Annotated in this window: 46 protein-coding genes; 25 read left to right on the forward strand and 21 right to left on the reverse strand. The window is 73.0% G+C overall.

The features are described 5' to 3' along the window. Positions 1-37: 37 nt before the first annotated feature. From AB0I32_RS21945 to AB0I32_RS21955, 3 genes are all read right to left on the reverse strand, one after another. Entirely contained in the window at positions 38-1681 is a 1644-nt protein-coding gene (locus tag AB0I32_RS21945; protein ID WP_357509890.1) for a SpoIIE family protein phosphatase, read from the reverse strand. Next, positions 1678-2418: an alpha/beta hydrolase gene (locus AB0I32_RS21950; RefSeq protein WP_357509978.1), complete on the reverse strand. Its 741-nt coding sequence runs from the start codon at positions 2416-2418 to the stop codon at positions 1678-1680. Before AB0I32_RS21950 ends, AB0I32_RS21945 begins: the two co-directional genes overlap by 4 nt. 89 nt (positions 2419-2507) lie before the next feature. Continuing rightward, the gene (locus AB0I32_RS21955) at positions 2508-2894 is read right to left on the reverse strand and encodes a hypothetical protein (RefSeq protein WP_357509892.1); all 387 of its coding nucleotides are present in this window, start codon (positions 2892-2894) and stop codon (positions 2508-2510) included. A 210-nt stretch (positions 2895-3104) separates the two neighbouring features. Between AB0I32_RS21955 and AB0I32_RS21960 the strand changes: the two genes are divergently transcribed. The 8 genes from AB0I32_RS21960 to AB0I32_RS21995 all read left to right on the forward strand — a co-directional run bounded on the left by AB0I32_RS21960 (position 3105) and on the right by AB0I32_RS21995 (position 17034). After that, complete coding sequence (locus tag AB0I32_RS21960; protein ID WP_357509894.1) at positions 3105-3992, forward strand: hypothetical protein; 888 nt, start codon at positions 3105-3107, stop codon at positions 3990-3992. A 194-nt stretch (positions 3993-4186) separates the two neighbouring features. Beyond that, a complete protein-coding gene (locus AB0I32_RS21965; protein ID WP_357509896.1) occupies positions 4187-5770 on the forward strand; it encodes a pyridoxal-dependent decarboxylase in 1584 nt (527 codons plus the stop codon). Then, positions 5767-7176: a SidA/IucD/PvdA family monooxygenase gene (locus tag AB0I32_RS21970; RefSeq protein WP_357509898.1), complete on the forward strand. Its 1410-nt coding sequence runs from the start codon at positions 5767-5769 to the stop codon at positions 7174-7176. The genes AB0I32_RS21965 and AB0I32_RS21970 overlap by 4 nt, the downstream gene beginning before the upstream one ends. After that, positions 7173-9647 carry a GNAT family N-acetyltransferase gene (locus AB0I32_RS21975; protein WP_357509901.1) on the forward strand — a complete coding sequence of 825 codons (2475 nt, stop codon included), beginning with the start codon at positions 7173-7175 and terminating at the stop codon, positions 9645-9647. The genes AB0I32_RS21970 and AB0I32_RS21975 overlap by 4 nt, the downstream gene beginning before the upstream one ends. An 18-nt stretch (positions 9648-9665) precedes the next feature. Then, positions 9666-12293: a GNAT family N-acetyltransferase gene (locus tag AB0I32_RS21980; protein ID WP_357509903.1), complete on the forward strand. Its 2628-nt coding sequence runs from the start codon at positions 9666-9668 to the stop codon at positions 12291-12293. A gap of 9 nt (positions 12294-12302) precedes the next feature. After that, the gene (gene ddaH, locus AB0I32_RS21985; protein ID WP_357509905.1) at positions 12303-13130 is read left to right on the forward strand and encodes a dimethylargininase; all 828 of its coding nucleotides are present in this window, start codon (positions 12303-12305) and stop codon (positions 13128-13130) included. 98 nt (positions 13131-13228) lie between these two features. Beyond that, complete coding sequence (locus AB0I32_RS21990) at positions 13229-15187, forward strand: ABC transporter ATP-binding protein (RefSeq protein WP_357509907.1); 1959 nt, start codon at positions 13229-13231, stop codon at positions 15185-15187. Next, a complete protein-coding gene (locus AB0I32_RS21995) occupies positions 15184-17034 on the forward strand; it encodes an ABC transporter ATP-binding protein (protein ID WP_357509909.1) in 1851 nt (616 codons plus the stop codon). The genes AB0I32_RS21990 and AB0I32_RS21995 overlap by 4 nt, the downstream gene beginning before the upstream one ends. 28 nt (positions 17035-17062) lie before the next feature. On the opposite strand, the gene AB0I32_RS22000 is transcribed toward AB0I32_RS21995, so the two are convergent. Further along, positions 17063-18466: a PLP-dependent aminotransferase family protein gene (locus AB0I32_RS22000; RefSeq protein ID WP_357509911.1), complete on the reverse strand. Its 1404-nt coding sequence runs from the start codon at positions 18464-18466 to the stop codon at positions 17063-17065. 126 nt (positions 18467-18592) lie between these two features. Here AB0I32_RS22000 and AB0I32_RS22005 point away from each other — a divergent pair, with 126 nt between their 5' ends. From AB0I32_RS22005 to AB0I32_RS22015, 3 genes are all read left to right on the forward strand, one after another. Next, the gene (locus AB0I32_RS22005; protein WP_357509913.1) at positions 18593-19273 is read left to right on the forward strand and encodes a pyridoxamine 5'-phosphate oxidase family protein; all 681 of its coding nucleotides are present in this window, start codon (positions 18593-18595) and stop codon (positions 19271-19273) included. Positions 19274-20572: 1299 nt separating this feature from the next. After that, entirely contained in the window at positions 20573-21040 is a 468-nt protein-coding gene (locus AB0I32_RS22010) for a hypothetical protein (protein ID WP_357509915.1), read from the forward strand. Positions 21041-22011: 971 nt separating this feature from the next. Next, complete coding sequence (locus tag AB0I32_RS22015; RefSeq protein ID WP_357509917.1) at positions 22012-22935, forward strand: DMT family transporter; 924 nt, start codon at positions 22012-22014, stop codon at positions 22933-22935. A 28-nt stretch (positions 22936-22963) separates the two neighbouring features. Here the strand turns inward: AB0I32_RS22015 and AB0I32_RS22020 are convergent, their stop codons facing one another. Continuing rightward, positions 22964-24100, reverse strand: a complete 1137-nt coding sequence (locus tag AB0I32_RS22020; protein WP_357509919.1) for a hypothetical protein — start codon at positions 24098-24100, stop codon at positions 22964-22966. 140 nt (positions 24101-24240) lie between these two features. On the opposite strand from AB0I32_RS22020, the gene AB0I32_RS22025 reads away from it, so the two are divergent. Then, positions 24241-25125, forward strand: coding sequence for a methyltransferase domain-containing protein (locus AB0I32_RS22025; RefSeq protein ID WP_357509921.1), 885 nt, complete (start codon positions 24241-24243; stop codon positions 25123-25125). Next, entirely contained in the window at positions 25122-25694 is a 573-nt protein-coding gene (locus AB0I32_RS22030; RefSeq protein WP_357509923.1) for a DinB family protein, read from the forward strand. Before AB0I32_RS22025 ends, AB0I32_RS22030 begins: the two co-directional genes overlap by 4 nt. A gap of 29 nt (positions 25695-25723) precedes the next feature. On the opposite strand, the gene AB0I32_RS22035 is transcribed toward AB0I32_RS22030, so the two are convergent. Both AB0I32_RS22035 and AB0I32_RS22040 read right to left on the reverse strand, forming a co-directional pair. Next, positions 25724-26182, reverse strand: coding sequence for a hypothetical protein (locus AB0I32_RS22035; RefSeq protein WP_357509925.1), 459 nt, complete (start codon positions 26180-26182; stop codon positions 25724-25726). 60 nt (positions 26183-26242) lie between these two features. Next, on the reverse strand, positions 26243-27163 hold the full coding sequence (locus tag AB0I32_RS22040) for a LysR family transcriptional regulator (RefSeq protein ID WP_116675228.1): 921 nt from the start codon (positions 27161-27163) through the stop codon (positions 26243-26245). Positions 27164-27258: 95 nt separating this feature from the next. Here AB0I32_RS22040 and AB0I32_RS22045 point away from each other — a divergent pair, with 95 nt between their 5' ends. From AB0I32_RS22045 to AB0I32_RS22055, 3 genes are all read left to right on the forward strand, one after another. After that, positions 27259-28254, forward strand: coding sequence for a pyridoxal-phosphate dependent enzyme (locus tag AB0I32_RS22045; RefSeq protein ID WP_357509927.1), 996 nt, complete (start codon positions 27259-27261; stop codon positions 28252-28254). Positions 28255-28320: 66 nt separating this feature from the next. Beyond that, positions 28321-28941, forward strand: a complete 621-nt coding sequence (locus AB0I32_RS22050) for an L-threonylcarbamoyladenylate synthase (protein ID WP_116675226.1) — start codon at positions 28321-28323, stop codon at positions 28939-28941. A gap of 70 nt (positions 28942-29011) precedes the next feature. Beyond that, a complete protein-coding gene (locus tag AB0I32_RS22055) occupies positions 29012-30427 on the forward strand; it encodes a UTP--glucose-1-phosphate uridylyltransferase (protein ID WP_357509930.1) in 1416 nt (471 codons plus the stop codon). A gap of 70 nt (positions 30428-30497) precedes the next feature. Here the strand turns inward: AB0I32_RS22055 and AB0I32_RS22060 are convergent, their stop codons facing one another. The 6 genes from AB0I32_RS22060 to AB0I32_RS22085 are packed head-to-tail and all read right to left on the reverse strand — an operon-like array spanning position 30498 to position 38121. Next, a complete protein-coding gene (locus AB0I32_RS22060; protein ID WP_357509932.1) occupies positions 30498-32726 on the reverse strand; it encodes an alpha-N-acetylglucosaminidase TIM-barrel domain-containing protein in 2229 nt (742 codons plus the stop codon). Next, positions 32723-34165: a Gfo/Idh/MocA family oxidoreductase gene (locus AB0I32_RS22065; protein WP_357509934.1), complete on the reverse strand. Its 1443-nt coding sequence runs from the start codon at positions 34163-34165 to the stop codon at positions 32723-32725. The genes AB0I32_RS22060 and AB0I32_RS22065 overlap by 4 nt, the downstream gene beginning before the upstream one ends. Next, a complete protein-coding gene (locus tag AB0I32_RS22070; RefSeq protein ID WP_357509936.1) occupies positions 34162-35010 on the reverse strand; it encodes a carbohydrate ABC transporter permease in 849 nt (282 codons plus the stop codon). Before AB0I32_RS22070 ends, AB0I32_RS22065 begins: the two co-directional genes overlap by 4 nt. Before the next feature lie 40 nt (positions 35011-35050). Next, complete coding sequence (locus AB0I32_RS22075; protein ID WP_357509938.1) at positions 35051-36001, reverse strand: sugar ABC transporter permease; 951 nt, start codon at positions 35999-36001, stop codon at positions 35051-35053. After that, on the reverse strand, positions 35998-37383 hold the full coding sequence (locus AB0I32_RS22080; RefSeq protein ID WP_357509940.1) for an extracellular solute-binding protein: 1386 nt from the start codon (positions 37381-37383) through the stop codon (positions 35998-36000). Before AB0I32_RS22080 ends, AB0I32_RS22075 begins: the two co-directional genes overlap by 4 nt. Positions 37384-37443: 60 nt before the next feature. After that, complete coding sequence (locus AB0I32_RS22085) at positions 37444-38121, reverse strand: YigZ family protein (protein WP_357509942.1); 678 nt, start codon at positions 38119-38121, stop codon at positions 37444-37446. A gap of 90 nt (positions 38122-38211) precedes the next feature. Between AB0I32_RS22085 and AB0I32_RS22090 the strand changes: the two genes are divergently transcribed. Beyond that, positions 38212-38817, forward strand: coding sequence for a tyrosine-type recombinase/integrase (locus tag AB0I32_RS22090; RefSeq protein WP_357509944.1), 606 nt, complete (start codon positions 38212-38214; stop codon positions 38815-38817). Between the two features lie 14 nt (positions 38818-38831). Here AB0I32_RS22090 and AB0I32_RS22095 read toward each other — a convergent pair whose 3' ends face one another. Genes AB0I32_RS22095 through AB0I32_RS22130 form a run of 8 tightly spaced genes read right to left on the reverse strand, consistent with a single transcriptional unit; the run spans position 38832 to position 45483 of the window. Then, positions 38832-39464, reverse strand: coding sequence for a GNAT family N-acetyltransferase (locus AB0I32_RS22095; RefSeq protein ID WP_357509946.1), 633 nt, complete (start codon positions 39462-39464; stop codon positions 38832-38834). 47 nt (positions 39465-39511) lie between these two features. Continuing rightward, on the reverse strand, positions 39512-40024 hold the full coding sequence (locus AB0I32_RS22100) for a DNA starvation/stationary phase protection protein (protein ID WP_357509948.1): 513 nt from the start codon (positions 40022-40024) through the stop codon (positions 39512-39514). Between the two features lie 26 nt (positions 40025-40050). Further along, complete coding sequence (locus AB0I32_RS22105) at positions 40051-40659, reverse strand: hypothetical protein (protein ID WP_357509950.1); 609 nt, start codon at positions 40657-40659, stop codon at positions 40051-40053. Further along, a complete protein-coding gene (locus tag AB0I32_RS22110; protein ID WP_357509952.1) occupies positions 40656-42056 on the reverse strand; it encodes a DUF58 domain-containing protein in 1401 nt (466 codons plus the stop codon). The genes AB0I32_RS22105 and AB0I32_RS22110 overlap by 4 nt, the downstream gene beginning before the upstream one ends. After that, positions 42053-43051, reverse strand: coding sequence for a MoxR family ATPase (locus tag AB0I32_RS22115; RefSeq protein ID WP_357509954.1), 999 nt, complete (start codon positions 43049-43051; stop codon positions 42053-42055). The genes AB0I32_RS22110 and AB0I32_RS22115 overlap by 4 nt, the downstream gene beginning before the upstream one ends. Next, positions 43044-43541, reverse strand: a complete 498-nt coding sequence (locus AB0I32_RS22120) for a hypothetical protein (RefSeq protein ID WP_357509956.1) — start codon at positions 43539-43541, stop codon at positions 43044-43046. The genes AB0I32_RS22115 and AB0I32_RS22120 overlap by 8 nt, the downstream gene beginning before the upstream one ends. After that, entirely contained in the window at positions 43538-44281 is a 744-nt protein-coding gene (locus AB0I32_RS22125) for a DUF4129 domain-containing protein (RefSeq protein ID WP_357509958.1), read from the reverse strand. The genes AB0I32_RS22120 and AB0I32_RS22125 overlap by 4 nt, the downstream gene beginning before the upstream one ends. Then, positions 44278-45483 (reverse strand): DUF3866 family protein, encoded by a 1206-nt coding sequence (locus AB0I32_RS22130; protein ID WP_357509960.1) that lies wholly within the window; start codon positions 45481-45483, stop codon positions 44278-44280. The genes AB0I32_RS22125 and AB0I32_RS22130 overlap by 4 nt, the downstream gene beginning before the upstream one ends. A 34-nt stretch (positions 45484-45517) precedes the next feature. On the opposite strand from AB0I32_RS22130, the gene AB0I32_RS22135 reads away from it, so the two are divergent. From AB0I32_RS22135 to lnt, 8 genes are all read left to right on the forward strand, one after another. Continuing rightward, entirely contained in the window at positions 45518-46648 is a 1131-nt protein-coding gene (locus AB0I32_RS22135; RefSeq protein WP_357509962.1) for a WYL domain-containing protein, read from the forward strand. Further along, positions 46641-47681: a WYL domain-containing protein gene (locus AB0I32_RS22140; protein WP_357509964.1), complete on the forward strand. Its 1041-nt coding sequence runs from the start codon at positions 46641-46643 to the stop codon at positions 47679-47681. Before AB0I32_RS22135 ends, AB0I32_RS22140 begins: the two co-directional genes overlap by 8 nt. Before the next feature lie 11 nt (positions 47682-47692). Continuing rightward, positions 47693-48025, forward strand: a complete 333-nt coding sequence (locus tag AB0I32_RS22145) for a hypothetical protein (protein ID WP_357509966.1) — start codon at positions 47693-47695, stop codon at positions 48023-48025. A 161-nt stretch (positions 48026-48186) separates the two neighbouring features. Beyond that, positions 48187-48486: a Sec-independent protein translocase subunit TatA gene (tatA, locus tag AB0I32_RS22150; protein WP_357509968.1), complete on the forward strand. Its 300-nt coding sequence runs from the start codon at positions 48187-48189 to the stop codon at positions 48484-48486. A gap of 3 nt (positions 48487-48489) precedes the next feature. Further along, positions 48490-49263, forward strand: coding sequence for a twin-arginine translocase subunit TatC (gene tatC, locus AB0I32_RS22155; RefSeq protein WP_357509970.1), 774 nt, complete (start codon positions 48490-48492; stop codon positions 49261-49263). A gap of 104 nt (positions 49264-49367) precedes the next feature. Then, the gene (locus AB0I32_RS22160) at positions 49368-52322 is read left to right on the forward strand and encodes a DEAD/DEAH box helicase (protein WP_357509972.1); all 2955 of its coding nucleotides are present in this window, start codon (positions 49368-49370) and stop codon (positions 52320-52322) included. Between the two features lie 39 nt (positions 52323-52361). Continuing rightward, complete coding sequence (locus tag AB0I32_RS22165) at positions 52362-54158, forward strand: amidohydrolase family protein (protein ID WP_357509974.1); 1797 nt, start codon at positions 52362-52364, stop codon at positions 54156-54158. A gap of 38 nt (positions 54159-54196) precedes the next feature. Beyond that, positions 54197-55927 carry an apolipoprotein N-acyltransferase gene (gene lnt, locus AB0I32_RS22170; RefSeq protein ID WP_357509976.1) on the forward strand — a complete coding sequence of 577 codons (1731 nt, stop codon included), beginning with the start codon at positions 54197-54199 and terminating at the stop codon, positions 55925-55927. Positions 55928-55999: the final 72 nt, after the last annotated feature.

A 55999-nucleotide genomic window follows, 5' to 3' on the forward strand; every position in this document is an offset into this window, starting at 1 on the left:
GAGGAGCCGAACAGCACCGCCGCCAGGTGCCAGCCGCTCAGGGCGCCGGCGAGGCCGGCCACCAGCGCCGTCGCCCAGAGGGCGGTCCCTGTGGTAGCCGGAGCACGCACGCGTCGTCGTCCTCGTTGACGTCGCCGCCGAGCAGCGACGCGATGAGCTCGCTGTCGACGGTACCTGGTGCGCCGGAGGCCGCCCGGGCGAGCTCCTCCAGGCCCTTGCGCAGGCTGCGGCCACGCCGTTCGACCAGGCCGTCGGTGTAGAGCCACAGCACGTCGCCGGTGCGCAGGTCGACGGATCCCTGACCGGGTTCCGGCCCGGTGGGGAGCGTGGCGTGCAGCCCGGACCGGTCCGCCGTGATCGACGCGGGGGCCCGGGCGGGGGTGGTGGCGGAGGCGACCACCCCCAGCGGCATCCAGCGCCCCTGCCACAGGAACTCGGGGCCGCCGCCGGGCCGCGTCACGAGCGGCGGGAGGTGCCCGGCGCACGCGAAGGTGAGCCGCCCCGTCGTGACGTCGAGCTCGGCGTAGACGAGCGTGGACCCGAAGCCCACGCGCCGCCGCCGGACGAAGCCGTCCACGCGGGCGAGCACCCCCGCCGGGCCGACGCCGCTCTCGGCGTAGCTGCGCACGACGGTCCGTAGCTGCCCCATCCCGGTGGCGGACTGCAGCCCGTGCCCGACGATGTCGCCCACCGTCAGTGCGAGGGTCGTGTCGTCGACCCAGAAGGCGTCGTACCAGTCACCGCCGACCTCGAGCGAGCGTTCCGCGGGCCGGTAGTCGGCGCTGATCCGGGTGCCCTCCGGCTGCGGCAGGTGCTCGGTCAGCATGGCGCGCTGCAGCTCGTGCGCGACCGAGACGCTCTGCTCGTGCAGCACCGCGCGGTCGAGGGCGACGCCGCCCTGCTGTCCGGTGGCGGCCAGCGCGTCCCGGTCGAGGGCGTCGTCTCCCGCGTGCGCCCGCGGGGTGAGGACCAGGACGCCGTGGAGGGCGTCCGCGCCGCGCAGCGGGACCGTGACCTGGCCGTCGGGCGCGAGCACGACGTCCGCCTCGGTTTGGCCGTCGGTCAGCGCCGCGGACGGCACGTCGGCCGGCGGTCCGTCACCCAGCCACGCACGTGGGACGAGCGTCCCCGAGTCGTGGACGAGCCAGACCGAGGCGGACCCGGCGCGGAACTCGCCGACCGCCGCCTGCACGAGCGCCTCGCAGACGCCGTCGACACCCGTGGCCCGGGCGAGGGCGGTGGTCGTGGCCAGGAGGGTGTGGACGCTCGCCGCGGACCGCTCCGCCTCCGCGCGGGCCGCCATCAGCTCACGCTCGAACCGCGATCGTTCGCGGGCGTCGAACAGGGCGACGTTGATCAGGACGTCGTCGTCATCGCCGGCGCCGTGCAGCTCGGCGGAGAGCAGGACCGGCCGGCGGGTGTCGCCCGTGCGCAGCTCGACCGCGATCTCCTCGACGCGGCCCTGCAGGCGCAGCAGCGGGGCGAGGTGCGTCTCCCAGTAGATCCGGCCGCCCACGGACAGCAGCGCGCTCAGCCGCTTGCCCCGCAGCTCGCGCGCGGCGTCGTCGTCGAACCAGCCGCGGAACGTGTCGTTGGCGTCGAGGATCGCGCCCGCGCCGTCCAGCCGGAGCAGCGCCACGGGGGCGGAGTCCCAGGATCGGGCGCGTCCCGGAGGGGTCACGGCGAGAGGTACTCGCGCATGGCGGTGATCAGCTTCTCAGGAGCGCTGAGGTTCGGGCAGTGGCCGACGGCGTCGATGAGCACGAGCTTGCTGTCGGCGAGCCGGTCGTGCACGTACTCGCCCACCTCGACCGGCGCGATGGCGTCCTCACGGCACTGGACCACGAGGCTCGGCGTGCGGACGGCGGCCAGGTCGGCGCGGTTGTCGGAGAGGAAGGTCGTCCGAGCGAAGCGCTTGGCGATGGCCGGGTCCGTGCGGCAGAAGGAGTTGGTCAGCTCCTCGCCGAGCTCCGGCCGGTCCGGGTTGCCCATGATCACCGGCGCGATGAAAGCGGACCAGCCGAGATAGTTGGAGTCCATGGTCTCCAGCAGCTCGTCGATCTCCTCGGCCGAGAACCCGCCGCGGTAGCCGTCGTCGTCGATGTAGCGCGGGCTGGGACCGACCAGTACCAGGCGGTCGAAGAGGTCCGGCCGCCGCGCGGCCGCGAGCAGCGCGATCGTCGCGCTCACCGAGTGGCCCACGAACACGACCGGGCCGAGCGCGAGCTCGTCCAGGAGCTCGACGACGTCGTCCGCGTAACCCCCGAGGGACGCGTGCCGGTCGGGGTCGTACGCCGTGAGGTCCGAACCGCCGGCGCCGACGTGGTCGAACAGGACCACGCGGTAGTCGTGCTCGAAGGCCGGCGCCACCAGCCGCCACATGGACTGGTCGCAGCCGAAGCCGTGGGCCAGGACCATGGCCGGGGCGCCCTCCGGGCGGCCGACGATCGTGGTGTTGTGCCGGGTGCTGGTGCTCACCGGCCCAGTTTAGGGAGTACCGGACGAGCTCACGATCGGTTGCGCACGAGTGCGCGCGTGACCGCCGTGACCACCGTGCCGCCCACGAGGGTGCCGAACAGCACGAGGATCGCCCCGACCGCCCAGAGCCCGGAGTCGTCGGTCGACGCGGCGCTGAGCGTCCAGGCGGCCGTGAAGGGCAGGCTGACCGCGAGCACCGCGAGCCATGCCGGGAGCACCAGGGCGCCGACCACCACCAGAGCGACGAGCACCACCACGCATGCGATCACCTGCGGTGCCTCGTAGGGCCCGGTGACGGCGCCGGTGGCCGCGTCGACCTCACGGGTCGTGTCCCGGCCCAGGGTCCACCACGTGGCGGTCGTCAGCGCGGCGATGACGAAGGTGAACAGGGCGACCAGGTAGCTGTTCTGCGGCATGGTCCCCATAGTGCACTTTTCCGGACCGGGTCTGCCCGTCGCTGACCCGGATCTCCCGGACTTGACGCAATCTTGACCAACCTCCCAGATAGTGGCAAACTCCCCAAATGGTGGCGCTAACATCGCAGTCAGCACCCCCCCAGGGCAGCCATCGCCCGAGCAGCGCCCGACACAGACAGTCAACGACGACAGTCGAGCAAAAAGGGGAACATGATGCCGATCAGCGCCGCGAACCGCCGTCCTTCACCCGCCCGTCCCGGCCCGTTGCGCGCGGTGTGCGCGACCGCTGCCGCCGCGATCCTCCTGCTCGCCGCCGGGTCCGTCCCCGCGGCGTCGGCCCCGGCCGGTCCAGCGGACGAGAACGCGCCGGCGCAGGCCGGGGCGATGGCCTGGGAGACCCTGATCGACGGGAACTCCTTCGCCAGCCGCGCCGCGCTGGAGTCGGAGTGGAACTACCTGTACCCGTGGGGGTCGGACCACAACGGCTCCGCCCGCATGTACGCCAGCTCCACCGACAGCAACCACCTGTTCCTGTCGCCCGCCGGGCAGCTCAACATCAAGGCGACCCGGATCACCTGGGACGAGGGCGTCAGCAACAAGGACCCGCACCTGCCCATCAGGTACCACTCCGCGGCGATCCACGCGAAGAACCAGATCACCGTCAACGACACCTACCCGAGCTACGAGATCCGCGGTGAGTTCCAGGCGCCGTCGGCCCGGGGTACGTGGCCCGCGTTCTGGATCACGGGGGCGAACAGCTGGCCGCCGGAGAGCGACATCCTCGAGTTCAAGGGCGACGCCCGGAACTGGTTCAACACCTACGACGGCGGCTGGGACAACACGATCGTCCCGGTCGGCTCGCCGGGGAGCTGGCACGAGTACCGCATCTGGATGACCAAGATCAACGCCACGGACGTCGAGATCCACTACTACCTCGACGGCGTGTGGAAGGCCAGGCACGTCGGGTCCAACTTCGTGGGCAAGCCGATGAACCTGATCATCAACCTGCAGATGGAGGGGGCGTCGGGCTCGCCGGGGCCCACCACCGACACCCACTTCCGGGCCCGCAACGTCTATGTGGGCCGTACCGCCAACTGATCTGTCCCGCAGGACCAGGTCCAGGTGACCAGAGTGACCTGTGCCACGAAGCTCGTTTCACCCACGTCTTGACGCGGCCCTCCGAACGATTAAGTTAGGTCAGGCAAACCTAAGTACCGCCACGTCGCCCCTTCCGGGCGGCGTGGCGGTACTGCGCCGGTACCTTCCCCATCCCCTTTCGAGGAGCCTTCCGCATGCCCTCACGCCTGCCCGCAGCGACGCAGCCAGCGACCACCGCACCCGTCCAGGGCGCGAGCCACGACACGACAGCACTGTTGCGCGCGGCCACCGCGGGCGTCTATGCGGACACGGTCCGCGAGGTCGCCGATGACGTCGCCGCCCGGCTCGCCGCCGTCACGCAGCCGTTCTCCGGCGCGAGCCGCTCCGAGCTGCGCGCCCTGGTGGACGCTGTGGACCTGGACGGCCCGCCGTCCGGCACGCGAGAGGCGCTGCGTGAGGCCGGCGACCTGTACGCGAAGCACGCGATCTGGTTCCACGAGCCCACGTACACGGCGCACCTGAACTGCCCGGTGGCGCTGCCGGCCGTCGGCGCGGAGACGATGCTCGCCGCCATCAACACCTCGGTCGACACCTATGACCAGTCCACCGTCGCCACCTTCATGGAGCGCCGCCTGGTCGAGTGGACGGCGGGCCGCATCGGCTTCGTGGTGGGCGCGGAGGGCGACGCCGCCGTCGCCGACGGCATCTTCACGTCCGGCGGCACCCAGTCCAACTTCCAGGCCCTGTTCCTGGCCCGCGAGAAGTCGCGCCGCGCCGGTACCCGCCTGGAGTCCATGCGCATCCTCGCCACCGCGGTGAGCCACTTCAGCATCGCCAAGTCCGCCCTGCTGCTCGGCCTGCCGGACGACGCAGTGGTCACCGTCGGCACCGACGCCGACGGCCGCATGAGCCCGGACGCCCTGGCCCAGACGCTCGTCGACATCGAGCGCACCGGCGACACGGTGGTCGCCGTCGTCGCGACCGCCGGGACCACCGACCGCGGCTGCATCGACCCCCTCGGCCCGATCGCCGACCTGTGCGACGCCGTGGGCACCTGGCTGCACGTCGACGCCGCGTACGGTTGCGGGCTGCTCGTGAGCCCGCGCCGCCGGCACCTGCTGGGCGGTATCGAGCGGGCCCGCAGCGTCACCGTCGACTTCCACAAGTCGTTCTTCCAGCCCGTGTCCTCCAGCGCGCTCGTCGTCCGGGAGCGGGCCGACCTCGCCCCCGTCGCCTGGCACGCCGACTACCTCAACCCGGAGGAGAACGCCGAGCCCAACCAGGTCGACAAGTCGCTGCAGACCACCCGCCGGTTCGACGCGCTCAAGCTCTGGGTCACGCTGCGCGCGCTCGGCGCGGACGGCGTCGGCACGATGGTCGACGCCGTCTGCGACCTGGCCGCCGCGGTGCACCAGGACCTCGCGACGGACCCCGACTTCCGGGTGGTGGGCACCACCCAGCTGTCCACCGTCCTGTTCCGCTACCAGCCCGACGGCCTCGATGCCGCCCGCGCGGACGCCCTGGTGCCGCAGGTGCGGCGCGTGCTGTTCGACTCCGGCCGCGCCCTGGTCGCCAAGACCGTCATCGACGGCCGCCCCTGCCTCAAGCTGACGCTGCTCAACCCCGACGCGACGCTCGCCGACATCCGCGGCGTTCTCGAGCTCGTCCGCTCGGCCGCGCACGGCCTGCTCGCGGGGGAGGCGCTGCTCGACACCGATGAGCCGCCGTGCCGCGACGTGCACCCGCGACTTGCCCGTACCGACGGAGAGACCAGATGACGACCGCGCCGACCCCCACCTACGACCTGCTCGGGATCGGGATCGGCCCGTTCGGCCTCGGCCTGGCGGCGCTCGCGGACCCCCTCGACGACGTCGAGGCGGTGTTCCTCGACCAGCGCGACGGTTTCTCCTGGCACGCCGGGATGCTCATCGAGGGCACGACACTGCAGGTGCCGTTCCTGGCCGACCTGGTGACGATGGCGGACCCGACGTCGCCGTACTCGTTCCTGGCGTGGCTCAAGGCGACGGGGCGGCTGTACCAGTTCTACATCCGTGAGTCCTTCTACCCGCTGCGCGCCGAGTACGACCAGTACTGCCGCTGGGTCGCGGAGCAGCTGCCTGCGCTGCGCTGGGGGCGTCGCGTGACGAGCGTCGTCCGGGTCGCGGACCCGACGTCGGCCGACGGCGGCTACGTGTTCGAGGTGACCGCCGAGACCGGCCACGGTGCCGAGAGCTCTCTCGAAAAATACTGTGCCAAGCACATCGTGCTCGGCACCGGGACACAGCCGCGTCTGCCGGCTCACCTCCGGGGCCTCGAGGGCGCGGGCCCCGTCGTGCACACGAGCGACTACCTGCCGCACCGCGCGGAGCTGGGGGCGTCCGGCTCCGTGACGGTCGTCGGCAGCGGGCAGTCCGCCGCCGAGGTGTACCGGGACCTGCTGGAGGGCTGCGGCACGGGCGCGGGGGAGCACCGCGTGGACTGGGTGACCCGCTCGCCGCGGTTCTTCCCGATGGAGTACACGAAGCTGACGCTCGAGATGACGTCGCCCGAGTACACCGACCACTACGTGTCCCTGCCTCCTGCACAGCGCGACGTCCTGGCCCGCGAGCAGCGCAACCTCTACAAGGGGATCAGCGGCGACCTGATCGACGACATCTACGACACCCTGTACCGCAAGTCCGCGCTGGGTGCCGAGGTGCCGACCACGCTCCTGTCCGACACCGAGGTGACCGCCGCCCGGTTCGACGCCGACGGCGCGGGCGGGGCCGGCGAGTACGTCCTGACCCTGCGGCACGCCCAGCTCGGCACGACGGCGGAGCACCGCACCCGGGCGCTCGTCGTCGCCACCGGCTACGCCCCGACGGCGCCAGGCTTCCTGGCGCCCGGCCTGGTCAACCTCGACCACCGCGGCCGGTACGCCGTCGCCCGCGACTACACGGTCGACGACGACCGGCGGATCCACGTCGTGGGCGTCGAGGAGCACACCCACGGCGTCACCGCACCCGACCTCGGGTTCGGACCCTGGCGCAACTCCGTGATCCTCGCTAGCGTCACGGGCCGCGAGCCGTACGCGACGGAGCGCCGGATCGCGTTCCAGCAGTTCGGCCTGCCGGACTCGCCCCTCCCGCGGGTCGAGCCTGTCGGGACCAGCCAGCCCGACGACGAGATGGAGGCCGCCCGGTGACCGCCCCGACGACCGTGCACACGTTCACCACGACCACCCGGCTCGGCGAGGTCACCATCGAGCCGATAGTCCCGGACCGGGACGCCGAGCTCGTCCAGGGCTGGCTCGCGCACCCCGCCGCCTCGTACTGGCAGATGGGCGAGCTGCGCGTCGACGAGGTACGCGAGTACCTCACCGGCGTCCAGGCGGGCCCCCACGAGGCCGCCTGGCTCGGCCGCCTCGACGGCGAGCCCGTCTTCATGACCGAGACGTACGACCCCGCGCACGTCCTGCTCGCGGACGTCCACGACGCCCTGCCCGGCGACCTCGGCATGCACCTGCTGGTGGCCCCGCCCGTCAACCCGCGGCACGGCATGACCGACGCCGTCATGACGGCGGTCATGCGGTTCTGCCTCACTGACGCCTCGTCCGACGGCGGCCAGGGGGCCACCCGCGTCGTCGTCGAGCCCGACGTCGGCAACCGGAAGATCGCCGACAAGAACGCCGCGGCGGGCTTCCGCGTCCTGCGCGAGCTGGACCTCGGCCGTGGCGCGCACGCCAAGCGGGCCGCGCTGAGCGTCGCCACCCGCGCCGACTTCGCGGCGTCGGCCCTGGGCGACGGCGTGGACCTCGCCACCCACCTGAGCGCCGACCACATGGAGCACGCCCACCGGCACCTCGCGGCCAAGGCGCTCGCCGAGCTCGCGCACGAGCGGCTTTTCCAGCCGGAGCCCGACGACGCCCCCGGCGCCCCGGCGGACGGCTTCCGCCTCGCGCTGGACGGTGTCACCTACCGGTACACCGCCCGCCGGTACGCCCTGGAGCACTGGGTGGTCGACCCGGCGTCGATCCGCCGCACGGCCACCGCAGGGATGCGCGGCGACGTCGAGCTGCCCGTCGACGCGCTCGAGCTGGTCACCGAGCTGCAGCCCCTCCTGCAGGTGCCCGACACCATGCTCGCGACCTACCTCGAAGAGCTCTCGTCGACGCTGGCCAGCGCGGCCGCGAAGCGGGAGCGCGAGCTCGACGGGCACACGCCGTCGGTGAGCGGCCTGCTCGAGGCGCTGCGGACGGCGTCAGGCACCCGGGCCACCGCCGAGGCCTTCCAGCAGGTCGAGGCTGCCATGTCCGAGGGGCACCCCGGCTTCGTCGCGAACAACGGCCGCATCGGCTTCTCCCTGAGCGACTACCAGGCCTACGCCCCCGAGCGCGGCGCCCGCATCCGCATGCTGTGGCTCGCCGCCCGCCGGGAGCACACCCACCTCGCGCTCGCCGCCGACCAGAGCGAGCAGGGCCACTACGGCGCCGAGCTGTCCGACGCCGAGCGCGCGGCCTTCGTCGACCGGCTCGCCGCGCGTGGCCTGGACCCCGCGGACTACCTGTACCTGCCCGTGCACCCCTGGCAGTGGGAGCACCGCGTCGCGATCACCTTCGCCGCCGACGTCGCCCGCGGCGACCTCGTGCCGCTCGGCCCCGGCTCCGACGAGTACCAGCCGCAGCAGTCGATCCGCACCATGTTCAACCGCACGCGCCCCGAACGGCACTACGTCAAGGTCGCGCTCGCCATCCAGAACATGGGGTTCCTGCGCGGCCTGTCGCCCGCCTACATGCGCGCGACGCCGTCGATCAACGACTGGGTGGCCGATCTGGTCACGAATGACTCGACCTTGCGGACCGCCGGGTTCAGCGTCCTGCGGGAGGTCGCGTCCGTCGGCTACACGGGCGACGTCTACCACCGCACGCCCCAGCCCAACGCGTACCGCAAGATGCTCGCCGCCCTCTGGCGTGAGTCGCCGGTACCGCGCCTCGCCGCGGGCGAGCGCCTGGTGACCATGGCGAGCCTGCTGCACCGGGACGCGAGCGGCAAGGCGTTCGCCACGGCGCTGGTCCGCGAGTCCGGCATCGCGCCGGAGCAGTGGCTGCGCGCCTACCTCGACGCCTACCTGTACCCGCTCGTGCACTGCCTGGTGACCTACGAGCTGGCGTTCATGCCCCACGGCGAGAACCTCATCCTCGTGCTGCACGACGGCGTCGTCCGCCGCGCCGTCATGAAGGACATCGGCGAGGAGGTGGTGGTCCTCGGCGAGCAGCCTCTGCCGGACCGGATCGAACGCATCCGCGAGGTGGTCGACGACGACGAGAAGGCGCTCGCGATCTTCACCGACGTGTTCGACGGCGTGCTGCGCCACCTGTCCGGCATCCTCGCCGAGGACGGCGTGCTGGGCGAGGAGCGCTTCTGGGCGCTCGTCGCGGAGACCATCGACCGGCACGCCGCGGAGCACCCGGACGTGGCCCTTCCCGGGGGTGGCCGCGGGCCGGGCCTCGGGATCGACCTGCGGGCCGCGCGCTTCGCGCACTCGTGCCTCAACCGGCTGCAGCTGCGCAACACCCTCCAGATGGTCGACCTGACCAACCAGTCGGAGTCGCTGATCTATGCCGGGACCCTGGCCAACCCTGCGGGCCGGTCGACCGGACGAAGAACCGAGAGCTGAGCAAGAGATGATCGAGAGATGATGGGGAACGTGGAGTTCGACCTGTTCCGTGACGACCTCGGCATCCCGCACGTGCGGGCAGCCTCCGAGACCGCCCTGGCCTACGGCCAGGGCTGGGTGACCGCACAGGACCGCGGCCTGCAGATCGAGGCCGACCGGATGCGGGCCGAGGAGCGGTACGCTCAGATCGCCGGCGCGGCGGGCGACGCCTGGGACCGGTTCGCGGCCCGGGAGCGCCTGGCCACCACGGCCCGCGAGATCTACGACGCCCTGGACCGGCCCGAGCAGGAGTGGCTCACCGCATACGCCGACGGTGTGAGCGCCGGTCTGCTCGCCGGCGGGCGGGACGTGCCCGAGCTGGCCGGTGTGCCGCACGAGCCCTGGCGGCCGTGGACGCCGATCGGGGTGTTCCTCACCGCGCACGTGCTGTTCAACGGCTTCCCGAGCATCCTGTGGCGCGAGCACGTCGCCAGGCATCTGCACGTGCCTGGCGTGCCGCTCGAGCAGGTGCTCGGCCTGTTCGCGGCCGACGCCGGTCCGAGCTCCGGCTCGAACGCGTGGGCCGTGCACGGCTCGAACACCTCGTCGGGCAGCCCGCTCGTCGCGGGGGACCCGCACCGCACGCTCGAGCTCCCCGGCCCCTACCAGCAGGTCCGGCTCGCCTGCACCGACCCGGCCGCGCCGTACGACGTGCTCGGGTTCGCCTTTCCCGGCGTGCCCGGCATCCCGCACTTCGGGCATACGGGCTCCGTCGCCTGGGGCATCACCAACGCCATCGCGCACCACGTCGAGGTGGTCGCCGACGGCGCGGACAGTGCCGGCGCCGACGGCTGGCACCTGCACTGGCCGGCACGCGAGCTGGCCGACGCCGGCGTCGCGTCCTGGCGCGCCCTGCTGCATGCCCGCACCGCGAGCGACGTCGCCGAGGCGTTCAGCGGGTGGGTGGACCCGGTCAACCGCGTCCTCGCCGCGGACAGCACCGGCGAGGTGCTCAGCCTGACGGCGGGCAAGGTCCCCGCCGCTGCCGATCGTGCGCTGTCCGCCGCCAAGGCCGCCGACGGGTACGTGGACCTCCCCGCGCCGGTCGCGGTGACCCAGGTCGCCGTCGACGCGAACGAGCGGCCGGTGACCCAGCCGCCGGCCGAGCTGGACGGCCGCCCGGGTCTCGGCCCGCGCGACGTCCGGCCCGGCCGCGAGGAGCACGACCTCGGCTGGTCGTACTCGCCGCACCGCGCGGAGCGGATCCGGCAGCTGCTCGCCGCGGCGACCGTCCCCGAGTCGCCCGCGACGCAGGCGCGGATCCACGGCGACACCCGCGACCTGGGCGCGCCAGGGCTCGTCGCGCACCTCGCTGACGACGCCTCGCCTGCCGCCGTCCGCCTGCGCGCCTGGGTGGCGGACGGCGCCCACGTCGACGCCGGCTCGGCCGACGCCGCCCTGTACATGCGGTGGCGGGACACCCTGACGCACCGCCTCGCCCGGCACCCGGTGTTCGCGCCCCTGCACGAGCCGCACGGCCAGGACCCGTCCTTCGCCCCCGTGCTCGGCGGCGTGTTCGACGTCCCGACGGCGGTCGGGGCCGGGCTCGCCAACATCCTCGGCTCCGACTGGCTGCGGATCGACTCCGCGGCCGAGGCGCGGGCGGCGCTGGCCGAGGTCGCGGCAGGGTCCGCCGTCGGGCAGACCGGCGAGCCCACCTGGGGCGAGCTGCACGTCCCCGCCCCGCTGCACCCCGTGCCGGGCTCCGGCGACCCGGCGGCCGGTGTGAGACCGGCGCCCGTCTCCGGGAACAACGACACGGTCCGCTGCACCGGCGGGTCGCCGGGCGTGGCGGCCACCGCCTACCGCGGCTCCGTCGCGCGCTACGTCTGGGACCTGGCGGACCGCGCCAACAGCCGCTGGGGCGTGCCCTTCGGCGCCGACGGCCGCCCGGGCAGCCCGCACTTCGACGACCAGCACGCCACCTGGGCCGACGCGGGAACCACCCCCGTCGTCACCGACTGGGACCGGCTGCACCCCGCGGACACGACGCTGCGGCTGCTGAACGGCCCGCGCGGGGCGGAGGTGTGGCGCCGCGACTTCGGCGCGGTCGGCCTCATCACGGTGCACATGGTCGACCCCGAGGCCGACGCCGACGTGCTGCACGGCTGGTTCACCCAGCCGCGGGCCGGCTTCTGGGGCATGGGCGACCACACGCGCGACGAGGTGCGGGACACCTACGCGTTCGTCGAGTCCCTGCCCACCCATCACGCGTACCTCGTGCGGTGGGACGGCGATCCCGTGGTGCTCCTCCAGGCGTACCTCCCGGAGCACGACCCGATCGCCACGGCCTACGACGTCCAGCCGGGCGACCTCGGCATGCACTTCTTCCTCGGGAGCCGCGGGCCCACCGCACGGCACGGCTCGCCCGACAACCCGTGGACCGTCCTCGGGCCGGCCCTGCACGGGTTCCTCTTCGCCGGGCCGGGCACCCGGCGTCTGGTCGGGGAACCCGACGCGAACAACGACAAGGCCATCAGCCGGATGCTCGCCATGGGTTTCACCGCGGGCGAGCGGGTGTCGTACGAGTCGCCGCAGGGTCCCAAGGTGGCCCGGATGGCGTACCTGCGGCGTGAGGAGGCGACCGGGGGCCGGGTGGTCCGCTAACGTCGCGGGATGGCGACCGCACCGAGCACCGAACCGGCCACTGAACCGGGAACTGAACCGCCTGCTGCCGGGCGCCCGCGGCGCACCCTGCTCGTCCGCCCGCCGTCGGCCCGTCTGGCCGACGGCGAGCTCACCCACCTGGAACGCGTCCCCGTCGACGCGGACCTCGCGGCCCAGCAGTGGCAGCGGTACGTGGAGGTGTTCCGCGGGTACGGCTGGGACGTACGCGCGGTGCCGTCGGCCGAGGCGCACCCCGACGGGGTCTTCGTCGAGGACGCGGTGGTCGTGTTCGACGGCCTCGCGGTCCTGACCCGGCCGGGGGCGCTGACCCGGCGCGACGAGGTGGCGTCGGTGCGGCCGGCGGTCGAGGCGGTGGTGACCGAGCTCGCGCAGATCACGGAGCCCGGCACGCTCGAGGGCGGCGACGTCCTCAAGGTGGGCCGCACCGCGTACGTCGGCCGCACGGCGCGCACGAACGCCGAGGGCGCCGCCCAGCTGCGGGCGCTGCTCGAGCCGCGCGGGTGGCGCGTGGTCGAGGTGCCCGTGACCCGGGCGCTGCACCTGAAGTCCGCGGTGACCGCCCTGCCCGACGGCACGGTCATCGGGTACGCGCCCCTCGTCGAGGACACCGCCCTGTTCGACGCGTTCGTGCCGGTGCCGGAGGCGGAGGGGAGCGCCGTCGTCGTGCTGGACGAGTCGACCGTGCTGATGTCCGCGGCCGCACCCGCCACCACCGAGCTGCTCAGGGCGCGCGGGCTGACGGTGCTCACCACGCCCGTCACCGAGTTCGAGAAGCTCGAGGGGTGCGTGACCTGCCTGTCGGTGCGGGTTCGCTGAGGGCCGCTCCGAACGCCGGACAGAGCGTGACGCAGGTCACACTCCAACAAGGTGCTTACCCAAACTAACAACTTGCGGGCGGCGGGATAATGGTCCCGATGCCTCAAACAGCCGATAGTTCGAATCGATCCGATCCATCGTCCGAGCGCAGCACCTTCGCCTCGATCCGTCGTCTCCACCCCTACGTCCGCACCGCCCTGCCCCGCCTGGTCGGCGGGCTGGTCGCGTCGCTCGGCGCCAGCCTCATGGCGCTCGCCATCCCTGCCGTGCTCCGGTGGGTCACCGACGGCCCGCTCACCGAGGGTGTCCGTGAGCACGACTGGTCGGGCCTGGTCTGGTCCGTCGTCCTCATCGCCGTGCTCGGCGCGGGGGAGGCCGGGCTCATCCTGCTGCGCCGCACCCTGGTGATGTTCCCGGGCACCCGCGTCGAGGCCGGCATGCGGATGGCCCTGTTCACGCACCTGCAGGACCTGCCCATCGCGTTCCACGACCGCTGGCCCGGCGGACAGCTGCTGAGCCGCATCATGGGCGACCTCGGCCTGCTGCGCCGCTGGCTCGTGTTCGGCATCCTGCAGCTCGTGGTCAGCGTCGTGACCATCATCGTGGGTGTCGCCCTGCTCGTCGCCACGGGCGGCTGGCTCGGCATCATCTTCCTGTGCGGGTCGATCCCGGTGACCATCCTGGCCTTCCGCTTCTCCAGCAGGTACCGCAAGATCTCGCGGCTCTCCCAGGACCAGTCCGGCGACCTCGCCACCACCGTCGAGGAGTCCGTGCACGGCATCCGCGTGCTCAAGGCGTTCGGTCGCGGGCCGGACGCGCTGGACCAGTTCACCGACCAGGCGGAGGGGCTGCGCGAGACCGAGATCCGCAAGGCCACCACCGACGCCGGCCTGACCACCGCCCTGCGCACCATCCCGGAGGTCACGCAGGCCGTGGCGCTCGTGGTGGGCGCCTACCTGGTGGCACAGGGCGACATGACCCTCGGCGCCCTGGTCGCGTTCTTCGCCACGGCCCAGGTCATCAATGGCCCCGTCGTCGACCTCGGCATGACCCTGTCGATGACGCTCAACGCGCGCACCGCCGTCGACCGGTTCTTCGAGGTCATGGAGACCGTGAACCCGCTGACCGACCCGGCGACGCCCGCCGACCTCCCCGCTGTCACCCCCGGGGCGGCCGGTCAGGCCGGCGGCCACGTCGCCTTCCGCGACGTCACCTTCCGGTACGACGACGCCGTCCGCCCCGTGCTCGACCACGTCGACCTGGAGCTGCCGCCCGGCACCACGACCGCCCTGGTCGGGCTGACCGGATCCGGCAAGTCGACGCTCGCGATGCTCCCGCCCCGGCTCTTCGACGTGACGGACGGCGCGGTCGAGATCGACGGCGTCGACGTCCGGGACCTGACCCGCGCCCAGGCGCGCGAGCGGGTCGCCGTCGCCTTCGAGGACCCCACGCTGTTCTCCGCGTCCGTGCGGGACAACGTGCTGCTCGGCGTCTCCGGCACCCTGCCGACGGCCGAGCGTGAGGCGCTCCTGACCCAGGCCCTCGAGGTGGCCCAGGCGCAGTTCGTCGCCGACCTGCCCGACGGCGTGGACACCCGCATCGGCGAGGAGGGCCTTTCCCTGTCCGGCGGCCAGCGGCAGCGTCTGGCGCTGGCCCGCGCCATCACCGCCCGGCCGCGCGTGCTGGTGCTCGACGACCCGCTCTCCGCGCTCGACGTCACCACCGAGGAGGCGGTCACGGCCCGCCTCCGGGACGTGCTCGTCGCCACGACGACGCTCGTCATCGCGCACCGGCCGTCGACCGTCGCGCTCGCGGACCGGGTGGCCGTGCTCCAGGACGGCCGGATCACCGCCGTCGGGACGCACCACGACCTGCTCGCGAGCGACGCGCACTACCGGTACATCATCTCGAGCCTCGAGGAGGACTACGTGGCGAACGATCCGCACTGTCCTGCTCCGCAGGCCTCGGACCAGCAGACCTCCGACCAGCAGACCTCCGACCAGCAGACCTCCGACCAGCAGTCCTCCGACCAGCAGAGCCAGGAGGCGCTGTCATGACCGCCACCACCGAGCCGACCACCCGCCGTCGTCCCACCGACGCCGCGGCGGACGACGAGACCCGCCTCGACAAGGAGGCATCGCGCAGCGTCCGGCGCCGGTCCATGCGCCTGCTGGGCGACCTGCTGCGCCCGCACAAGAAGGCACTGGCCGGGGCCGCCGTACTGGTCGTGGTGTCGACCCTCGGGGTGGTCGCGGGACCGTGGCTCGTGGCCGAGGCGATCGACCGAGCGGTGCCCGCACTGCGCGAGGGATCCGCGACGCCGCTGGTCGTCATCGGCGCCGGGTACCTTGTCGCGGCAGTGCTGGGCGGCGTCGCGGCGGGCGCCTACGTGCGCGCGGCCGCACGCATCGCGCAGGCGGTGCTGCTCGACCTGCGCCGCCGCGTGTTCCGCCAGACCCAGCGCCTCTCGCTGGAGTTCCACGAGTCGTACACGTCGGGCCGGATCATCTCCCGGCAGACCTCCGACCTGGAGGCGCTGCGCGAGCTGCTCGACGGAGGCCTGACCGGCGTCGTCTCCTCCCTGCTGCTCATGCTGTTCACCTTCGTGAGCCTGCTGCTCATCGACTGGCGGTCCGGCCTGGTGCTCGCCGTCGCGTTTGTGCCGGCCTGGCTGCTCACCCGCTGGTTCCAGCGCATGTCGCAGCGGTTCTACCGGGAGCAGCGGACGGCGTCGGCCCGGCTCATCGTGAAGTTCGTCGAGACGATGACGGGTATGCGCGCCGTCCAGGCGTTCCGTCGCGAGCCCACCACGGAGGCCGAGTACCGCACGCTCGGCGAGGACTACCGCGACGCCAACCTGCAGATCTTCGGCGTCAACGGCCGGTTCCAGCCCGGCCTCATCCTGATCGGCAACATGACGGTGGTGGCCGCGCTCGCGGTCGGCGGCTGGCGGGTGCTGGACGGGGCGATGGACGTGGGTGCGCTGGCGGCCGTGCTGCTCTACTGCAAGCGGTTCTTCCAGCCGGTGCAGCAGCTCGGCATGTTCTACAACTCGTTCCAGTCCGCGACGGCGGCGCTCGAGAAGGTCTCGGGCCTGCTGTCCGAGGAGCCCACCGTCACCGAGCCCGCGCACCCGGCGCCGTTGCCACTGGCGGACGGCGGGCGGGCCCGCGGCGAGCTGCGCCTGGACCACGTGCGGTTCCGGTACGGGGACGGCCCGGTGGTCCTGCCCGACCTGGACCTCACGATCCCCGCCGGGCAGACCGTCGCGGTGGTCGGTACTACGGGCGCCGGCAAGTCGACGGTGGCCAAGCTGGTGACCAGGTTCTACGACGCGTCCGACGGTGCGGTGCGCCTGGACGGCGTCGACGTGCGCGACCTGGCCTCGGCCGACCTGCGCCGCGCCGTCGTCATGGTCACCCAGGAGGCGTACCTGTTCAGCGGGTCGGTGCGGGAGAACATCGCGCTCGGCCGGCCGGACGCCACCCAGGAGGAGATCGAGGCCGCTGCCCGGGCGGTGGGCGCGCACGAGTTCGTGCTCGCCATGCCCGACGGGTACGACACCGACGTGAACAAGCGCGGCGGACGGGTGTCGGCCGGTCAGCGCCAGCTGCTGTCGTTCGCCCGCGCGTTCCTGGCCGACCCGGCCGTGCTCGTGCTGGACGAGGCGACGTCGTCGCTCGACATGCCCGGCGAGCGGCTCGTGCAGCGCGGCCTGCAGACGCTGCTCGCGGACCGGACGGCCATCATCATCGCGCACCGGCTGTCCACGGTGGCGATCGCCGACCGGGTGCTGGTGATGGAGCACGGGCGGATCGTCGAGGACGGCACGCCGGCCGAGCTCGTCGCGGGCGACGGCCGCTATGCCCGCCTGCACGAGGCGTGGCGGGACTCGCTGGTCTGACCGGGCTGATCGACGACCTCGACGGGGGTCACGTCCCGGCCAGGCCGTCGACGATCGCGTCGAGCGCGCGGTCCAGCTCCGCGTCGGTGACTCCGCCGAAGCCGAGCACCAGCCCGGTCAGGCGGGCGCTGCGGCAGTAGTCGGCGAGGAGCGGGACGTCGAAGCCGGCGGCGCGGGCAGCGGCCCGCGCCGCCGCAGCCGGTCCGGGTTCGGTGAGCCAGGTCGAGTACATCCCCGCCAGCGGGCCGGCAAGCTCGGCGTGCGGTGCCATGGCGGCCGCGACGCGCGGCGCCCGGTCGGCGTAGACCCGGCGGGCCGTGCGCACCACCTTGTCGGCCCAGCCGTCGCGCAGCAGGGTGGACATGGCGCGCTGTGTGGGCCACGGCGGTGTGTCGTGGGTGACCGTGCGCCGCCGGACCAGGCGTTCGTGGATCTCCGGCGGCGCGACGAGCCAGCCCAGCCGCAGGCTCGGGCTCACCGACTTCGAGGCGGTGCCCAGGTAGGCGACGCGCGACCGGTCGAGGGCCGCGAGAGCGGGCACGGGGGCGACGTCGTACCGGAACTCCGAGTCGTAGTCGTCCTCGACGACCACCGCGCCCGCCGTCCGCGCCGCCGCCAGGAGGGCGAGCCGGTCCGCGGCGGGCATGACCCGGCCCAGCGGGTGCTGGTGCGCCGGCGTGACGTAGGCGGCGGCGCAGCCTGCGAGGTTCGTGACGGGCTCGAGGCCGGGGTGGTCGACGACGCGGCGTCCGGCCGACCGGACCGTCTCGACGGCCGCGCGATAGCCGGGGTCCTCGACGAGGACGTCCCCTGGGCCCAGCGCACCCAGGAGCTGCCTGAGGCCGTCCGTCGAGCCGGCGGTGACCAGGATCTCGTCGGGCTGCACCGTCACACCGCGGGTGCGGGCGAGCCGTTCGGCGAGCGCTTCGCGGAGGTCGGGGAGACCACGCGGGTCGGGATAGCCCCGCGGCGCGACCGCCACGGACACCTCGCGCCAGGCCCGCCGCCAGCCCGCGAGGTGCCGGGGGTCGATCCAGGGCGTCCCGGCGTCGAGGCGGACGAGCTGCGGCTCGCGGGTGGCCGGCCGGGGTCGGGTTCTGGGTCCGGTCGGGGGAGCGGAGGCGTGTGGCGGTGCAGGAGCGGACGCGTGTGCTGGTGCGTGTGCTGCGCGTGCAGGTCGCGGAAGCGCCCCGCCGGACGCCACGAACGTGCCCGACCCGCGGCGCGTCTCCACCCACGCCTCGGCCAGGAGCTGGTCGTACGCCTGCTCGACGACGGCGCGCGCCACACCCAGGTCGGCCGCCAGGGCGCGGCTGGAGGGCAGGCGGTCACCCGCGGTGAGCGTCCCCCCGGTCACCAGCGCGCGGACGGCGCCGGCCAGCTGTGCGGGAAGCGGCTCGGGGCGGGCGCGGTCGAGACGAACCGGGAGCATGACGTCTTCTCCGACTGGTGCTGGTGCTGGTGCTGGTGCTGTGGCGGTAGGACCCAGCAAGTGGCCTGTCTAAGTCGCGGCAAACTGGCCCGTGTCCACCGGCCACTTCCAGGCCAGGCTAGCGGTATGACGACGCAGCAGCTCTCCCCGACCCCGCGTACGACTCCGACCCGCGGCCGCAACCGCCAGGTGGAGGACCGGCGACAGCTCATGGCGCTGCTCTCGGACGCGCTCGTGGCGCACCTGGGCGTCGTCGCCGGAGGGCACCCGGTGGTGCTGCCGACGGCCTTCGCCGTGGATGCCTCCGGGCCCGACGACGGTGGCTCGCTCTACCTGCACGGGTCCGTCGCCGCCGGCTGGCTCGCCCCGGCCCTGGAGCAGGACATCTGTGTGACCGTGACCGAGCTGGACGGCCTGGTCCTGGCGCGGACCGGCTTCCACCACTCGATGAACTACCGGTCGGCGGTCGTGATCGGCCGACCCCGCCGGGTGACCGACCTGGAGGAACGGCGCCGGGCGCTGGACCTCGTCGTCGACCACATGATGCCCGGGCGGGCGGCGACCCTGCCGCCGGCTACCCGCAAGGAGCTCGCGGCGACGGCGGTCATCGCGCTGCCCCTGGCCGAGGCCTCGATGAAGCAGCGCGCGGGTGGCGCCTCGCTCGAGCCGGGGGACCTGGACCTGGCGGGCTGGGCCGGGGTCGTTCCCGTGCGCCGGGTCGCGTCGGCGCCCGTGACCGAGGACTACGTGTCCGACCCGGTGCCGGAGCTGGTCCTGCGCCGCGCGGCAGAGCTCGGGAAGGTGTGAGGTGCCCACCGTGGTCCGTGCATGACATCGACGCGCGACGGGGTCTGATGTCATCGCCTCGGACGCAGGTGGTCTCTCTCGCTGACCACCCGGTTGACCGGGCCCGCAGGCACCGACCGAAGTGGCTGACTGGACCGGTCCGGCAGGTCCAGCTGCCCAGGGTGATCGGTCAGCGCGGCACTGTGCGGAACTCGCCTCAGAAGGGTGGTTCGCTGGGGAAACGGCGCAGGCGTTGTTCAGTGGTCGTCCGTTCAACCTCTGACTGCTCGGTGGCTGACGTCTCGGTGACTGTCGGCACGGTGCCGACGGTTCAGCAGCGGGTTGCACCTTTTTGTCCAGGGGCGGTTGTCCGAGGCGTGCTCGGGTGTCGTCGGTCAGGCTGGTGATGTCGTTGCTGACCTGCCCGGTCTGGGTGTGTGGTCGGGTGTAGGTGTGTCCGGTGGGCGCGGTCCAGGTCGTGGTGCCGGTGGCGGGGTCGCGCACGGGGGTCCAGCCGTGGTGGGTCTTGGCGAGGTGGTGGGCACGGCACAGGGGTTGGAGGTTGGTGGCACGTGTCTGCCGAGGAGTGCCGGGTGGCTGGTTGGCGGGGTCGAGGTCGTGGTCGAATGGCTGGATGTGGTCCAGGTCGGCCCAGCAGGCGGGTCGCTCACACTGCAGGAAGGTGCAGCTCTGGTCGCGGGCGGTGACCGTTTGGCGCAGGAGCTTGCCGGGTTGGTAGGTCGTGGTGGAGTAGTCGGTCAGGATCCCGGTGCTGGGGTCGGTGAGCAGGCGGTGCCAGGTCGCGTCGGTCGCGATCTGGGCGGCGATGTCTGCGGGGATCGGTCCGTACCCCTCGAGGTGGCCGGGCGTGTTGTCCAGGCCCAGGAGCGTGGTGGCGGGGATCGTGACCCGGATCTGGGGCTTGACCTGGATGACGCGTATCGTCGTCCCGCCGCAGGTGCAGCCGCCACAGGTGCACCCCGTCGCCGGGACGGTGGTCCGCGGCAGCGCCTCCATGTTCGAGATCTCTGCCACGGATCGTCCTGCAGCCACGGATCGTCCTGCAGCCACGGCCCCTTCTGCTGCCTCCGCAGCCGCGGCCCCTTCTGCAGCCTCCGCAGTCACGGATCCTCCTGCTGCCCCTGATGCTGCGGTCCTTGCTGCGCCGGTTTCCACAGCGGTGATGGTGTCCGTGGTGGTGGTGCATTCGGGGTGGGCCGGCACGATGATGCGGCCGGTGGTGATCGCGACGAGGGCGTCCGCGCGGGCCTGGGCCAGGGTTCGGGTGGTACCCGGGGTGCGGCGCAGGGTGTGGGCAGCGTGTTCGATCGCGTCCCAGACGGCTGCGGCGTCGGGGGCGGGCAGGTTCGCGCTGATCCAGGCCATCGTGTTGTCGGCCGGGTCGAGGTAGACCGCACGGCGGGCCATGGCGTGCTTGGTCGTCTCCAGCGCGCCCTTGAGACGGCGGGCGAACTCATTCATCTTGTTCCGCAGCCACCCACGGGTCCGGTCCGGCGCCTCGGGCAGGTAGCGGGTGATCGCTTCGTCGCGTTCCTCGTGGGTCAGAGGGTTACCCGAGCGCAGCAGGATGTCTGCCTTGGCGGTATCGATCAGGCCGTGGTGCAGGGCGTTCATGACCTGGGGGTGTTCGGCCAGGCCTGCGCCGCGGGCGAGGTGCTTGTTCGCCTCGTGTTGCGGGACTCGCAGACGCGCGCTGATCTCGGCTGCGGCGGCGTTGTGTTCCTCGGTCCAGGATCGGCGCCGGGCGATCTCGCCCAGCGCGCGTGACTGCATCGCCGTGGCCCACGAGATCACCTCCTGCCAGCGCGCGCTGGCATCGAGCAGGACATCGTCCGCCAGATCAGCGACCTCGATACCCGCCAGCACCTCGACCAGGCCGGCCCCGACGGGCAGCTGGTCGAACCCGACCAGAGCAGCATCACCACCGGCCGACCCGTCGACCTCAACCAGTCGGCTGACACTGTTCGGCTCGTCACCACCGACCGGTGTGCCGGAACTCGCACCGTCTGGACCATCGTCAGCGGCCGACGTGCCCGGTGTGTCTGACGTTCCTGGTGTGTCTGACGTGCCTGGTGTGCTGCGGATCTTCGGGGCTCGGCCGTGACCGCGCCAGGTGACGGTCGTGGTCGGTAGGTTGCCCTCGCCGTCGTGGCGGATCGCATTCCAGGTCAGGGTGCACGCGGTCGTTGATGTGTCGAGAACCGGGCCGACAGGAGGGAGCAGCGCCTCGCGCAGGAGGTCCTCGACAGCCGTGGTAGGACCGGCGCTGCCGTCAGCGCATCCGTTCATGGCGTTCACCCCCACCCCCTCGTATCAACTAACCTCTTAGGATCGAATATATGTTCGATGCGTTGGCTTCGCATCTCCAGATCCGAAGATGTGGATGAGCTCTGTCCCGGGACGCGCGGGGGTAGCTGAACGGCCGTGCCTCGCACCAAAGAGCCAGTGCAAACCACCCTACCCAGCGACACCGACACGCTCACCGACCCGCATGGCAGACCCACACGGCAGACCCGGACGGACACCCCAGCGGACACCTCGCCAGCACCCCGAGAAGCGCTGCTAGCATCCCGCTCGTGACTCCCACTCGTTCCGTCCTGCCGCCCCCGGTCGTCTGACCGGAGCGGCACTACGACCGGCCCACGCGGGCCGGCGCTGGGGCGTGCTCCACGACGATTCCCTGCCCTCGGAATTCCCTCGGAACGGGCCGGACCCCGCGGGGCCGGCTGGGAGCACACATGTCATCCACTCGTATCGGGCTGCTCTTCGTATGCCTCGCCGGAGTTCTCTGGGGCACCGGCGGCCTCGCACTTGAGATCCTGCGCGACCACTCGCCGATGTCGGTCCTCACGGTCAGCGCCTACCGCATGCTCATCGCGGCCGTCGCGCTGCTGATGGCCTCGTTCGCCCTGCGCAGGGGTCCTCACCTCGTGGCGCTCGTGCGGGCGCATCCGGTCCGCGCGGTCGTCGTCGGCCTGGGGACCGGCGCCTACCAGGCGCTGTACTTCGGATCGGTGGCCACGGCCGGCGTCACCGTCGCGACGGTGGTCAGCCTGGGGCTGGCGCCGGTTCTCCTCGCGGTCGTCGACCTCGTCCGGGCCCGGCGCCGGACGGCGACCAGGAGCACCGTCCGGCTGATGCTCGTCGTGGCCTCCGCGCTGTCCGGCCTCGTGCTGGTGAGCATGGCGTCGGGGATGGCGTCGGGTACGGCGTCGGGCGCGGACGCCGTCGGGCCCCGGCCCGTGCTCGGCCTGCTGCTGGCGATCGCCTCAGGCTCCGTCTACGCGGCGACGACGGCGCTCGGCAGCACCCTGCTGGCGTCCGACGGCGTGGACCCCCTGGCCCTGACGACCGTCGCGACGACGGCGGGCGCCGTCGGCCTGGTCCCCGTGGCGCTGGCCGGCGGCGGACCGTTCGCGACGAGCGATCCGACGGCGCTCGGCACGCTCGCGTATCTCGGGATCTTCACGATGGCGCTGGCCTACGGCCTCTTCTACGCCGGGCTGCGCACCACGCGCAGCGGTGCGGCGGTCGTCGCGACGCTGCTGGAGCCGGTGACGGCTGCGGTCGCGGCGGCCGTCCTGCTGGGGGAGCGGCTCGGGCCCCTGGGGATCGTCGGGTCGGTCCTGATCCTGGCCGCCGTAGCGGGCCTGGAGGAGTAGCGCCTCAGGCGTACGACCAGCGTCCGTCCTAGTGCGGCCCCTGCCGCGCCGGGACGGACGTGTGGTCGATGGCGGCCATCTGGCCGGTGTTGTACTGGTCGGCGATGTACTGGCTGAACTGCCCGGAGTCGGCGGTGTGGGAGTTGTCCACGTAGTCGTACCCGGCGTTCCCGCCCGGGGCGACGTAGCCGCCGGTGTAGTCGAGCTCCGACCCTGCGGCGTACTGGGGCTCGTAGCCGGAGTCCGCGTACTCCGGTTCCGGTGCGGCCCGGTACACGGGATAGGAGCCGGTGGTCACCTGCTGCGCCGCGGGCTGCCACCGGTCGGTCTGCGGGTTCGGCGCGTAGAACGTGGGCGCCGCGGCGACCCGCTGCGCTGGCACGGCCCGCTGAGCTGGCACCGCGCGCTGGGCGGGTACGGCCTGGACCGCGGCCGCGTGCTGCGCGGCCGCTCGCTGCGCCGCCGCCTGCTGTGCGGCAGCCTGCTGAGCCGACTGCGCTGCCGCCGCGCGCTGGGCTGCGGCTGCGCGCTCCGCCGCCGCCTGCTGTGCGGCAGCCTGCCGTGCAGCGGCCTGCCGGGCCACCGCCTCTCGGGCCACTGCGGCCCGGGCAGCGGCCTCCCGCGCAGCAGCCTCTCTGGCCGCCTGGTCCTGTGCGGCGGCCTGCGCCGCGGCTGCCTGCGCAGCCGCCTGCTGCGCCGCGTACCGCTGGGCGGCGAAGAGGGCGGACGCGCCGGCGTCGGGCTGCACGCCGTTCAGCTCGCCGTGGATGCGGCCGGCGAGGTTCGCGGCGATGGCGAAGCGCAGAGGCGCCAGCGAGCTCACGGACATGGTGCCCGTCACCGCCGGGGGCGGCAGGAAGGCGAAGACCTCGTCCTCGCCCAGCAGCAGCCCTTGTCCGAGGGCCGCGTTCAACGTCTCCTCGAGGAGGTACTCCGCGCGGCCGTCGTTGCCCTGGAGGTCGGCGAACATGCCATCCATGGAGTCCCAGCAGCGTTCGAGCGTGCCCTCCACCGTGTCGAGGAACCACCAGCCGTCAGGGGACTCGAGGAACATGTCGCCGAAGCAGGATGCGAAACGCGGGGTCTTGTCACCGGTTCCGATCCACGACCAGGACGACAGCGCGAACTCATAGGCGTCAGGTGCGAATTCTCGGATCAGGTGCACCTTGCGAATGTTGCCATGCTCACACTCCGAGCAAAAGAGGCGTACCGGACACGTAACGATTCGTATCGGGTGAAAAACGCAAAGGTTTTCCTGCCGGAAACACGTGGCGGGCGATCACGGGGCGCCGGTACGGTCTCGCCATGGTGAGCGAGACGAGCGGCAACGGACGAGACGACGGGCACCACGGCGGCCGGACCGGTCGGTATGCGACCGACCAGGACGCTGTCGACACCCGGGTCCAGGAGTACTACTCGGGCCTGACGGGCTGGGACGAGCACGCCCGGCTGACGGTCGGCTCGGCGCAGGGCCGCGTGGAGCACACGAGGACCCAGGAACTGGTCCGGCAGCGCCTCGCGCCCGGCGCACGGGTGCTCGACGTCGGCGGCGCCACCGGGGTGCATGCCGTACCGCTGGCGGAAGACGGCTACGACGTCCTGCTGGTCGACCCGGTCGCCGGCCAGGTCGCGCGCGCCGCGGAGTACGGCACGTTCGAGGCGCGCGTCGGCGACGCCAGGGACCTGGGCGGAGCAGGTCTGGACCTCGCGGACGGCGAGTTCGACGCGGTACTCCTCCTCGGCCCGCTCTACCACCTCGCGAGCCGCGAGGACCGGCTGCTCGCCCTCCGCGAGGCCGTGCGGGTGACGCGGCCGGGCGGCACCGTGGTCGCGGCCGGGATCACCCGGCTCGCGGGGCTGGTCGGCGGCGGCTACGAGTTCTTCCCGCCCGCGACCTGGCAGGCGATCCTCGAGCACGGCCAGGCCCCCGACAGCATCCCGTTCCCCGTCGCCCACTTCCACGACGCCGCGGAGCTCGCCGCGGAGGCCGTCGACGCGGGGCTGTCCGACGTCGTCGTGCACGGCGTCGAGGGGCCTGCCGGCGGGGCGCTGGAACGGGTGCGGCCCGACGCCCCCGAGGCGCCGGAGCTGATCGACGCAGCGCTCACGCTCGCCCGCGCGCTGTCGACGACGCCGGGGGTCACCGACATGAGCCAGCACGTCCTGGCGATCGGTACTGTCGCGCCATGAGCATCTCCCAGCCGGACGCCGAGAGCAGCGCCGTCCCGAGGACCGACCCGCCGATCGTCGGCGACGAGCTGACGATCCTGCGGTCGTTCATCGACTTCTACCGCGCCACGATCCGCCGCCAGTGCGAGGGCCTGTCGGTGGAGCAACTGCGTACGCCGCACCCGCCGTCGACCATGACGCTGGCGGGGATGCTCAAGCACCTGGCGTACGTCGAGGACGTCTGGTTCAACGTGCGGCTGGCCGGCAACGAGCCGGCACCGCCGTGGGACACCGTGGACTGGGCGGCCGACTCCGACTGGGACTGGCACAGCGCCCTCGAGGACACGCCCGAGGAGCTCACCGACCTGTTCGACGGCGCCGTGGCGGCCTCCGAGCAGATCCTCGACGAGGTGCTGGCCGAGGTGCCGCCGCCCGGTGCGGGCGTCCTGGACCGGACGACCGTGCGGCCCGGGCGCAGGGGACATATCTCCCTGCGCTGGATCCTGGTGCACATGGTCGAGGAGTACTCCCGGCACGCGGGGCACGCCGACCTGCTGCGCGAGGCCCTGGACGGCGCGACGGACCTCTGACCGCGGGGGCGGCCGTCAGCGGAGACCGCTCAGAGCAGGAGCCACGCGTAGTCGGCGGCCTCGAGCACTATCCAGAACCGGAAGAACCGGCCGACCAGGCCGGTGCTGATGAACAGCCACAGGCGCACGCGCAGCACGCCCGCGACCACCGACATCACCATGAACGGCGGGAGGCCCGCGAACGCGGAGGCGAGCAGCACCAGGCCCATGTAGACGGGGCGCCCGTCGGTGCGGTCGCGCCAGCGGGTCATCGCGGCGGCGGCCTTCGGGGACTCCAGCTTGCGGCGCAGCCACGGCAGGCGGGTCGTCCCGGCGCCGGCCCAGTACCAGAGCAGCTTGCCGGTGATCTGCCCGACGGCGGCCACGGCCGCCAGGAGCACGCTCGGGTAGGTGTCGTTGGTCGCGGCCACCACCAGGTATGCCTCGAGCGCCATGAACGCCGCCACGGCGGAGCCCGCGGAGTAGAAGAAGGTGGACAGCAGGAGCATCGGGCCTGGTTCGTCCTCAGCTAGCCGCGTACGGGGAGGTGACGGCGGTCACCGTCGTGGTCACAGGGGGACGTTAGCGCCTGCCGCGACGAGCTGCCGAATCAGGGCCGCTGCGGGCGGCGCGGGCGGCCCGACGGTCAGCGCCATGACCCGGCGCACGGCGCCCGGCAGGGGAGCGTTCGCGATCCCGGGGTTCCGGTGGGCGCGGAGCGTGAGCCCCGGCAGCAAGCTCACGCCTGCCCCTGCGGCCACGAGGGCCTGGACCGCCACGTAGTCGTCGGTCTCGAACGCGATGCGCGGCGCGAACCCCACGGCGGCGCAGCGGGCCACCATGTCGGCGCGACATCGTTCGCAGCCGGCGATCCACTCCGCGTCGTCGAGCAGCCTCAGGTCCGGCACGAACCCCGGCACGGGGGCCGCGTCGAGGTCGACGGCGGTCACGAGGTGGACGGGGTCGTCGAGGATCGTCGTCGACTCGTAGCGCGACAGGTCGTCCATGGAGCGGGCGTGCCGCACGTCCGTGTGCTCGAACACCAGAGCGACGTCGACGGCGCCCGACTGCAGGGCGGCGACCGCGTCCGGCGGCTCGTGCTCCACGAGGCCCACGGAGAGCCCCGGATGCTCCTGCTGGAGCCGGGCGACGGCGTCGGGCACCACGGTGGCCAGCGCGGAGGGGAACGCGGCGAGCCGGGCGCGGCCCGCGCGCAGGCCGGCGAGCGCGTCGAGCTCGCGGCGCGCGCCCTCGACGCGGCCAAGAATCTCCTCGGCGCGAGTGGCGAGCAGACGGCCGGCCTCGGTGAGGCGGACGCCGCGGCCGTGGCGCTGGAGCAGCGGGATCCCCGCGTCGGCCTCCAGGCGGGACAGGTGGTGACTCACCGACGGCTGCGCGTAGTGCAGCTCCTTCGCTGCCGCCGTGACGGAACCCGTACGGGCCACCGCCGCGAGGACACGCAGCCGGGTCAGGTCGAGCTCTGCGGTCATGGCTCCAGGCTAACCCAGAAAGATAGGCGTCATCGATCGAAAGTCTTCGTAACAGGTATTGGACCTATGGGTCATGTGGGGGTCACGCTGGAACCATGACGCTCGCGACCCTCCCGCCCCGGCTCTCGGCACCCGCCCCGCCGACCATCGCCGACGTCCTCGCCGCGCAGGCCCGCCTGGAGGGCGTCGTCGTCCGCACCCCCGTGGGCCGGTACGCGGAGCTCGACCGCAACACCGACGCCGCGATCGTCGTCAAGCACGAGAACCAGCAACGCACCGGAGCCTTCAAGGCCCGCGGCGCCAGCAACCTCCTCCTGTCCATGGCCGACGCCGAGCGCGCCCGCGGCGTCGTCGCCTACTCCACCGGCAACCACGCCCAGGGCGTCGCCTACGCCGCCCGCCTCACAGGCACCGCCTGCACCATCGTCATGCCCGACGACCCCAACCCGGTCAAGCTCCGGGCAGTCCTCGACCTGGGCGCCGACGTGCTGCTGCACGGCGCCACCTTCGACGACGCCCGTGCCCAGGCCACAGCGCTCGCCGAGAGCACGGGCGCCCGCCTCGTCGGCGCGGCGAACGAACCCGGCATCATCGCCGGCGTCGGCACCCTCTACCTCGAGTTGTTCCAGCAGGCACCCGGCCTCGACGTCCTCGTCGTACCCGTCGGAGGCGGGTCCGGCGCCGCCGCAGCGAGCCTCGTCGCCGCCGCCGTCGCGCCCGGCACCGCCGTCATCGGCGTCCAGTCCGCCGCATCACCCGCCGCCCACGACTCCTGGCACGCCGGAGCCCTCGTCGAGCGCGCCAACACGACCCGCGCCGAAGGCCTCGCCGTCGGCTGCGGGTTCGAGGTCACCCAGGCCCTGATGCGCCGGCACCTCACCGACTTCGTGCTCGTCACCGACGACCAGATCACCGCCGCCCAGCACCTGTACCTCACCGGCGCGCACACCGTCGCCGAGGGCGCGGGCGCCGCGGCGCTCGCGGCGGTCCTCGCCGATCCGGAGCGCTTCGCCGGCCGCAACGTCGGGGTCGTGTGCACGGGCGGGAACGCCAGCGGGGACGAGCTGCGGCGGGCTCTGTCCGTCTTGTGAGTCCGTCGTGCGAGGGCGGTCGCCTGAGCACTGCGTGCAGGTCCGGGCCCGACTAGGCTCGGCGGCATGGCCCGCTACTTCGACGTCCACCCCGTCGACCCCCAGCCGCGCAGCATCGCGCAGGTCGTCGCCATGCTGCGCGACGACGCCCTGGTCGCCTACCCGACCGACTCCTCCTACGCGCTGGGCTGCCGGATGGACTACCACGACGGCGCGGACCGCATCCGCAGCATCCGCAAGCTCGACGACAAGCACCACTTCACGTTGGTGTGCTCGGACTTCGCGCAGCTGGGGCAGCTCGTGAAGCTCGACAACTCCGCGTTCCGCGCGATCAAGTCGGCCACGCCGGGGCCGTACACGTTCATCCTCCCGGCAACCGCCGAGGTCCCGCGCCGGCTCGCGCACCCCAAGAAGAAGACGGTGGGCGTGCGCATCCCTGACTCCGCCGTGACGCAGGCGCTCCTGCGCGAGCTGGGGGAGCCGCTGCTCTCCTCCACGCTGATCCTGCCGGACCAGGCCGAGCCGATGACGGACGGCTGGACCATCAAGGAGGAGCTCGACCACCTGCTCGACGCCGTGGTCGACGGCGGGGACGCCGGGACCGAGCCGACCACCGTCGTCGACTGGTCCGACGGGTTCCCCGACGTCGTGCGCGTGGGTGCGGGGGATCCTGCCCGTTTTGAGTGACCGCTTCGAGTGAGCCCGCGGTCCGGGCCGCTCGCGCCGAGTGTCACCGGCGTCGCATAACCTGTGCCCCATGACGGACCTCACCGGGCTCGAGCAGGCCCGTACCAAGATGACCGAGGCAGGCGTGGCGCCCGCCGCCATCGAGACGTTCACGCGGTTCTACCACCTGCTCCGGGCGGGCGAGACGGGCCTGATCCGCGAGGACGACATCGACCCGCTGGTCGACATCCCCAACCGTGCCGACCTCACGATCGGCGACGACGACGCCTCCGCTGCGCTGGCGCAGACCGCGATGCTGAAGCTCAACGGTGGGCTCGGCACCTCCATGGGCATGGACCAGGCCAAGTCGCTGCTGCCGGTCCGGGTCTCGCCCGGCGCGGCCGACGGCGAGCCCGAGATGCTCACCTTCCTCGACATCATCGTCGGCCAGGTCCGGGCTGCGCGGCAGGCCACAGGTGCCCGCCTCCCGCTGCTGTTCATGAACTCGTTCCGCACCCGCGACGACACCCTCGCCGCGCTGGAGCGCTACCCCGACATCGCCGTGGACGGCCTGCCCGTCGACTTCCTGCAGAACCGCGAGCCCAAGCTGCTGGCCGACGGTCTCACCCCCGTCACCTGGGAGAAGGACCCCGACCTCGAGTGGTGCCCGCCCGGGCACGGCGACCTCTACCCGGCGCTGCACGCCTCCGGCGTGGTCGTCGCGCTGCTGGAGGCCGGGTTCCGGTACATGTGCGTCTCCAACTCCGACAACCTCGGCGCCACACCGGACGCCACCATCGCCGGCTGGTTCGCCGCCTCGGGCGCGCCCTACGCCGCAGAGCTCTGCCGCAAGACCGCCGCCGACGTCAAGGGCGGCCAGCTCGTCGTCCGCAAGGCCGACGGCCGCATCGTCCAGCGCGAGACCGCGCAGACCCACCCGGACGACGTCGCCGCGTCCCTGGACGCCACCCGCCACCCGTTCTTCCACACCAACAACCTCTGGTTCAACCTCGAGGCGCTGGCCGCCGAGCTCGAGCGGACCTCGGGAGTGCTGGAGCTCCCCCTGATCCGCAACGACAAGACCGTCGACCCGTCGGACTCGTCGTCGCCCCAGGTCGTGCAGATCGAGTCCGCGATGGGTGCGGCGGTCGCCGTCTTCGAGGGCGCGACGGCGATCGAGGTCGAGCGGTCGCGGTTCCTGCCGGTCAAGACGACCAACGACCTGCTCGTGCTGCGTTCGGACGTCTACGACCTGACGCCCGACTACCGGCTCGAGGCGCAGGCCCTCGCACCGCTCGTGGACCTCGACAAGGAGCACTACAAGCTCATCGACGGCTTCACCGAGCGGTTCGCCGCGGGTGCGCCGTCCCTGCGCGACGCCGACTCCCTGACGGTGCGCGGCGACTGGACCTTCGGGTCCGGTGTGCGGGTCGAGGGCAAGGCGGAGCTCACGGGCGACGGCGGCACGGTGCCCGACGGCGCGACCGTGGGCCCGGAGGGTTTCTGAGGCCCGGCGCGGTCGGTGGAACGTCAGGTGGTCGGCACCTCGGAATGCCGATCACCTGACGTCCTACCGATCATCGTGTGCTGGATCGCGTGCTTTCGCGCCACGTCTCCTCGATGTCCACGATGCGCTCGCGCAGCGCGGTCGGGTCGGCGCCCGGCGGGACCGGGCCGTGCGCGGCGGCGTCGGCCAGCCAGTCCGCCCAGGCCTGCCAGCGCGGCAGGTAGAGGTCCCGGACGAGGCCCTGCCAGTGCCTGCCCGAGTAGTCGTGCAGGCCGTTGTGCTGCTCGCCCCAGACGCTGACCAGGCTCCGCGCCTCGCGTTCCATGGCGTCCCGCTCGGCGTCGGTGTCGCCCCAGGCGCGGGCGGCGTCGATCCAGGTGGAGACCCGGGTCTCGGGACGGGCGCCGGCCAGGTCGTCGAGCGTCAGCAGGTCGGCGCGCAGGCGGCGCAGGTGGGCCCGGACGCCCTCCGGGTCGCCTCCGCGTGCCGCCCCCAGGATGCCGCGCACGTGCACCCGGGTGCCCTGCGCGAGGACGTGGCCCGCCAGCTCGGCGATGTCGGCGCTCAGCAGGTCGCGCGCCGGGTTCGGCAGGGAGGCCGGCAGGGTCTCCGGGAGGCTGTCGCGGACCTCGGTCAGCTCCCGCACCGCCTGGTCGAGGCGGGGGAGGGCGGCTGCGACGGCGGGGTCGTTCTCGGCGTCGATGTTGGACGACGGCGTCGGGGGTGCGTTGCCGATCGCCTCACCTGCGCTGCGCTGGGCGGGGAACGGCAGTCCTGCGGTCCAGGGGCGAGCGATGACGGGCGTCGGGACGGAACGGGTGCGGCCCTCACCGTAGAGAGTCGAATAAATAGTGTGCCAAGCGCGTAGCGCCGTCTGTGCCAGGTTCGCCCGTAGCTCACCGGTCAGCCCGGACGGGCCCGGTCCGGTGCCGGGACGCGGGTCCGACAGCCCGTACCGGTCCAGCACGAACCGCTCCAGCCAGCGGTCGAGCTCCGCGGGGGAGTGTGGCGCGTCGTCCCAGGCGAGGTCGGTCGCGAGCTCGTAGAAGACCTCGTTGTTCTCGATGGCCTCGGGGGCGAGGCCGATCCCGCGCAGGTGGGGTGCGCCGTCGGGCAGGGCGTGGACGTCCCGGACGAGGCCGCGCAGGTCGCCGAACAGCGCCGGCCGGCCTCCGAAGTTGTGCAGCGCGCACCAGACCCAGGGCCGCCCGGCGAGCGGGGCGCCGTCGGCCAGGAGGGCCGTGTGCAGCGGCACGTGCTCGCCCCAGAGATCCAGGACGAGCGTGCGATCGACGGGGACGTCGCGCAGGTACGCGGCGACCCGGTCGGGTGTCCAGAACGCGCCCTTGTAGTGGAAGGGCCAGCCCTGGAGCACCCAGACGGCGTCGGGGTCCGCTGTGGCGAGAGCCCGGTAGGTGCCGCGGCCGGCGGCGCGCAGATACTCGACCTCGCCCGACGGCGGGACCGACTCGATGTACGGGTCGACGGCGAAGTGCCCGGACCCCGGGCCGAGCAGCTCGCGCTGGACCTGCGCGAAGGTCGCGAACAGCTCCTGGAAACGGTGAGACTCGGGGTGGAGGAGGGGGATGTGCCAGCCCTGCCACTCGATCTCGCCGGCTGGTTCCGGACCGACGAGGGCCGGCGGGACGTGCCCGCCGAACGCGGGGAGCACCGGCGTCATGCCGAGCTCGCGCATCCGGGCCAGGACCCGCCGGGCCAGGTCGACCCGGCGCTCGGCCCAGCGAGCCGGCAGCGGACCGCCGAACGAGTGCATGCCGCCCATGAACGTCCACGGGAAGTGTGCGGCGCCGCCCAGCCAGCGCGCGGCCTCGGTGCCGGGCAGACCGGCCCGGCGGAACGTCTCGGCCAGCACCGCCTCGTGTGCCACCAGCATGAGGGGGTGCGTGACGCCGTGCAGCGCCATCCAGTCGATCTCGCGCTCCCAGCGATCCCAGCCCCAGAACGGCGTCGAGTACCCGAAGGTCACGACGTTGAGGTAGTACCGCACCTCGTGCGGCGACGACACGGTGGTGCGGGGCGCGTCCGGCAGCGGGCTCGGACTGACGCGCGGCTGCTGCCAGGTCAGCCGCGTCCCGAGGTGGTCGCGGACGTACCGGGCCAGCGCGACGGACGCTGCCACCGCGCCGGTCGCCCGGATCGTCAGGTGGCCGGCCTCGGCCCGGTAGTCGGCGGCGTCGGGTCGGGTGGTACCGAACCCGGCGGGCTCGACGGTGACCCGCCGCGGGTCCAGGCCGGCCCGCCCGGCGACGCCACGCACCGCCTCGGCCCACGCGCTCATCGCGCCCTCCTGACGGTGCTGTCCTGAGGTGTGCTGTCCTGGCCGGGGCCAGCGCTCGCAGAACCCGACGTCGCGCCGGACCACCGCCCGAAGTCCACCACGCCCGCACCCGAACGCGACCACTCCGCGGCGAACGCCATGAGGTGGCTGTCCAGCGCCGTGGCGAACGACAGCTCGCCCGAACCGACGGTGCCGTCGACCACCGCCCGGCAGAACGCGTCCATGAGGCCGTCGTCGCCGCCGGCATGGCCGCCACGACCGCTCGGACCGGAACCAGGACCGGACTCCGGGGCCGGGTGGGCCACGAGGGTGTGGCTGGCATGGCCGAGCGGCCCGTCCGTGCCGGACTCGACGAGCTCCACGCCGGGCAGGGAGCCGAGAACGGCGTCCGGCAGGCGGCCCGACGGCGAGAACAGGTCCACCCGGATCTCGCCCGACTCCATGTGCCCGTGCAGCTGCCCGCGCGTGCCGGTGATCGCCAGGTGCCGCGTGTTCTCGGCGGTGAACGCACTGGCCGTGAGTGTGGCGGTGAGCCCGGAGGGGAACCGCAGGAGGGTCTGCTGGTGGTCGGCCACGTCGTTGTCGCAGTGGTAGACGCAGCGCCCGTACGGCCCGCGCCGCAGGGCGGCGAGGCGGCCGGCGGGGGACAGGTCGCCGCCGAGCATCGTGACGGGATGACCCGTGACGTCGCGCAACGCGTCCAGGTAGTAGCGGGGCGCGTAGAACGGGCAGTCCGCGGCGGCGGGACAGCCGTCCGTGCAGCGGGCGGGGGCGCCGTCCGGCGCGTTCTCGGGGCGGAAGTGCAGCAGCGAACCCTCGCTCGCGACGGTCCGGGGCGCCGACCCGGCGAGCCAGCGGATCAGGTCGAGGTCGTGGCAGGTCTTGGCGAGCACCATGGGGCTGGACTCGGCGGTGTTGCGCCAGTTGCCCCGGACGAACGAGTGCGCGAAGTGCCAGAACCCGATGTTCTCGCGTACCTCGATGGTCGCGAGGTCGCCGAGGGCGCCCGCCTCGACGACGGCCCGCACGGCCCGCCAGAACGGCGCGAACCGCAGCACGTGCCCGACGGCGATCCGGGCGCCCGTCCGGCGCACCACGCCCGCGAGGTCGGTCAGGGCGGCGAGCGTCGGCGCGGCGGGCTTCTCCAGCAGCATCGGCAGCCCGGCGTCGGCGACCGCCGTGGCCGCGGCGACGTGGAGGGCGTCGGGCAGCGCGACGATCACGGCGTCGGGCCGCAGGCGGCCGAGCTCCGCGACCAGGCCGGTCCAGTCGGCGTAGCGGGCGGCGGTCGTGCCGGCGAGGGCCTCCAGGCGGGCCGCGTCCGGGTCGGCCACCGCCACGATCCGGGCGCGGTCGGGGTGCGTCCGTACCCAACGGCCGTAGGCGTCGGCGCCGCGACCGCCGGCTCCGAGGACGGCCAGCCGGACGGGCGCCGTCATCTCTCCGCCCCTTGGACCAGGCCCGACACGATGTACCGCTGCGCGAGGAAGAAGATGACGACCACCGGCACGGTCACCGCTATCGAGCCGGCCAGGAGCACCGTGGCGGGCACCTGGAAGTCGCCGAGCTGCGCGATACCGAGCGGCGCCGTCCAGAGGTCGCGGTGCTGCACCAGGAACAGCAGGGCGTAGAAGTACTCGTTCCAGGCGATCATGAACACGTAGATCGCGGTGGCCACGACGCCGGGGATCGCGATCGGCAGCACCACCCGGACCAGGAGCTGGGGCAGTGTGCAGCCGTCCATGATCGCCGCTTCCTCGACGCTCTGCGGCAGCGCGAGGAAGAAGTTCCGCATCATGTACAGCGCGACGGGCACCGTGGCCGCGATGTAGACGATCAGCAGCCCCACCAGGGTGCTCGTCAGACCGAGGCGGGACAGGATGACGAACTTCGGTACCGCCAGCACGATCCCGGGGAACAGGTAGACCGCCAGGATGATGCCGTTCGTCAGCGCCCGGCCGCGGTACCGGAGGCGGGCGGCGGCGTAGGCGCCCAGCACGCACACCAGGATGCTCAGCGCGACGGTCCCCACGGCGACGCCGAGCGAGTTGAGCACGAAGCGGCCCAGCCCGAACCCGCCGTCGGCCTCGTCGCGCATCGCCGTCGTGAAGGCGGACAGGTCGAGCCCGGACGGCAGCCCGAGCGGGTCGCGCACCACCTCGCCGTACGGCCGCACCGAGAGCAGCAGGCCGTACAGCACGGGCCCCAGCGACCACAGGAGCGCGACGGCGACCACCACGCCGCGCCCGACGCGTGCGGCACGGGTGGGCCGGATCCCGCTCATGACTGCCCTCTCACGGACTGCACTCTCATGAACTGCCCCTTCATGACTCGTCGGCCCGTCGGGAGAGCAGCACGTACCCCACGAGGAGCACGCACAGGATGAGGCTCATGAGCAGGCCGAACGCGGCGGCGCTGCCGATGTCGGCCTTGGTGACGAGCTCCGTGTACACCTGGATGGCCATGACCTGCGTGCTCCCTGCGCCCTCGGTGAGCAGGTAGACGTCGTCGAAGGTCTGGAACGACCAGATGAACCGCAGCAGCAGGAGCAGCCACGCCACCGCCCGCAGCTGCGGGAGCAGGATGAACCGCAGGGCCTGCCGGCGGTTGGCGCCGTCGAGCGCTGCGGCCTCCTCGATCTCGCCTGGCACCGACTGGAGCCGGGCCGTGAGGAACAGGAACGCCAGCGGCGCCGACTTCCAGATGTCGAACAGCACGACCACCAGCAGCGCCACCGGCACAGGGACGCCCAAGACGTCCGCAGTGGTGGTGCTGAGGAAGCCCACCGGCGTGTCCCACCCGAGGTAGGCGCGGCCGAACGCGTTGACCACGCCGTACTGGGGGTTGAGCGCCGTCTTCCAGATGGTGGCCGCTGCGACCACCGGGAGCACGTACGGCACGAGCAGCAGGGCGCGTACCAGGCCGCGTCCGGCGAACGGCCGCCGCAGCGCCAGCGCGAGCGCGAGGCCCACGGCGAGCGACCCCACCGCCGTCAGGCCCGCGTACAGGACGGTGGTCCACAGGGCGCCCCAGAACGCCTGCGACGCCGCGGCCTGCCGGAAGTTGTCCAGGGTCCACTCGATCGGTTCCGTCCCGAGGTACGGGATGTCGACGAGGCGGATCTCGGAGAACCCGAACACCACCACCAGGGCGAACGGCAGCAGCACGACGAGCGCGACCACCGTGAGCGACGGCGAGACGAGCAGCCACCCCGAACGGTTCGCACGCTGGGCGGCGGTGGACCGGCGGGCCGTCGTGGCTGAGCGGGCCGTCACTGGTCCTGCTGCAGGGCCGTCACCTCGGCTGCCATCTGCTGGGTCACCTCTGCCGGATCGGTGCCCCGGTACAGCGGGTCGAGCTGCTGCGCGAGCGTGCCCTGGGTGGCGACCAGGCCGGCGAGCGTGGCATCGGGTGTGCCCTGACCCCAGCGAGAGACGGCGGCCATGCCCTCGCCCATCGCGGTGACCAGGTCGTCGCCGTACACCTCGGTGACGGAGGACTCGACCTTGGGCCCGAACCCCAGGCCGCCCCACGCGTCGAGGAACTCCGTCGGGTTCTCGGGCGTGCCCGTGCGCAGCGGGAGGCGGCCCTCGGTGGCGACGGCGAGCGTGTCGGCGTAGCCCTCGCCCAGCACGTACTCGATGTACTGGCGCGCCTCGTCCGTGTTCGCGCGCGCGGGGACCGCGTAGGCGAGCGTGGCACCGAACTGGGCCGGATGGTTCTCGTCCAGCACCGTGATGAAGTCCGAGCTCTTCGCGAGGAACGCGGGGTCGTCGGCGCACTGCTCGCACGACGGCGGCACCGCCTCGTCGAGGTTCGCCAGCTCGTCGAGGATGTGCGTGGAGAAGAGCAGCATCGCCGCGTCCCCCGCCATGTAGGCGGCGCGGGCGGACTCGACGTCGTGGTCGCCGGCGACCGACGAGTCGCGCAGCTCCTTGAAGTACCCGGCGGCCTCCGTGCACTCCGGCGAGTCGATGGTGACCTCGCCGTCGGACACAAGCTCGCAGCCCGCCGACTGGAAGATCGACTCGATGCCCTCCGTGCCCGAGGCGGTGCCGGACTGGGTACCGAGCGCGATGCCCGTGATACCGAGCTCGTCCTTGACGGTGGTCGCGGCCTCGGCGAGCTCGGCCACGCTGGTCGGCACCTCGACCCCTGCCTCCTCGAGCAGGTCGGTGCGGTAGGCGATGAGGTGCACCCAGCCGTCGCTCGGGACTGCTGCGACCGTGCTGCCGCCGTCGTCCTGGACCGTCACGGCGCCCAGCGCGTTCTCGTTGAAGGTCGCCGGGTCCAGCGCGTCCATGGCCTCCTGCACGACGTCCGTGTCGAGCAGCCCCTGGGCCTGCCACGACGTGATCTGCGAGGCGCCGGCGAGGATCACGTCCGGCACCTCGCCGGAGGCGGCACCGGTCACCAGCGCCTGGTCCTGGTCGGCGGCCGCGAGCGGGACGACGTCGACCTCGATGCCCGTCTCCTCCGTGAACCTGGCAGCCACGGCCTCCTGGGCGGCGACCCGCTCCGGCGTCGACTGCGGCGTCCAGAAGGTGATGGCGTCAGCCGGTCCCTCCGGCTCGGCGCTCGGGCCGCAGGCGGCGAGGAGAGTTGCGGCGGCGGTCAGTGCGACGACGACGGCGGACGAGCGGATGCGACGGTGCATGGTCCCTCCTCGGTGTTTGTGCCGGTGCGGGTGCCCCAGAGACTTCACCCGCGGAGGAAGTCAGTCAAGGCCGACGCGCGGTACGTCCACGACCCGTGCGTCGCCGACGGCGGGGGAGAGGGCGCCCGCTGAGGCGGCGGCGACGTCGGCCGTCAGGGTGTCCAGCTGCTCCCTCGGCACCAGCAGCCGCAGGTGCGCGACGGCGTCGTAGGCGGGCGCCTCCATCACCGCCCCGTGCGACGAGGCCCAGTCGCGCAGCACGTTGTCGATCCGGCCGGCGTCGCCGTGGGGGACGGGCACCTCCACCTCGTACAGGAGCTCGCGCCCGAGCAGTGCCCCGGCCCCGTTGGCGACGTCGAGGGCGCCGGCCACGGCGCCCGAGTACGCCCGGACCAGTCCGCCCGCACCCAGCTTGACGCCGCCGAAGTAGCGGGTGACCACGGCGACCAGGTCCGTCATGTCGCGGTGACGCAGGACCTCCAGCATGGGGACGCCCGCGGTGCCGCCGGGCTCGCCGTCGTCGGAGGAGCGGGCCGTCTGGCTCGCACCGTCGGCGCCGGTGCCGAGGACCATCGCGACGCAGTGGTGGCCCGCGTCCCACAGCTCCTTGCGGCGGCGCGCGATGACGGCGTCGGCCTCTGCGACGGTCGCGGCGGGTGCGAGGTGGGCCAGGAACCGGGACTTCTTGATGACCACCTCGTGGTCGACCGGCCGGGCGATGGTGCTGGGGAGGTCCACCGCACGAGGGTACGGGGACTTCGTTCAGGGATCGCCGACACGCTGTGTCTTCTCCATCGATTAATAGTGTGCCAAGCGTAGATTTCCACCATGACCAGCAACGATGCCACCTCACCACAAGCAAGGAGCGGGGACCTCGCCCGCTATCCGCGGCCGCCCGTGAGCCTCGAGGAGGCCGAGTGGGTCTGGCGTGAGCTCTCCACCGAGGCGATGCGCACGGGCGCGAAGCCCGAGGCGGTGCGGCTCGCGGTGATCACCGGCCTGGTGCGCGCGACGGGCGCGCGGTACGGGGACCTGCTACGGGTGCGCGTCGAGGACATCGACCTGGGGCCGGCCCGGGCGAAGACCTCGGACGGCAGCGTGCTGGTGCGGCACGGCAAGCACCGCACGCCTCGGCGGCACCTGCTGCCGGCCGACCTCGTCGTGCTGCTGAAGCACTGGATGGTCGTGCGCGAGGAGCTCGCGGCCGAGCTCGAGGGTTCGGTGCCGAGGGCGCTGCTGCTCACGGTCCATCACACGCACGACAACGGGACGACCGTCGCATCAGGCCTGCCGATCAGCCGGCAGGGGCTGGTGCTGTCGTGGCGGCGGTTCGTGCACCGGACCAACGCGCGCTACGGCGCCCTGCGCCCGCCGCTGCCCACCCGCTTCGAGCAGATCCGAAGAGCATGGATAGAAGCCTCAAGAGACTCCTGACCCGCACGCGGCTGTCAGGTGGTGGGGATGCCTACCAGCGGGGCCTGCTCGGTCGACGAGGGGAGCTCCGTGAAGCCGTAGCGGTCGTAGAACGAGCGGGCAGCGGTGTTCTCCGCCGCGTAGCCCAGGTGCACACCCGGCACGCCGCGCTCGGCGAGGGCGCCACGGAGCGTGTCGATGAGGCGCGAGCCCAGGCCACGGCGCTGGAGCACCGGGAGCAGGTCGATGTGCAGGTGAGCAGGATGCGTCGTCAGCTCGCCGTGGCGCAGGCCCCGGACCATGCGTTCCGGGTCCGCGCCGTCGTGCAGCAGCTGGGCCTCGGTGTAGGCGGGGTTCCGGCCGGTGGCCGGGCCGGGCGCGGGGTGCCGGGCGATGAAGCCCGGCGTCCACTCGCGGGCCCACCAGTCGACGAACGCCCGGGTGTCGGCGACGCCGATGATGTAACCGGCCGCGCGGCCCTCGTGCTCGACCACCCACGCGAGGTCCGGGGAGTGCTCCACGTACGGGAGCGCGTAGACGTCGGGCATGAGCAGGTCGGACGAGTAGACGCCGCGAGCGTCGCCGCCGGCAGCGGCGGTGCGGACACAGATGTCGGCGACGTCGGCACGGTCGGCGGCGCTGTACGGGCGGATGAATGGCTCGGTCACCCCGGCACCCTAACCTGCCTTACCAGGCGGCCGCGGGCCGCTCCCGGTCACGACTCGGGAATCGCCCCGGACGCCGACTCCAGGTGGGCGCGCACGAACCAGTGGAACTGCTCGAGCTCGTGCAGGTGGCCGATGAGCAGGTCGTTCGTCACGTCGTCCAGCTCGGCGATGTCGTCGGCGGCCTTGCGGTGCTGCGTGATCACGGAGTCGTAGACGTCGTCGAGCGCGGCCAGGTGCTTGGTGGTCGTGGCGCGGCCGAGGGGGTAGTCCTCCCAGTTCCGGGCGGCGACGAGCGCACCCGGCGTCCCGACCGGGACGCTGCCAAGGGTGGCGATGCGCTCGGCGATCTGGTCGACCATCGCCCGCACGGCGTCGACCTGCGGGTCGAGCATCTCGTGGACGCCGATGAAGTGCGGTCCCACGACGTTCCAGTGCACGTGCTTGAGCGTGAGGTGCAGGTCGTTCAGCGCGTGCAGCCGCTGCTGGAGGATCTCCGCGACCTCGGCCCCCTGCTCGGGGGTGAGCGACGGGACGGTGTAGCGGGGCAGCTTCGGGGACATGTCGGGTCCTCTCTTTCGGTGATCGGTCAGCTCGGCCCATCCTCACGCGAGGGTCGGCCGGTCGCCAGCGCGAGGAGCACGACCCCGACCAGGGCCAGCGCCGCGAGCAGGACGGCGGACGTCGCCGTCGTCCCGGAGGCGAGCACGGCGAGGGCGCCGAGGAGCCCGGTGGCGCCGAGGACCGTGGCGTCGCGTCGCCAGCCGGTGCGGAGGGCGGCGAGCTCGGTGTGTCCCTCGGGCGGGACGTGGGCCGCCCACCAGGTGGTGCGAACGAGGAGGTGGGCGAGCAGCGCGACGACGAGCGCCCAGGGGTCGAAGGGTTCGGTGGTGAAGCCCCAGAAGAGCACGGTCGCGACGACGACGACACCGCCGGCCGTGGCGGGGGTGGGGCGGACGACGAGGAGTCCGGTGGCGAGGAAGGCGATGATCCCGGTGACGCCGAGCGGGACGTCGGGGGTGCGGCCTGCGGCGGTGAAGAGCAGCAGCGGGGTGAGGGCGAGGAGGACGAGGCGGAAGACCCAGCCGCGGAGGGTGGGTCCGGTCTCGACGGTGACGGCGGGCAGGGGGCGCCGTCCGGGGTCGTCGAGGCGGAGCCTGAGGTGCTGGAGCCGTTCGGTGAGGGAGCTGGGGATCATGGGGTGCGTCCGGGTATGTGGCGTCGGGCTGCGTGGGCGAGGGCTTCGAAGCGGACGGCGGCCTGGTCCCGCTGGGATCCGGCCCAGCGGACGACGGGGACGCCCTCGCCGTCGAGGGCGGCGATCCGGTCCTCGCGTTCGAGGCGGCCGATGTGCCAGGCGATCGCGAGGTGGCTCTCGATGACGGGGTGGACGTCGGGGAGGGTGTCGATCACGACGACGGGGTGGCCCGCGGTGCGCCAGGTGCGGACGAGGTGCAGGGGGTCGTCGTCGAGGAGCGTGGTGAAGAGGTAGACGATGGCGTCGGCGGGGAGCTGCGGTGGGCGTACGCGGTGCGCGGACGCTGGGTCCTTGGGGTGGGCGAGAGCGAGCCCGTGCACGAGGCGGCGGAGGTGGCGCCGTCCGGCCGAGGGCGGGAGCGGACGGCGTCGGCGGGCGAGGTCCTCGAGGCCCACGCGGTCGCCCGCCTCGACGAGGGCGGTGGCGACCGAGGCCGCGGCGTGGCGCGCGAGGTCGAGCGACGTCGGCTCGTCGACCCGGATGGTGCCGTAGCCGCGCCAGGTGCGGACGTCGGGTCCTACCTCGTCGCGGGAGTCGACGACCAGTACCGCCGTCGCCTCGGCGGTGGAGTACGTGCGGCGGACGTAGAGGGTGTCGAGCTCGGGGGAGCGGCGGGCGGTGGTGCGCCAGTCGATCCGGCGCAGGCGGTCGCCCGGTGTGAAGGGGTGGATGTCGCGGAGCTCGGTGCCGTCGCCGAGGCGGCGTGACGAGTGTGGTCCGGTGAGGCCGCGCAGCCGTCGGGGCAGGGGCAGGCGGCCGAGTGGGGCGGCGCCGGGCAGGACGAGGCGGGTCGCGGCGCGGACCTGGGTCGGTTCCTCCTCCCAGGTGCCGTGCCGGGATCCGCGCAGGTCGACCGTGAAGGTCTGCTGGGGGCCGGTGCGGACGGACGAGAGACCGAGCGGCACCGCGCGGTCCTGGGCTTGTTCCCGCGCGTGATTCTGGGGCCGGGCCGCGAGCGTCAGGTGGGTGGTGCGGTGTCCGGGAGCGGTGATGCGGAGATGGACGACGTCGGCGCCGTCGTCGGCTCCTCCGCCGGAACCCGCGGCGAGCCGGAGGGTCGCCGCGAGCTCGCCCGGGGTGGTGGGGCCCGACGGTTCGTGCAGGTCCGCGCGCAGGGGTGTGGCGGGGCGGCCTGCGTGTGCCCAGGTGGCGGCGAGGAGGCCGGGTATGCCGATGAGCGCGATGTCGGCGCGGCCGGCGAGCACGCTCGTGGCGAGCAGGAGGATGCCGACCGTGACGGCGGCGGTGTACGCGGAGGTGGAGCGCCAGCCGTGGGGGCCGTCGACGGGGCCGCCGTAGGTCCGTCCGCGGGCGACGATGATGCCGCCGACGGTCATCGGGTGGGGACCGTGGCGGGCGTCGGGACGGTGTGCAGGAGGTCGGCGACGACGGTCTCGGGCCGGGTGGCCGAGGCCCACGCGGTGGGCGTGAGGGTGATGCGGTGCGCGAGGACGGGGATGGCTACGCGCTTGACGTCCTCCGGCAGCACGTAGTCGCGTCCGTCGAGGACGGCGACGGCGCGGGCGAGGAGCACGAGGTTCTGTGAGCCGCGGGGGGAGGCGCCGACCTCAAGGGCCTGGTGGCCACGGGTGGCGGCGGTGAGGTCGACGCAGTACCGGACGACGTCGGGGTCCACGGGGACCTGTTCGGTCCCGGCCTGCATGGCGCGGACGGTGGTGGGGTCGACGACGCGGCGGACGGAGGTGGCTTCCTGCCTGCGGGCGAGGCGGCGGGTGACGACCTCGGCCTCCTGGGCGCGGTCGGGGTAGCCGACGCCGAGGCGGACCATGAAGCGGTCGAGCTGAGCCTCCGGGAGGGGGTAGGTGCCCTCGTACTCGACGGGGTTGGAGGTGGCCAGTACGTGGAACGGGTTCGGCAGAGGGCGGCTCGTGCCCTCGATGGAGACCTGTCGTTCGGCCATGGCCTCGAGGAGCGCGGACTGGGTCTTGGGCGCGGTGCGGTTGATCTCGTCGGCGAGGAAGAGGCCGGTGAAGACGGGTCCGGGGCGGAACTCGAACGTGCGGGTCGCCGGGTCGAACACAGAGGAGCCGGTGATGTCCGCCGGCAGCAGGTCCGGCGTGCACTGGAGGCGCGCGAAGTCGAGCCCGAGGGCGGCGGCCAGCGAGCGGGCGGCGAGGGTCTTGCCGAGGCCAGGTACGTCCTCGAAGAGGACGTGTCCGCCCGCGAGGATGGTGGCCAAGGCCACCTGGAGCGCGTCGCGCATGCCGACGACGGCGGTGCCCACCTCGGTGAGGACCTGCTCACCCAGGGCTGCGACGTCGGCGACGGGCAGCGGTGCGGGGCTGGTCTCAGGGCCGGTGCGGTCAGGCATTGTTCTCCTCGGTGATGGGTGCTGGGCCGAGGCGGTCTATCGCCTCGAGCCAGGTCTGCACGGTGCGCGCCGTGGGGGGCTGCCGGGACTTGAGCTGGCGCAGGACGCGAGCGCCGAGCAGTCGTTCGGCGTCGGGTTCGGCTGCGGGGTCTGAGGGGTCGACGCCGTGTGCGCGGAGCCGGTCGGCGGCGAGCGCCCGGATGCGGCGGACGACCCGGTCGGTGACGCGGCCGTCGCGGCCGAATACGGACCAGCCGAGGTCGGACACGTCGTTGCGTCCGCCGGCGCGTGCCTCGATGGGGAGGTGGGGCCACTCGGGGTCGGGGATGGTGGTGTCGGTGGCGGACCACAGGATGCTGATCGCGGTGGCGACGGCCGCTGCGGCGATGGCGTGCCACGGGTCGACGACGTTCCAGTGGACGAGTCCGGCGGCGGCGAGGCCTGCGATGACGGTGACGGTGGTGATGCGCCGCCAGTTCCAGGACCTCACGCTCGGCCTTGTTCGCTGTCGGTGGGGCTTGTTGCGGGGTCGTCGACCGGGTCGTCGATGTCGAGGCTGCGTGCGATGTCCGCGAGCGCCGTTCGGGCCTGGGCGACGGCGGTTCGGTCGATGGGCCGGTCGGTGAAGCGGGCGCGTTGGTAGAGGGTGCGCAGGCGGGCGACGGCGGTTGGTGGTGCGGGGGTCTTGGCGAGGACGGTGCCGGTGAACTCGGTGGGGGTCTGGGCGGGGTCGCGGTGGGCGCCTGCGCGGGCTGCGGCTTCTTCGAGGGCTACCCAGGCGGCGACGACGGCGTCGCGGGGGCGGGCGTGGCCGTCGAGGTGGGCGAGGGCGCGGGTGACGGCGTCCTGGAGCTCGGGGAGGTCGACGGCGTCGTCGGGGGTTGCGGTGCCGGTGCCGCCGGTGAGGTTGTCGGGTGTGGTGTCGATCTGTCCGCGGAGGATGGTGAGGAGCTTGCGGGCGGCGAGGCCGAGGAGGGCTGCGAAGAGGAGGCCGAGGAGGACTGCGGTGATGAGGGCGATCCAGCGGGGGTCGCGGGTGGGTTCGTCGGGGGGCTGGGGTTGTGGGCTGGCGCTGGCGTCGGGGCTCGGTGGTGGCTGCTGTTGGGGCATGGAGAGCTCCGGGGTGGGCAGGTGGGGCGGGCTGAGGCGCCAGGGGGCGGCAGTGGCTGCGCCGAGGACCACGAGGGTGACCAGGAGGAAGGTGATGGTCAGCCGGGTGGTGGGCTTCATGGTGTGGGGGGCGTGCTGGTGGATGGGCTGGTGGTGAGCTGGTGGGCGTGGATGCCTGCCGCGGCCGCCGCGACGAAGGACGCGGGGTCGGCGTCGAGGTCGCGGCCCATGGTGCGCAGTCCGCCCGGTGCGGTGCGCAGGGTGTCGAGGATGGTGGTGCTGGTGGGGACGTCGACGAGGGTGTGGCGGGTAGCGGCGAGGGTTTTCGCCTGTTCGCGGATGCGGTGGGTGAGGGGCGCGCCCCAGGCGGGCAGGTCTTCCAGCCCGGTGTCCGGTGCGGGGACGGGGACGTCGGCCGGTGCGAGGGCGACCCTGGTGTACGCGGTCAGGGAGTGGTGGGAGATGCCGAGGTGGCGGTCGCGGGGGTCGGCTCCGGACACGCGCAGGGAGGCGACGGGGCGCCCGCGCAGGGTGGCGGCGGCGTTGACCGCTTCACCGGCGGCGACGCCGGAGTAGCCCCAGCGGGTCCCGGTCCCGAGGTTGCCGGGCCCTTGGGCGACGACGGCGACGTCGCACCCGGCGACGTGCCGGGCCGCGAGCAGGCCGGTGTGCACCGTCACTGCCTCCAGGTCGCCGCCGAAGGCCTGGCCGACGGTGACGCACGTGGTGAGCCAGTCGGCGTCGCGCAGGGCGGCTACCGTGCGGGAGAACGCGGCGGGCAGTGCACCGCCGTCGGTCATGACGTAGGCGATCCGCAGGCCCGTGGATCTGCCGGCGGCCGCGTGGGCGTGGCGCAGCCCGGCGACGACGGCGGGCAGTGCGGAGTGCAGGTCGGCGACGACCACGGGCATGCCGTCGAGGCTGTCGGCGTCGGCCAGGGTCGCGTGGTGGGGCGACTCCTGCTCGTCGACGCCGAGCACCATGGTCTGCAGGGGCGTGTACCGGGCCTTGACGAGGTGCCCCGGACCCGGGGCGGGGTCGGGTGGCAGGGGGGTGCCGGCCGAGGCGGGGCCCACCACCAGGGCGTACCCGCCGGTGCCCAGGCCGCGGGCGAGCGCGGAGACGTTCAGGAGCAGCGCGTCGCCCGGCCCGGGGTCGCCCACCAGGTCGGTGTACGCGAGGGCGCGCACCGTCACCGGCCCTGTCCCCGGCCCGGTGGCGTCACGTCCCGGCAGGGGGCGGTCGAGCGTCACCTCGAGCTCGCGTGCGCCCCGCCACGACCTGCCTGTGGAAATCACGGTCCCGATCCGCCACGTCATCACAGGGTGGAGGCTACCGAACGCTACGGTTGTCCTGATGTCCATCGATCCGCCCCCCAGCGCGCAGCCCGCGCCGTCACCCGCCTCGCCGTCCGCTCAGCCGGTCGGCCAGCCGCCCGGCCTGAACCCCGCCGAGCGGCTCCTGAACCTTGTCATCGCGCTCGTGAACACCAACGCGGCGATGACCAAGCAGCAGGTCCGCACCGCGGTGGCGGGGTACGCCGACGCGCCCAGCGACGAGGCGTTCGAGCGGATGTTCGAGCGCGACAAGGACATGCTCCGTGCCCTTGGTATCCCCGTCGTGACCGTCGGGACCGGTGGGCACACCGACGAGCTCGGGTACCGGATCGACCAGGACGCCTACGCGCTGCCGCCGATCGATCTCACCCCCGCCGAGCTGGGTGTGCTGTCGCTGGCGGCCCAGTTCTGGCAGGACAAGACCCTGCAGACGGACATCAACCGAGCGATGGTCAAGCTGCGTGCCGCGGGCGCCGGAGACCCCTCCGTCGACGCCCTGGCCGGCCTCGCGCCGTCCGTGCGCGCCGTCGGCGACGCCTACGGACCTCTCATGGAGGCGATAGAGGCCCGCCGCGCGGTGACGTTCAGCTACCGGGCCGCGTACAACGGCGCGGTCCTGACCAGGCACGTCGAACCCTGGCGCATCGCGGCGCGCGACGGCGGCTGGTACCTCATGTGCTTCGACCGCGACCGGCAGGCGCCCCGCGTGTTCCGCATGTCCCGCATCGAGTCCCGCGTCCGCATCACCGGCCCCGCCGGCGCCTACGAGATCCCCGACTTCGAGACCGACGTCATGCTCGGCAAGGCGCAGCACGGCGAGGTACGGGCGGCAGTGGTCGCCGTCCGCCCCGAACGCGCCGGAGCTCTGCGCGCCCGCGCCAAACCAGTGCCCGAGGGCGAACGCGAGGCCTACGGCGAGCGCCTGCCGAAACCTCTCGGGGCGTCGGCAGGCGACCGGGCGGGCGATCACGCCGGGTGGGACATCCTCGAGGTGCCCTACCGGTCCCTGTCCGGCATGGCGTCCGAGGCCGCGGGCTACGGGGCGGCGCTGGTGGTGCTGGAACCCGAACCGGTTCGGAACGAGACGCTGCGCAGGCTCACGGCTGCGGCGGCGCTGAGCACGGGAACGCAGGGGGTGTCCCGTGGCTGAGCGCGCGGACGACAGGCTGCTGCGCCTGCTGGGCATCGTCGCCTACCTCGACGGCGCGGGACCGGTGTCGGTGGCCGACCTGGCCAGGCGGTTCGGGACCACGCCCGCGCAGATCCAGAAGGACGTCGACGCCCTGTGGGTCTCCGGCACGCCCGGGTACTGGCCCGACGACCTCATCGACTTCGACGCCGCGTCCATCGACCGCGGCGTCGTGCACCTGACCGAGGCGCGGGGCATGACCAGGCCGCTGCGGCTCGGCACCCGGGAGGCCGTGGCGCTGGTCGCCGCGCTGCGCGCCATGAAGGCCACCGGCGCGGTCCAGGCCGACCCGGCCCGGTCGGCCGTCGTCGAGTCGGCGCTGCGCAAGCTCACCGACGCGACCGGCGAGGCGGCGAACGCCGTTGACGTGCGCCTCGCCCCCGGCGGGGACCGGCAGGTCGTGTCCGCGATCACGTCAGCGCTGACCGCACGCCACCGCCTGCGGATCCGGTACGTGACGTCCTCGGACGTCGTCAGCGAACGGGAGGTGGACCCCGTCCGGCTGCACACGCAGGACGAGTTCGCCTACCTCGCCGCCTGGTGCTACCGCGCCGCCGCGCCCCGCACCTTCCGGGTGGACCGCATCCTGGAGGCCACCGAGACCGACCTTCCCGTGCAGGACCACCCGGGTGTGGGGGAGCGGGCGGCCGAGATCGACTTCGCCGCCCTGTTCGCCGGCGGGTCCTCGCCGCTGGCGACCATCCGGTTCGCACCCCGGGCACGCTGGTTCGCCGAGGAGGTACCCGTCGAGTCGGTGCGCAACCTGCCCGACGGTGACTTCGAGGTCACCCTGCGCGTCACCAACCCGGGCTGGCTGCGCAGCACCCTGATCCAGCTCGCCCCGTACGTGCGGTCCGTGTCGCCGAGCTCCCTGGCCGACGACGTCGCGGGGACCGCCGCCGAGGCGCTGGCCCTCTACCGAGCAGGGCAGGAAACCGGGCCCGAAGCAGGTCCGGCGACCCGAGACGCAGCCACATCGGCAAATTCCCACTAGGCTTGGCGACCATGTGGTTCTGGGTGTGGACCCTGCTGACCGTAGGCAGCCTCGTCGGAGCGTTCTTTCTCGCCCGCTCTCTCTGGCGGTCGGCAAAGGGTCTGATGGAAGAGCTGGGACGAGCGTCGCGCCGCATCGGCGAGTCGAGCGACCGGTTGCAAGAGCTGTCCGACCGGGCACGGGAGGCCGCGGCCACGCGGCACGCGGGCCCCAGCCTGTTCGACGACGTGACGATCCACTACCAGCGCGTCAACGCGCAGCGCGCCGCCCGCGCCGGGCGCAAGGACGCGCGCCGGGCGCGGCACGTCGTGACGTGGCAGAAGTGGAAGCACTTCAACGACTGAACCGGCGGTTCCAGCGGCGTCCTGGCGCCCTTCCTGCGCGCGTTCACGGCCGCGGCCACCTGCAGTCCACCGGAGGGCTACCTTTGTGCCCCCCGCGTCCGCGTAGGATCGGTCATATCCGCACCGCACCGCGTATCAGTACCGCACCGTAAGGAGTCACCATGGGCGCTATGCAGCCGTGGCACTGGATCGTCCTGCTCGTCGTCGTCCTGCTGCTCTTCGGGTCCTCCCGCCTGCCGGGCCTGGCCAAGAGCGTCGGCCAGTCGATGAAGATCTTCAAGAAGGAGGTCAAGGACCTGCGCGAGGACGGCTCCGGGAACGCGGACAGCAACGTTGCTGACGCCCCGGGTGGGACGACCACCTCCAGCCCGAGCTCGACGGCCGGACCGGGCGCGAGCTCGAGCACCGACCAGGTACCGGGCTTGATCAACAACAGGGACCGCGACATCCCCAAGGCCTGATCGGTGGCACGCACTGGGCGGCCGTCCGACGGCCGCATGCCTCTGCTCGCGCACCTGCTCGAGCTGCGCAAGAGATTCGTCCTGATAGCGGTCGGCCTCGTGGTCGGCGCCATCGCAGGATGGCTGCTCTACGACCCGTTGCTGGTCCTGCTCCAGCGTCCCCTCGTGGTGGCGGAGGAGCTGCGGGGCAACGAGATGACCCTGAACTTCGCCGGTCCCATGGCGGCACTGGACCTGAAGATCAAGTCGTCCCTGTTCCTCGCCGTGTTCCTCACCTGCCCCTGGTGGCTCTACCAGGTGTGGGCGTTCATCACCCCGGGCCTGAACAAGAACGAGAAGAAGTACGCGTACGGGTTCGTCGGTGCCGCGTTCCCGCTGTTCCTCGGCGGCGCGTACATGGCATGGCTCGTGTTCCCGCACGCGATCGAGATCCTGTCCGGGTTCCTGCCGGACGACGCGACGGCGTTCACCAACGCCCAGGAGTACCTGTCGCTCGTGATGCGGCTGCTCATCGCGTTCGGGCTCGCGTTCCTGTCCCCGGTGCTGCTGGTGGGCCTGAACTTCGCGGGCCTCCTGACCGGCAAGGCGCTGCTGGCCGGCTGGCGGTGGGCGATCCTCGTCGCCTTCACGTTCGCCGCGATCATCACGCCGACACCGGACGCCATGACGATGATCCTCGTCGCACTGCCGATCTGCGTGCTCTACTTCGCCGCCGTCGGCGTCGCGCAACTGCACGACAGGAGCGTCGAGAAGCGGCTCGCTGCCGCCGAGCTCTGACCCGCCGGTCCGACCTGGCAATCTGACCTGGCAATCTGACTGACAGCCCCGGAGCGCGCCTGTCGCGCCCGGGGCTGTCGGTGAGTGACCGTAGGCTGTGCCCCATGAGCGACCTGAGCCCCGCCGAGCGGTACACGGCCTTCCGGTCACAGAGCCGTTCAGCGGCCGAGCACCCCGAGCTGACCCGCTTCCGGGAGGTCATCGGCTTCGAGCTCGACGACTTCCAGGTACAGGCCTGCGAAGCCCTCGAACAAGGCCGTGCCGTGCTCGTGGCAGCCCCGACCGGAGCCGGCAAGACGGTCGTCGGCGAGTTCGCCGTCCACCTGGCGCTGGCGTCGGACCGCAAGGCGTTCTACACCACGCCCATCAAGGCCCTGTCCAATCAGAAGTACGCCGACCTCGTGCGCCGCCACGGCATCGACAACGTCGGCCTGCTCACGGGCGACACCACGATCAACGGCGACGCACCGGTGGTGGTCATGACCACCGAGGTGCTCCGCAACATGCTCTACGCGGGGTCCCCGACCCTGGACGGCCTGGCGTACGTGGTCATGGACGAGGTGCACTACCTCGCCGACCGCTTCCGCGGCCCCGTCTGGGAAGAGGTCATCATCCACCTCTCCGACGACGTGCAGCTCGTCTCCCTGAGCGCCACCGTGTCCAACGCCGAGGAGTTCGGCGACTGGCTCGAGATGGTGCGCGGCGACACCGCCGTCGTCGTCTCCGAACGCCGGCCCGTACCCCTGTGGCAGCACGTCCTCATGTCCTCCCCGGAACCGCGCGGCAAGCCGCGCCTCCTTGACCTGTACGCAGGGCACGTCGACCCGACCGACCCCGGCACCAGCCCGCCCATCAACCCCGACCTGTCCGCCGCGTTCCGGTCCGGGCGCGGCGGCAACCGCCCCGGCGACTACCGGGGCGGCCCCGGCGGACGACGCGGCCGGGGCGCCGGGCGTGGACGCGGCGGGTACCGCGGCGGAGACTCACGCCGCAGCGACGACAGCTCAGGGGGCATCGGCCCGAACCGGCGCACCCCGCCGCGGTTCATCGTCATCGACGCGCTCAACGCCGACGCCCTGCTGCCCGCCATCTACTTCGTGTTCTCCCGCGCGGGCTGCGAGGCCGCCGTCGACCAGTGCCTCAAGGCAGGGCTGCGGCTGACCTCCCCGCAGGAGGAGGCGACCATCCGGTCCGTCGTGGAGGAGCGCACCGCCGCCATCCCACCGGAGGACCTCGACGTGCTCGGCTACTGGGCCTGGTCACAGGCCCTGGCCCGCGGCGTCGCGGCCCACCACGCCGGCATGCTCCCCGTGTTCAAGGAGACCGTCGAGGACCTCTTCTCGCGCGGCCTCGTCAAGGTCGTGTTCGCCACCGAGACCCTCGCGCTCGGCATCAACATGCCCGCCCGCTCCGTCGTCCTGGACAAGCTCGTCAAGTGGGACGGCACCAGCCACGTCCCCGTCACCCCCGGCGAGTTCACCCAGCTCACCGGCCGCGCCGGCCGCCGCGGCATCGACATCGAGGGCCACGCCGTCGTCGTCGACCACCCCGCACTGGACCCCGTGGCGCTGGCCGGCCTCGCGTCCAAGCGCCTCTACCCGCTCAAGTCCAGCTTCCGGCCCACGTACAACATGGCCGTCAACCTCGTCGCCCAGGTCGGCCGCGACCGCGCCCGCGAGGTTCTGGAGACCTCCTTCGCGCAGTTCCAGGCCGACCGCGGCGTCGTCGGCCTCGCCAAGCAGGCACAGGCGCACGCCGAGGCCCTCGACGGGTACGCCAAGGCCATGTCCTGCGACGTAGGCGACTTCGGCGCGTACATGGACCTGCGCCGCGCCATCAAGGACCGCGAGAAGGAGCTGTCGCGCGCCGCGTCCGGCGCCGAACGCGCACAGATCGTCGCCTCCCTGGAGGCGCTGCGCCGCGGCGACGTCGTCGAGGTCCCGACCGGACGACGGCGCGGGTACGTCCTCGTGCTCGACCCGGGCGAACCCGGCGGGTTCGACGGACCGCGCCCCACGGTGCTCACCCAGGAACGCCAGGTCAAGAAGCTCACCCTCGCCGACGCACCCGCCGGCCTGGAGACCGTCACGACCGTCAAGATCCCCAAGGCGTTCAACCCCCGCAAGCCCGACGCCCGCCGCGACCTCGTCTCCTCCATGCGCAACGCACTGGGCGCCCTCGCCGACGACATCCCCTCCGCCCACTCGACCAGCACCCCGCGCGGGGCCGCCGCACGCGGTGGCAGGTCCCCGGTCGGGCGCCGGTCGGACGCCGCGACCGACGCCGAGCTCGCCCGGCTGCGCAAGGCCCTCAAGGCGCACCCGTGCCACGCCTGCCCCGAACGCGACGACCACGCGCGATGGGCGGAACGCTGGAACAAGCTCAAGCGGGAGCACGACCAGCTCGTGCGCCGCGTCGAGGGCCGCACCGGGTCCATCGCCCGCACCTTCGACCGCACCCTCGACGTGCTGCTGACCCTCGGCTACCTGCAGCGCACCGACGCCGGCACCCGGTCGGACACCGGCCTGCAGGAGTCCGGCAGGATCCGGGTCACCGACGACGGCCGCTGGCTGCGCCGCCTCTACGCGGAGAACGACCTGCTCCTGGCCGAGTGCCTGCGCCGAGGGGCGTGGGACGGCCTCGACCCCGCAGGCCTGGCCGCCGTCGTCTCCACCGTCGTGTACCAGTCACGGCGCGACGACGCACCCGACCCGTACATCCCCGGCGGACCCACCGGGCGCCTGGCCGCCGTGCTGGACGAGACCCAGCGAGTCTGGTCCGAGGTCGACGACCTCGAAGAGGCGCACGGCATCGAGGCCACCGGCCCGCTCGACCTGGGACTGGTCGGCGCGATGTACCGGTGGGCGTCCGGCAAGAACCTCGACAGCGTGCTGCGCGGCTCCGACCTCGCCGCCGGCGACTTCGTGCGCTGGTGCAAGCAGGTCATCGACGTGCTCGACCAGCTCGGCGGCGCCGCGCCGTCGGACAAGCTGCGCACCACGGCACGCAAGGCGCAGGACGCGGTACTGCGCGGGGTGGTGGCGTACTCGAGCCTCTGACGGCGGCATCGGGCGGGCTGGTCGCATACGATTTCCACCGTGAGCCAGCCCGCCCGATCCATCCTGTACCGCAACGGCGTCATCCACTCGTCGACGGACCCCTTCGCCGAGGCGATCCTCGTCGACGACGGCGTGGTGGCCTGGCTCGGCGCGAACGACACCGCCGCGGGCCTCGCCGCCCGCGCGGACCGCGTGATCGACCTCGACGGCGCGCTGGTGACCCCCGGGTTCGTCGACGCGCACGCCCACGTGCTGGAGACCGGCCTGGCGAGCGACGCCGTGGACCTCACGCCCGCCGGGGGAGTGCACACCCTCGCCGACGCGCTGGCCGCCCTGCACGAGGGCGCCCGGCGGCTGGCCGCCGCCGACCCGTCCGGCGACCAGGTCCTGCTCGCCTTCGGCTGGGACGAGCAGGCCTGGCCCGAGCAGCGCACGTTCACCCGGCAGGAGCTCGACGACGCCTGCGGCGGCCGTCCCGTCTACGCGGCACGCGTCGACGTGCACTCGGCCGTCGTCTCCAGCACGATGGCCGCCCGCGCCGGCATCGAACGCGACCCCGCCTGGACCGGCATGGGCATGTCCGGCTCCGGCTGGTCCGACGCCCCCGTCGACACCGGCCTCGTCACCGCCGACCTGCACCACACGGTGCGCGCCGTCGCCCACACGCTCTCACCCGAACGCCGCACCCGCCTCTACCGCGAGACCCTCGCCGCATGGGCCACCCGCGGCATCGTGTCCGTGCACGAGATGAGCGGCGCCCACCTCGACACCCGGGCCGGCCTCGCCGAGCTGTACGCGATGACGACGGGTCCGGTCAGCACCGGCTCGACGAGCGCACAGTACGTGCCCGATCCGGACGTCCCCGCCCTGCCGCACCTGGTCGCCTACCGCGGCGAGCTGTGCCGCACCACCGACGACGCCCGCGCTCTCCTCGCCGAGCTGCCGTTCCTCACCGGCATCGGCGGGGACCTCAACGTCGACGGCTCCATCGGATCCCGCACCGCCGCCCTGCGCAGCCCCTACTCCGACCTGCCGCTGGACCCCTCGTCCGCGTCCTTCTCCGGCGCGCTGACCCACGCCGACGGCAGCCCGTGGACCGGCAACCTGTACCTGACCGCCGAGCAGATCGCCCACCACCTGGCCGCCGTCCAGGGCGTCGGCATGCAGGGCGCGTTCCACGTCATCGGGGACCGCGCGATGGACACCATGGTCCTCGGGCTCCAGATCGCCGCCCAGCTGACCGGCGACAGCGCGGTACGCGCCGCGCACCACCGCATCGAGCACGGGCTGTTCGTGGACGCGACGACGCTCGCCGCACTCCTCACGCAGGGCGTCGGCCTGTCGGTCCAGCCGGCGTTCGACTCGTCCTTCGGCGGCAGCAAGGGCGTCTACGCGACCCGCCTCGGCCCCCTGCGTGCCGGATCGCTCATGCCGTTCGCCGACCTCGCCCAGGCCGGCGTACCGCTCGCGTTCGGGTCCGACACCCCGGTCACCCCCGTGGACCCCTGGCAGGGCGTGCGCGCGGCGACCAGCCACGAGGACCCCGACCAGCGCATCTCCGCCGGTGCCGCGTTCCGCGCCCACACCCGCGGCGGCTGGCGCCTCGCCGGCCTCGACCACACGGGCGCCGGACAGCTGCGGGTCGGCGCGCCCGCGCACCTCGCCGTCTGGCGCGCCGAACGGCTCGGCGTGCAGGCCGCACCCGGCCGCCTCAGCTCCTGGAGCGAGGAGGCCCGCGCGGGCACGCCCCTCCTGCCGGACCTCGCCCCGGACGCCGCCCAGCCGGAATGCCTGCACACGATGCGTGACGGCGTCATCCTCCACGACACGTTCTGACCATCAGCCTGGCTGGAGGCCGGCGGTAGGCTGCGGGCGTGCGTCTGCCCGAGCCGTCCCGGCTGCTGTCCCTGTTCCTCACGGTGCCCGGCGGCCTGCTTCTCTGGAGCGCGTTCCCCGACGCCGGAGCGTGGCCCGCCGCCTTCGTCGCCGTCGCCGTCCTGTACTGGTCGCTCGGCCGGGACAGCGCCTGGTGGAACTTCCTGATCGGCCTCCTGTTCGGCCTCGCCTTCTTCCTGCCCCACCTGTGGTGGGCTCACGAGTCGACAGAGACCGCGCCATGGATCGCCATGTCGACGGTCGAAGCCCTGTTCCTCGCGGTGTTCGGCGCGCTGTGGACCTGGGTACGCCGCGCGAGGTTCCTGCGCCGCCGCGGCTGGCGGCTCGCCGCGGCGTTCTCCGTGCTCTACGTGGCGGTGGAGCAGTGGCGCGCCGAGGTCCCGTTCGGCGGGTTCCCCTGGGGCCGCCTCGCGTGGACGATGGCGGGCACCCCCACCGGACGCGCCGCCTGGCTGGGCGGCACGGTCGCCGTGAGCCTGCTCGTCGCGTTCGCGGGCGTGCTGCTCGCCCTGGCCGTGGCCGGCCTGGTCCGCGCTGCCCGGCTCCGCGTCGCACCAGGTACTGCGCCGGGTGCCGCACCGGCGAGCACCATCGGGTCGGACGACGGTCCGCGGCACACGCGGCACAGCACCCCTGGCCGCGAGGTACGCCGCGCCGCCGGAGCCCTCGCGCTGGGTCTCGCGGTCGCCGTCGCGCCGCTCGTGCTGCCGCTGGCGACGTCCGCGAGCGCCGGCGCCGTCGGGACGCCGGACGGGGCCGAGGTGTACGACGCCGGGAGCGACCTGGCGGAGGACGGGACGTTGTGGGCCGGTGCCGTGCAGGGGAACGTGGGGGAGCCGGGGCTGGGTGCTTTCGCGAACCGGGCGGAGGTGCTGAACAACCATCTCGAGGGTACGTACGCGCTGGCCGAGGACTTCGCGGGTGAGCTGGACGTGGTGCTGTGGCCGGAGAACGGCAGTGACCTGGATCCGCAGACGGCGCCGGACGTCGCGCGGGGGTTGGACGCTGCGGCGACGGCGGTGGGGGCGCCGATCCTGGTGGGGGCGCAGGAGTTCCCTCAGGCGGGTGGGCGGTACAACGTGTCGTTGCTGTGGCAGGCGGGCAGCGGTGTGATCGGGCGGTACGCGAAGCAGCATCCGGCGCCGTTCGGTGAGTACATCCCGATGCGGCCGTTCCTGCGGCTGCTGTCGGACCAGGTGGACCGGGTGACGACGGACATGATCGCGGGGGTGAACCCGCCGGTCGTGGAGGTGCCGAGCCGGTTGGGGCAGGGCGGGTACCGGATGGGGACGATCATCTGTTTCGAGGTGGCGTACGACGAGATCGTCCGGGACGCGGTCCTGGAGGGTGCGCAGGTGCTGGTGGTCCCGACCAACAATGCGTCGTTCGGGTTCACGGCGGAGTCGACGCAGCAGCTGGCGATGTCGCGGATGCAGGCGATCACGACGGGTCGGGCGACGGTGCAGATCTCGACGGTGGGGGTGTCGGGGGTGATCACGCCGGACGGCACGGTGGTGCGGCGTACGGGGTTGTTCACGGCTGACGAGTTCGTGACGCACCTGCCGTTGCGGTCCTCGATCACGCCCGCGGTGGCTGCGGGGTACTGGCCGGGCTGGGTGGTCGGGGCTCTGGCGGTGGCCCTGGTCGTGGCGGGGCTGGTGGGCAGGCTCGGTGCGCGCAGGCGGGACCGTGCTCAGGCTGCGGAGTAGGCACGGGTAGACGTGGGTAGACGCTGAACGACCGTCGGGTCCGGACCATGTGGTCCGGACCCGACGGTCGTT

It is taken from the genome of Promicromonospora sp. NPDC050249 (assembly GCF_040656015.1).
In the GTDB taxonomy this organism is placed as follows: Bacteria; Actinomycetota; Actinomycetes; order Actinomycetales; family Cellulomonadaceae; genus Promicromonospora.

What these genes read in the sequence shown, in the direction of transcription:
- AB0I32_RS21950 (WP_357509978.1), bottom strand. Translation starts at nt 2,418, where the DNA reads ATGGTCCTGGCCCACGGCTTCGGCTGCGACCAGTCCATGTGGCGGCTG.
- AB0I32_RS21955 (WP_357509892.1), bottom strand. Translation starts at nt 2,894, where the DNA reads ATGCCGCAGAACAGCTACCTGGTCGCCCTGTTCACCTTCGTCATCGCC.
- AB0I32_RS21960 (WP_357509894.1), top strand. Translation starts at nt 3,105, where the DNA reads ATGATGCCGATCAGCGCCGCGAACCGCCGTCCTTCACCCGCCCGTCCC.
- AB0I32_RS21965 (WP_357509896.1), top strand. Translation starts at nt 4,187, where the DNA reads ATGCCCTCACGCCTGCCCGCAGCGACGCAGCCAGCGACCACCGCACCC.
- AB0I32_RS21970 (WP_357509898.1), top strand. Translation starts at nt 5,767, where the DNA reads ATGACGACCGCGCCGACCCCCACCTACGACCTGCTCGGGATCGGGATC.
- AB0I32_RS21980 (WP_357509903.1), top strand. Translation starts at nt 9,666, where the DNA reads ATGATGGGGAACGTGGAGTTCGACCTGTTCCGTGACGACCTCGGCATC.
- ddaH (WP_357509905.1), top strand. Translation starts at nt 12,303, where the DNA reads ATGGCGACCGCACCGAGCACCGAACCGGCCACTGAACCGGGAACTGAA.
- AB0I32_RS21990 (WP_357509907.1), top strand. Translation starts at nt 13,229, where the DNA reads ATGCCTCAAACAGCCGATAGTTCGAATCGATCCGATCCATCGTCCGAG.
- AB0I32_RS21995 (WP_357509909.1), top strand. Translation starts at nt 15,184, where the DNA reads ATGACCGCCACCACCGAGCCGACCACCCGCCGTCGTCCCACCGACGCC.
- AB0I32_RS22000 (WP_357509911.1), bottom strand. Translation starts at nt 18,466, where the DNA reads ATGCTCCCGGTTCGTCTCGACCGCGCCCGCCCCGAGCCGCTTCCCGCA.
- AB0I32_RS22005 (WP_357509913.1), top strand. Translation starts at nt 18,593, where the DNA reads ATGACGACGCAGCAGCTCTCCCCGACCCCGCGTACGACTCCGACCCGC.
- AB0I32_RS22015 (WP_357509917.1), top strand. Translation starts at nt 22,012, where the DNA reads ATGTCATCCACTCGTATCGGGCTGCTCTTCGTATGCCTCGCCGGAGTT.
- AB0I32_RS22025 (WP_357509921.1), top strand. Translation starts at nt 24,241, where the DNA reads ATGGTGAGCGAGACGAGCGGCAACGGACGAGACGACGGGCACCACGGC.
- AB0I32_RS22030 (WP_357509923.1), top strand. Translation starts at nt 25,122, where the DNA reads ATGAGCATCTCCCAGCCGGACGCCGAGAGCAGCGCCGTCCCGAGGACC.
- AB0I32_RS22035 (WP_357509925.1), bottom strand. Translation starts at nt 26,182, where the DNA reads ATGCTCCTGCTGTCCACCTTCTTCTACTCCGCGGGCTCCGCCGTGGCG.
- AB0I32_RS22040 (WP_116675228.1), bottom strand. Translation starts at nt 27,163, where the DNA reads ATGACCGCAGAGCTCGACCTGACCCGGCTGCGTGTCCTCGCGGCGGTG.
- AB0I32_RS22045 (WP_357509927.1), top strand. Translation starts at nt 27,259, where the DNA reads ATGACGCTCGCGACCCTCCCGCCCCGGCTCTCGGCACCCGCCCCGCCG.
- AB0I32_RS22050 (WP_116675226.1), top strand. Translation starts at nt 28,321, where the DNA reads ATGGCCCGCTACTTCGACGTCCACCCCGTCGACCCCCAGCCGCGCAGC.
- AB0I32_RS22055 (WP_357509930.1), top strand. Translation starts at nt 29,012, where the DNA reads ATGACGGACCTCACCGGGCTCGAGCAGGCCCGTACCAAGATGACCGAG.
- AB0I32_RS22060 (WP_357509932.1), bottom strand. Translation starts at nt 32,726, where the DNA reads ATGAGCGCGTGGGCCGAGGCGGTGCGTGGCGTCGCCGGGCGGGCCGGC.
- AB0I32_RS22065 (WP_357509934.1), bottom strand. Translation starts at nt 34,165, where the DNA reads ATGACGGCGCCCGTCCGGCTGGCCGTCCTCGGAGCCGGCGGTCGCGGC.
- AB0I32_RS22070 (WP_357509936.1), bottom strand. Translation starts at nt 35,010, where the DNA reads ATGAGCGGGATCCGGCCCACCCGTGCCGCACGCGTCGGGCGCGGCGTG.
- AB0I32_RS22080 (WP_357509940.1), bottom strand. Translation starts at nt 37,383, where the DNA reads ATGCACCGTCGCATCCGCTCGTCCGCCGTCGTCGTCGCACTGACCGCC.
- AB0I32_RS22090 (WP_357509944.1), top strand. Translation starts at nt 38,212, where the DNA reads ATGACCAGCAACGATGCCACCTCACCACAAGCAAGGAGCGGGGACCTC.
- AB0I32_RS22100 (WP_357509948.1), bottom strand. Translation starts at nt 40,024, where the DNA reads ATGTCCCCGAAGCTGCCCCGCTACACCGTCCCGTCGCTCACCCCCGAG.
- AB0I32_RS22105 (WP_357509950.1), bottom strand. Translation starts at nt 40,659, where the DNA reads ATGATCCCCAGCTCCCTCACCGAACGGCTCCAGCACCTCAGGCTCCGC.
- AB0I32_RS22110 (WP_357509952.1), bottom strand. Translation starts at nt 42,056, where the DNA reads ATGACCGTCGGCGGCATCATCGTCGCCCGCGGACGGACCTACGGCGGC.
- AB0I32_RS22115 (WP_357509954.1), bottom strand. Translation starts at nt 43,051, where the DNA reads ATGCCTGACCGCACCGGCCCTGAGACCAGCCCCGCACCGCTGCCCGTC.
- AB0I32_RS22125 (WP_357509958.1), bottom strand. Translation starts at nt 44,281, where the DNA reads ATGAAGCCCACCACCCGGCTGACCATCACCTTCCTCCTGGTCACCCTC.
- AB0I32_RS22135 (WP_357509962.1), top strand. Translation starts at nt 45,518, where the DNA reads ATGTCCATCGATCCGCCCCCCAGCGCGCAGCCCGCGCCGTCACCCGCC.
- AB0I32_RS22145 (WP_357509966.1), top strand. Translation starts at nt 47,693, where the DNA reads ATGTGGTTCTGGGTGTGGACCCTGCTGACCGTAGGCAGCCTCGTCGGA.
- tatA (WP_357509968.1), top strand. Translation starts at nt 48,187, where the DNA reads ATGGGCGCTATGCAGCCGTGGCACTGGATCGTCCTGCTCGTCGTCGTC.
- AB0I32_RS22160 (WP_357509972.1), top strand. Translation starts at nt 49,368, where the DNA reads ATGAGCGACCTGAGCCCCGCCGAGCGGTACACGGCCTTCCGGTCACAG.